The organism is Clostridium sp. TJA038, assembly GCF_058310255.1.
In genome coordinates, this window is sequence record NZ_JBZEFA010000003.1 from 173015 (window position 1) to 230627 (window position 57613).

Here is a 57613-nt window from a genome sequence, read left to right on the forward strand (position 1 = left end):
GGAAACATAATTAAACCAAGGTGATTTCTTAGAAGTTATTTTTGTTTTGATTATAGATGACATATGCCTATTTATATTATTGTAAGTTAAAGTAGCCATATCTTCTTCCATATCAATTATTTTTCCATAAGGAAGAAGTCCTAGCTTAACAAGGGCTTGAAAGCCATTACAAATTCCAAGTATTAAGCCATCTCTTTCCTCTAAAAATTTCATAACAGCTTCCTTTATCTTAGGGTTTCTAAAAATTGTTGCTATAAATTTAGCTGACCCCTCTGGTTCATCTCCAGCTGAAAACCCTCCAGGTATCATAATTATTTGAGCTTTATCAATTTCTTTTTTTAAAATATCTATAGAATTTATTAAAGCTTCTTTATCTAAATTCCTAATTAAAACCTCACTTACAACTGCACCTTCTCTTTCAAAAGCTCTTCTACAATCATATTCACAATTAGTGCCTGGAAAAACTGGTATAACAACCCTTGGTTTCTCTACTCTTGTTATCTTTGATTTTAAAATATTTTCTTCTTTATCTTTTAAAGTATTAGCCCCACTTTTATTATTTCTTAATTCTAAAACGCAATCTTTATTTTCTTCTACAGATTTAAATACCCCTTCTAATTTATTTTCATAAGAATTTTTTAATTCTTCTATAGAAATTTCAAAACCATAATCCTCACATTTTACAATTTCTTCTTCTAAGGTTTTTCCTATAACCTTATAGTTACTTCCTTTAAACTCCTTTAAAATATCTATTCCTTCTTTAACCTCTAATATTAAACTTCCATAATTAAATCCAAATAACTCTTCTATAGAAATATTATTTAATACTGCTCCAATCTTATTTCCTAGAGACATCTTAGTAATACCTTCTGCAACTCCTGAAAACTTAATAGAATATGCTGAAATAACCTTTTCTTCTCCAATTAAGCTATAAAGTTTTTCTAAGTTATTTTTAAATCCCTTAATCTCTAAAGTTCCATCCTCTAATTTTTCCCCCTTCATAAGCACTAAGGTAGAACCTATATTTTTAAACTCTGGAGAAATAATTCTTGAAGCTTTTTCAATTCCAACAGCAAAAGAAACTAAAGTTGGCGGAACATTTAACTCTCCAAAACTACCTGACATTGAATCTTTTCCTCCTATTGCTGGTAGCCCTAAATCCATTTGTGCCTTATAAGCACCTAATAAAGCTGCAAAAGGTTTTCCCCATTTATATTTATCCTTTAATAGCTTTTCAAAATACTCTTGAAAACTTAGTCTAATCTTTCTATAATCTCCTCCCATAGCAGCTATTTTTGTTACTGATTCAATAACTGAATAAAAAGCCATATGGAATGGACTCCAAACACCTAAATATGGATTAAAACCATAAGCCATTAAGGAAGCATCCTTACTTACGCCTTCTAAAAGTGGAATTTTAGCTACCATTCCCTCTGCTGGAGTTAATTGATATTTTCCTCCTAAAGGCATAAGAACTGTTCCTCCACCTATAGTTGAATCAAACATTTCAACTAACCCCTTTTGACTACAAACATTTAAATCACTTAAGGATTCTAGCCATTTTTTCCTTAAATCACCTTCTTCAACATTGTAGGGATAATTAGATGGTGCTTTCACTATTAAAGAAATTTCTTCCTTTGCTCCATTTGTATCTAAGAAACTTCTTTTTATATCAACTATTGTTTTTCCTTTCCACCTCATTATTAATCTCTCATCCTCTGTAACCTTAGCAACAATTGTAGCTTCTAAATTTTCTTCCTCTGAAAGCCTTATAAATTTCTCTGCTTCTTCCTTAGAAACAACAACTGCCATTCTCTCTTGTGATTCTGATATAGCAAGTTCCGTTCCATCTAATCCTTCATATTTTTTAGGAATTTTATCTAAATCTATATCAATTCCTCTACAAAGTTCTCCAATAGCTACAGACACTCCTCCAGCACCAAAATCATTGCATCTTTTTATCATTCTTGCTACTTCTTTATTTCTAAAAAGCCTTTGAATTTTTCTTTCTGTTATAGGGTTTCCTTTTTGAACCTCTGCTCCACACTTATTAATTGATTCTTCTGTATGTTCCTTTGAAGAACCTGTAGCTCCTCCTATACCATCTCTTCCTGTTCGTCCTCCAAGAAGTATTACTACATCTCCATTTTTAGGCTCTAATCTTACAACATTTTCTTTAGGAGCTGCTGCTATTACTGCCCCAATTTCCATTCTTTTAGCAGCATAATTTTCATGATAAATTTCAGCTACTTGTCCAGTTGCAAGACCTATTTGATTGCCATAAGAACTATATCCACTAGCTGCACCTAAAGTTATTTTTCTTTGTGGCAACTTTCCTTTTAATGTTTCACTAATTGAAGTTGTTGGGTCTGAAGCTCCAGTAACTCTCATAGCTTGATAAACATAACTTCTACCTGATAAAGGGTCCCTAATAGCTCCTCCTAAACAAGTAGCAGCCCCTCCAAAAGGTTCTATTTCCGTTGGATGATTATGCGTTTCATTTTTAAACATTAAAAGGTATTCTTCTTTTCCTTTATCAGTTTCAATTTCTATATTTATAGAACAAGCATTTATTTCTTCTGAAACATCTAAATCCTCAAGCTTTCCTTTTTTTCTTAATTCCTTCATAGCTATTGTTGCTAAATCCATTAATTTAATTTCTTTATTTTTTAACTCTTTACCATAAACAAATTCCCTTGATTTTTTATAATTCTCAAAAGCTATTTTTATTGGCTCTGAATATTTTCCCTCTTCTATTAAAATATCCTTTATTACTGTTTCAAAGGTTGTATGCCTACAATGATCTGACCAATAAGTATCAATAACCTTTATCTCAGTAATTGTAGGATTTCTTTTCTCCTCTTTAAAGTAATCTCTTATTAACTTTAAGTCCTCTAAAGTCATGGCTAAAGCTTTATCTTTATGGAAATTTTTAATTTCCTCCTCACCTAATTCTAAAAATCCTTTTAAAACCTCTACTTCTTTAGGTTCACTTAAATCCTCTTCAAAAACTTTAGAAAAAGGACTAACCTCCCTTGAATCAATAGGATTTATATAATAAGATTTTATTTTATTTATTTCCTCTTTTTTTAAATTCCCTTTTAAAACAATTATCTTTGATGATTTTACAAAAACTTTTTTTCCTTCATTACGAAGCATTATACATTGCATAGCAGAATCAGCTCTTTGGTCATATTGGCCTGGTAAATATTCAACGCCAAAGGCATATTCATTTTCTTCAAGTTCAAATTCTTCTTCATAAACTCTATCTACAGGAGCTTCTGATAAAATACTCTTTAAAACACTTATATATTGTTCTTTATCCATTTCTCCTAATATGTATTTATTTAAAACCCTTACTTTTTCTAAAGAATTAATAGCTAAATTTTCTTTAAAATCCTTAAATAATTTATTACCTTCAACATTAAATTCTTCTTTTTTTTCTACAAATACCATCTTTATACCAGACATTTTAATCCCCCATTCAAAACACGAACATTATTAATGATTAATTATTAATCATTCGTTATTTTAACCATAACACCCAAAACACATATTGTCAATATTTAAAATTATTTAAACATTCGTATTTTTAACTAAAAATATTTATAATAACACTTTTCTTAAAAAAATAATTCGTCTTTAAATAAAAGAGAGATATATTAATTTTTAATATATCTCTCTTTTATTTAATCTTCTCTTAAAATATTTATATCTTTACCCTTTAAAATTTTATTCATATTTCTCATAGAACACATTTTTCCACACATTGTACAACTATCTTCATGCTCAGGAATAGATTCTTTTCTATATCTTAAAGGCTTTTCCTTATCTATAGCTAGAGAAAACATTTCGTTCCAATCTAAATTTTTTCTAGCGTAACTCATTTTATTATCTATATACCTTGAATTTTTTATTCCCTTTGAAATATCAGCAGCATGTGCAGCTATTTTAGTTGCAACTATACCTTCTTTAACATCTTCTAAACTAGGAAGTCTTAAATGTTCTGCTGGTGTTACATAACAAAGAAAATCTGCTCCATGAGAAGCTGCAATAGTACCTCCTATAGCACTTGTTATATGGTCATACCCTGGTGCTATATCGGTTACTATTGGTCCTAAAACATAAAATGGAGCACCATGACATAACTTTTTTTCTAATAATACATTAGCTTCAATCTCATTAATTGCCATATGTCCTGGTCCTTCTATAATTACTTGAACATTTCTATCCCATGCTCTTTTTGTTAATTCACCAAGAGTAATTAATTCCTTTATTTGAATAGCATCTGTTGCATCAAATATTGACCCTGGTCTACAAGCGTCTCCTAAGCTTAAAGTTAAATCATATCTTTCACATATATCTAATAATCTATCAAAATATTCATAAAAAGGATTTTCTTTTTTATTTAATTCCATCCATGCAAAAAGAAGTGAACCCCCTCTTGATACTATATTTGTAATTCTTTTATTTCTTTTAAAGGTTTCAATAGTCTCTCTATTTAACCCTGCATGTATAGTAACAAAATCAACTCCATCTTTTGCATGTTTTTCTACAACCTCAAAAAACTCATCAACAGTTACATCTTTAAGCTCTTTATCGTAAAATCCAATAACATCATAAATTGGTACTGTACCTATCATAGCTTTAGAAACTTCCACAAGCTTTTTTCTAAAGGCATAAGTTTTTCCATAATTACTTAAATCCATTATAGATTCTGCCTTCATCTCTATAGCTTTCTTAACTTTTTCTAATTCTAAATCTATATCAGAACAATCCTTTGAAACGCCTAAATTAACATTTATTTTAGTTCTTAGACCTTGTCCAACTCCCTCTGCACTTAAACTTTTGTGATTTTTATTAGCAGGTATTACAATTCTACCTTTAGACATTAAACTTATTAATTCTTCAAGGCTAATACCTTCTTTTTCTGAAACTATTTTCATTTCTTTTGTAACTATGCCTTTTTTAGCAGCATCCATTTGAGTTGTATAATTCATATTAGTTCTCCTTATATTAATTTTTTAACTGCGCAGTTAAATTAAATTAGGATCCTAAAAAAATAAAAGCTTGCCCTAGGGCAAGCTTAATAAACAAGATAAAACTATATTTATTAAAAAATAAATAAAAATTTCACTTACTGCTTCCCTACGGTAGTACTAACTACATCAGGTTTTAAGGGTTAGAATCTATCCTCTCAGCATAAAAATGCACCCCTAGCAATTAATATTAAGTTTTATTTTTTCTAAATTATACTATTATTTCTATATTTTTTCAATATACTACATAAAAATATATTTTTATATTAAAAATTATTTCTATTTATATTGTAAATACAAATTCCTGAGATTGCTCCCATAATAAAAATAACTGCTAAATCCCAAAGCTTAAAAACATATAGTCCAAAATAACGAACAATTAAAATTAAAGCTAAAGCAACTACTATATGAATTACAACTTCTAATTTTGGTTTCTTTTTAAGTCCACCAACTATTTTATCAGTTATCCCTTTCTTCTTATCTAATAAACCATATAATAAAGCAAAAATTACTGTCGATATAACAAAAACTAATGCTTCTAATATATTTTGTAATAAAAGCACTTTATCCATAAGCCTCTTCCCTTCAAATATTCTTTAATAAAAATATTATAACATTCTAAATAATATGTGGTAAGTTTGTAAAGAAATTAAAATTTATGTATACCTTATAAAATTACCCTTTGTTTTTCATATTAAGATTTTCCTTAAAAGAAATAATAAACATCCCTAAAAACAAACCATTTAAAATCGAAACTACTACTCCACCTATTCCATAAGAAATATTAAATTCTCTAAAAATAAAGTAACTAAAAAATACTACTAAAAACATTATAATAGAAATACTAAAATAATATTTTATCTTTTTTTTAAAAGATATTCTTTTTATAAAGACTATCTTTCTGCTATCTTTAAGGGTATACAAAAAAAATACTATTATAAATATTCCAATTAAAGTACTTCCATGTTGAAAAAACTTATATCTATATATTTCATATTCTCCTAAAAATAAAATCTTCTCCCTAAGGTAAGGAATCTTCTCAACAAAGAATCCACTATTATGGGTAAAAGCATCCCAAAGCACATGAGTTGCCATTCCTAATATAGCAGAATAGATAAAAACTATTACTTCTTTTAGAGAATTTAATGAAAATTTCTTTTCTCTTAAATAAAAGTACCATTTATCAAAGGGGTTAGGTAAATTACTTATAAGTTGTGATTTAATTATATTATGAAAAACATAGGCTAATAAAAAACATAAAGGTAAATTAAGTAGAAAAAATCCTAATAATTTATGTCCTAAATTTCCATAAGGCCTAAAATTTATAAAATATAAAAAGTCTGGAGCCATACTTCCTAAAATTAAGGCAGTAATATTTAATTTTTTATTTTTCAAAAAAACTACAGCTGCTGGATGTGCTAAAGTAAAAGGCATATTCTCCTCCTTAATAAAATTAAATTTTATTAAATAAATAGCAAAAAATAAAATAAATCCTATATTTTTTTACTAAATAAAGCTAAATATTTTAATTTTCATTATATTGTTTTTATTGAAATTTCTCCTGAGTTTAAATAATCTATTTCTCCATTTTCATATTTAACAACTAAGGCACCATTTTCAGTAATATCAGTTGCTACTGCTTTATTTAACTTATTATTTTTATAAAAGGTAACTTCCTTTCCTAATACTAATGATAATACCTTATACTCTTTCATTATGTCCTTATCTTCTAAATTATTGCATAAAGCAAAAAGTTCATTTAAAATTTCTGCAATCATTCTATTTCTAGTAACTGTAGGCTTTTCTCCTTGAAATAATGAACAGGCTGAATGTTTTATTTCATCAGGGAAACTATCTTCCTCAGTTTTAAAGTTTATACCTATGCCAATTACAACATTCTCAACTCTTCCACTTTCAAAATTACCTGTTGCTTCAGTTAATATACCACAAAGCTTTTTACCATCTAAAAATATATCATTTACCCACTTTATCTTAGGCCTTTTCTTAGTTAAATTTTCTATTGCCCTACAAACTGAAATTGCAGTAGCTGTAGTTATATGTATAGCCTTTGAAAGTTCTATATTAGGTCTTAAAATTACACTCATATAAATTCCTTTTTGTGAAGGAGAAAAAAATTTTCTTTGAAACCTTCCTCTTCCAGCAGTCTGCTCCTCTGCAATTAAAACAGTTCCCTCTGGTATATCCTTATCCATTAAAAGCTTTTTTGCCTCTTGATTAGTAGAATCTATAACCTTATAAACCTTTATATAATTTTCTCTATACTCTTTATTTAAAAATATTTTTATTCCTTCTGCTGATATTAAATCATTTTCCTTTGTAAGTTTATACCCTTTATTTGTAACTGCTAAAATATTATATCCTTCTTCTCTAAGAGACTTTATATTTTTCCATATAGCTGCCCTAGATACAGATAGTCTTTTAGCTAATTCTTCCCCTGATAAGCTTTCATCTCTATTTTCCTCTAATATTTTAAGTATAGAATCCTTAAGTGCCACTTAATCTCCTCCAATCAATACTCTCTATAAAAACTTATTCTTTTAAGTAATACTCTCCTTGATTATATTTTTTATGCATAATATTGACAACCTCTTCTTATCACAAAAGACATATTTAACAAAAATATTTTTAAATAAAAATATTTTTTAAGTTATAATTAAATGTAAATTTAGGAGGTACTTTTATGAACTATATTTATGCTATAAAAAATTATATTCCCTTTGATGAAGTTGAAATAAAAGATAAAGAAGTTTTTTTAGATGCTTTAAACTCTTTTAAATATATTTTAACAAGAAAAAATAAAATACTTCATTTAACTGTTTCAGCTTTTGCAATAAATAAAGAAAAAAATAAATTTCTAATGATTTACCACAATATATATAAATCTTGGGCATGGACTGGCGGTCATTCAGATGGAGAAGAAATCCCACTTAAAACGGCTTTAAAAGAACTAAAAGAAGAAACAGGAATTAAAAATCCTAAAGTGCTTCTTAAAACTCCCTTTTCTTTAGAAGTTTTAAATGTAAATGGTCATGTAAAAAACGGAGAATATATATCTTCTCATCTTCATCTTAATTTAACTTATCTAATAGAATGTAATGAAGATGAAATCTTAACTCCTAAACTAGATGAAAATAAAGGAGTTATGTGGATTCCCTTTGATGAAATAACAAAATACTGTAATGAAAAACATATGATAAAGATTTATGAAAAGCTAATATCAAAACTTAAGCTTAAATTTAATTGACTTGTTTAAAACTTTTGATATATAATATATAAAAACTGAATTATTAAAAGCTTTGAATAGGAGTAGTAATATTAAATTCATAGACTAAAGAGAGTTGTGGTTTGCTGTGACACAATGTTATGATAATATGAACTTGCCTAGGAGCATATGTGTGAAAAAAAGCACATACGGTAAAACCGTTATAAAAAAATCGAGTGAGGAAAGAAAACTTTCCTAATAAGAGTGGTACCGCGAATATCCTTTCGTCTCTTAAATTTTAAGAGATGAAAGGTTTTTTTATTTTTTATAAAAAATTTTATTATATATACTTTATAGGAGGATTAATTAATGGGTAAATATAGTACTGCCATAGATAAAAAATGGCAAGATAAATGGGCCGAATCTGGCATTTATAAATTCGATCCAAATAAAGAAGGGGAAAAACTTTATGTATTAGAAATGTTCTCATACCCTTCAGGTAGCCAATTACATGCAGGACATTGGTTTAACTATGGACCAGTTGATTCATGGGCTAGATTCAAAAGAATGCAAGGATATAATGTATTCCAACCAATGGGCTTTGATGCTTTTGGTTTACCAGCTGAAAACTTTGCTATAAAAACAGGAATACACCCACAAGATTCAACAATAAAAAATATAGCTAAAATGGAAGAACAATTAAAAGCTATGGGAGCTATGTTTAACTGGGATAATGAAGTTGTAACTTGCTCACCTGAATATTATAAATGGACTCAATGGCTATTTTTAAAATTATATGAAAAGGGATTAGCTTATAGAAAAAAAGCTCCTGTTAACTGGTGCCCATCCTGTCAAACAGTTTTAGCTAATGAACAAGTAGTTGATGGTGCTTGTGAAAGATGTTCAACAGAAGTTACTAAAAAGGACCTTACTCAATGGTTCTTCAAAATAACAGATTACGCTGATGAATTATTAGATAAATTAGATGGTTTAGATTGGCCTGAAAAAACAGTTGCTATGCAAAAACATTGGATAGGAAGGTCTACAGGTTCTCAAGTTAACTTTAAAGTTAAAGATAGTGATTTAAGCTTTGATGTATTTACAACAAGAGTTGATACTTTATGTGGTGTTAGCTATGTTGTTTTAGCCCCTGAAAATCCACTTGTAGATAAAATAGTTTCAAAGGAACAAAAAGAAGCTGTTGAGGAATACAAAGAAGAAGCTAAAAAACAATCAGATATAGAAAGACAATCTATTTCAAGAGAAAAAACTGGTGTATTTACTGGTGCATATGCTATAAATCCATTAACAGGTAAGGAAGTTCCTATATGGGTTGGCGATTATGTATTAGCAACTTATGGAACTGGTGCTGTTATGGCTGTTCCAGCTCATGATGAAAGAGATTTTGCTTTTGCAGAAAAATTCAACCTTCCAATAAATAGAGTTATAGAAGATAAAGAAGGAAATAATACTACTCTTCCATTCTGTGAAGCTGGTATTTTAATAAACTCTGGCGAATTTAACGGTCTAACTACAGAGGAAGCTAAAGAAAAAATAGTTGAAAAACTTTCTTCTATGGGACTTGGTGAAAAGAAAGTAAACTTCAGATTAAGAGACTGGTTAGTTTCAAGACAAAGATATTGGGGTGCTCCTATTCCTGTTGTTTATTGTGATGACTGTGGTATAGTACCTGTTCCTGAAAGTCAATTACCAGTTGAGTTACCATATGATGTTGAATTTGCTCCTGATGGAAAATCTCCATTAGCTAAAAGTGAAGCCTTTGTAAATACAACATGCCCTCACTGTGGAAAACCAGCAAAAAGAGAAACTGATACTTTAGATACTTTTGTATGTTCATCATGGTACTATTTAAGATATCCAGATAATAAAAATACAGAAGCTCCATTTAATCCTGAAATAATAAATAAAATATTACCAGTTGATAAATATGTTGGTGGTCCTGAACATGCATGTATGCATCTTCTTTATGCAAGATTTGTAACTAAAGCCCTAAGAGATATGGGATACTTAAACTTTGATGAACCATTTACTTCTTTAACTCATCAAGGATTAATACTAGGACCAGATGGATTAAAAATGAGTAAATCAAAAGGAAACACAATATCTCCTGATGATTACATAAAAGAATATGGTGCAGATGTATTTAGAATGTATCTAATGTTTGGCTTTGCTTATACTGAAGGTGGTGCTTGGAGTGATGATGGTATTAAATCTGTAAATAGATTTGTAGAAAGAATCGAAAGAATTATAGATACTGCAAGAGAAGCTATAGCTAAAGGAGAAAATAACAAAACAACAATGGATAAAGCTGAAAAAGAGCTTAACTATTGGAGACATAACACTATAAAATCTGTTACTGAGGATACAGATAAACTTCAATTTAATACTGCTATAGCTAGAATGATGGAATTTATAAATGCTTTATCTAAATATACTCAAGAAAAAGAAATGAATCTTACTTTCTTAAAAGATGTAGTTTCTGATTACTTAAGATTATTAGCACCTTTTGCACCTCACTTTAGTGAAGAACAATGGAGTCTACTTGGAAATACTTCTTCAATCTTTAATGAAACATGGCCAAAATTTGACCCTAAGGCTTTAGTTAAAGATGAAATAGAAATAGCTATTCAAGTTAACGGAAAAATCAAAAATAAAATAATGGTTTCTTCTGATTTAGATGAAGAAGGAATAAAAGAAGCAGCCTTAGCTGATGAAAAAATAATTGCTTCAACAGAAGGAAAAAATATTATAAAGGTAATAGTTATAAAAGGTAGACTTGTAAATATAGTTGTTAAGTAATATAATATTAACGTTGCAAATTTTTTAATTTAAAATTAATACTAATCTTAAAAATTAACACTTTTAAAGAAATACCATAATTAAAAAGGTATCTAAAGAACTAAAACTTTAGATACCTTTTTTTCTTTATTACATTATTATATGATAATTATTTTTATCTATATTTTTATCTTTATTTAAAACCTTATAATAATACTCTTCTTCTCCTCTTAAATCAATATTATCAATTAATTTTATACTCTTTACTATTTTATTATTTAAGGCTTCTAAAAACTCGTACTTATTTTTAACTAATTCTTCTTCTTTAGCAACATCATAATAAGTGTAGCCAAAAACTTTTTTTTCATTTATAAGTTGCTCATTATCAGAATTTAAAACTGCGCCATCTCTTAATTGTCCTCTAACTTCAATAGGAGAATTTATTTTTATAGTTCCTTCTAAATTAACCTTTGAAGCTTTTCCTAAAACATCTATTCCAATGCCTGATTTGTTTTCTAAATAAAAATCCTTTAAAGTAACTTCACCATTATCAACTCTTATTCCATAACTAGAATTTTTCTTATTGTTTACTTTACAATTTTTAATATTAGCATTTTTTCCATCTAAAACCTCAATAGCCTTGTTAAAATTAGATTCAATAGAAACATTTTCCAATTTAACATCATCACCTAATATAGAAATAAGGGCATTATTATTTTCCTCATTCTCTCCCTTACATACTATATTTAAATTTTTAAGCACAATCCCATCTCCCTGTAGTTTAAAAAAATCCCCTTTAATATCTTCTGCTACCCTACTAACATATATGTTATTACCATTACCATCTATTACAATATTAGACCCAGTTATATCTAATCCCTTACTTATTTTACTAAGGTCTATATCTCTAGACAGCTTAATTTCTTCTAAACCTCCTTGATTTATAATTCTCAAAAATTCTTCTGTACTGCCTACTGTTTTTTCTATTCTAAAAATATTACTATATATTTTGCTCTGATTTAAACTTTCATTTATAATCGAGTTATCCTTTTTATTATCTATTACGTTTAATTCTTTGCCTAAAACTACGCTACTGGAGAGGTTATTTACTACTATAGCAGTTGCTAATATCTTTGCCACTTTTTTATGGGCCATATTAAAAATCACCTCTTCTTTATATATTTTATTATGAAATCATTATATCATTTTTTGTATAGGTTTTCAAAAATAAATTATAGATTTTTTTGACATATACTAGATTTTTTTAACCCTACTAAAAGATATAAATATATAATTGTATATATTATCTTTATTTTTTTACCTATTACTTATAAATTCTTTAATTTTAGATTAAATATAAAATTCTCCCATTATATAACAGGAGAATTTGTATACTATATTTTTTAATTATATACTAAAATTTTTAAAGCACTTTAGAAAACTCTTTAAGTAGATTTAAAACTTCCTCTTCTTTTAAAGGAGTAAAGTATTTTATAAATTCGCTATGATTAAACCTTATAAATAAATCTTTAGCCATTTCCATCCATTCTTCTAAAATGTAAACCCAAACTATCTCACTAGTTGGACAACTTAAAATAAAAGCCTCTACTCCAAAAAAGCTATATTCTAAAATATTATGAATTTCTTTAAGCTTTTTATAATGCTCTACTATTTCTTCACTTATTTTATATTCATATATATCACAATAAAAAAAGTCAAAACTCTCTCTTCTAGCCTTAAATCCATCACCTTTTATTATTTTAATCTTAGAATTTTCTCCAAAATTTTCTAAATATAAATTAACAACCTCATCACTAATCTCATAAACTATTATTTCATCAACCTTTTCTTCCTTAGAAAGTTCTTGAACAAAATATCCTAAGCCAAGACCTAATACTCCCACTCTTCCTTTAGCTCTTTTTATACTTTCATAGGAACCTTGTATTTCCTTTGGAGAAATTCTCATCCAAAGCTTATCTCCTTCATATAACTCTATAGGACTTTCTTTTAAAAAAGTTTTATGATTATATAAATATCCATCAAAGTCTTTTTCATCACTATATTTAATAGTAAAGTTTCCTAACGTTTTTTCCTTTATATTTTTTTTGTACTCTCTTATCTTCTTCTCACAATAATCTATATTATACGGTATCATACTTCTTCCTTTCTAGAATATTAAAAACAGATTTTTTACTTATTATACATTTTAACATAATATCTTACTATATATATAAACATAATTTTTCTTTTAAAAAAGACTATACTTAAGAATTATTTATTAAAACTTATCTTAATATATTAAAATTCTCGTATTTTTTCCTAAACAATCTATTACACTTTAAATTCCTACTAAAATAGTCTTGATTTATTTTCCTTAAAAAGATATAATTTAATCAATTAATACTAATTATTAATTAATTGAAATTTAAGTAGGTGATTTAATGAAAAAGGTAGCAATGAGCGATGATGCTTATGTTGAATTTAAAGAATTTCTAAAATCAAATGATATAGATAGTAATGTTATTAGAATAAACTTTGGTGGTAATGGCCCTATGGGACCTATGTTTTACGTAACTGCTGGAGAAGAAAATGAGGGAGATGAAATCGAAGTTATAAAAGATTTAACTTTCCTTATAGACCCTACCTTAATCGAAATATTTTTAGGTTTTTCTATTCTTTCAGATGAAGAAAACCTTGGAGAAGGATTAACTCTAACACCTTTAATGAATGATTATGAAGGTGGCGGATGTAGTGGAAACTGTGGTAGCTGTGGTAGCTGTCACTAAAATGAGTATATTTTTAAAAATAATATTTAAAATATATTAGTAATTACATAAATATTTATAAAATTTTAGGAGGAAAAGAACATGTCAGCTGTAAAAATGAGTAAAGAAGCTTATAATGAGTTTAAAGATTTTCTTAAAGAAAATGGAGTTGAAAAATTCGATATAAGAATTAACCTAGCAGGAGTTGGTTGTGGTGGTCCTGTATTTAACATTTCTGTAGATGAAGCAAAGGAAGATGATGAAGTTGTTACAATTGAAGATATAACATTCTTCGTTAACAAAGATTTAGTTAATGACTTTGAAGGATTCACTTTAGTTTCTTCTGATGAAAATGGAGGAAGAGGATTATCTCTTCAACCAGTAAAAAAAGTTGAAGGTGGATGTTCATCTTGTTCAGGATGTCATTAATAAAAAGAGAGGATTAATCCTCTCTTTTTTTATTTTAAAAATTAAATTTTACTTCTTAATTTTAACAGTATTTATTTTGAATTTTTTACTTTTTTTAGTTGTTTATATTTTACTTTAGTATTATAATTTAATAAATACTTTTATTTTAAGGAGGAGAGATAATGAACTTAACTCTAGTAAACCTAATTCCAACTAAAGAACAAAGAAAGTACCAAGAAGATGAACTAATAGCTTTTTTAGATATGTCAATGAATACATTTACAAACAATTCTGAAATTAATTGCGAAGCTCCTTCTTTTTTAAGAGAACCTTCCTTTAGTACAGATTTTTGGGTAGAAAGTTTATTTAAATTTGGATTTAAAAAAGTTATTTTAAATTGTAAACTTAATAATGGTTTATTCTTATGGAATAGTGATTTTTCAAGAGTTTATATAAATTCAAAATTTGATGATTTTGATTTAGTTAATCTAGTAAGTAAGTCCTGCAAAAAATTTGGACTTAAATTTGGAATTTACCTTACATTAAAAGATTACCCTCTTCTTAACTTAACTCCTAAAGAATATGATAATTACTATATAATGCAATTAAAAGAACTTATGAGTAATTATAATAATATAAGTGAAATTATTTTAGATAAATGTATTTTAGATAAGGATTTTTCTTCTCTTGATTTTGAAAGTTATTTTAAAGTAATAAAAGAGATAAATCCTAAGTGTATTATATCTAGCCCTATTGGACCTGATGTACGTTATACCTACTATTCAGATATAAATTATACAAACAAAATATTCTTCTCCTCTGTTAATTTAAAAAAATTAAAAGAAACATATAATGATAATTCTCTTTATAAAGGAGATATTTATGGTGATTCTTGGATAGTTGGAGAAAGTATTTATTCTTTAAATACTTGTTTTAATAATAAAAATACTCCTATTAATAATCTAAAAAATATATATAATAATTCCTTAGGAAAAAATTCTAATTTAGTTTTATCTATAACACCTAATAAAGAAGGAATTTTAAGAGAAGAAGATATAAAATTGCTTACTAAGTTTTCATCATATATAAGAAAAACATTTAGCGATAATTTAATTAAAGGGGCATCAATTTTAGCTACTAACTCTTCCTATAGTGATAGTTATAATTTAATTGATGATTACAAAAAATCCTATTGGATAGCTAATGAAAATGCTATTAACCCTTATATAGAGATAAATTTCAATAAAATTACAGAATTTAATATTTTAGAACTTAGAGAGTGGATAGCAGAAGGGCAAAATGTAGAAGAATTTAAGATTTATGGATACAAAAATGGCTGGTTTGAACTTTATAAGGGAAATTCAATAGGATATAAGCATATTGCTAGTTTTATTAGTCCTATTAAAACTGATAAAATAAAAATTTCCTTTACTAAGTATAAAAATCCTCCTCTTATAAATCATATTGGAGCCTATTTAGGAGAAACTAATTAAAAATAAAAAGCCTTTATTTTTTAAGGCATAGAAATTTTAATTTTTAAAGTTTCTGTGCCTTATTTTAATATAAATTTTTCTTATTATTTAAGATATTTTTTATAAATCTTCCTAGGTAAAGTTGTATTAAGAATAAAATTCCATTAAAATTATTCTTATACTATAAATTGTAACATTTATTGGAGGAGTAAAAATGAATATAGCTTATGATTTTATAATAGCTTTAATACTAGTATTTATACTACTTATGATGAAGCAATATATTTTAGCTTTAATAGTTGTAGTAATATATGCCTTATATAAATACAATAGTAAAAAGCCCTATATACTAGCTTATAAAGGTAATGTTGCCTTTAAAAATGGAGAAAGAGAAAAAGCTTTAGAGTTTTATAAAAAAGCTTGTACATATAAAAATACTAGTGATAGTATTAGATTACAATATGCTTATCTTACTTTATACTTAGGAAATTTAGAGGAAGCTACTAAACTTTTAAAGGCAATTGACTATAATAAATTACCTGAAAGATTAAGAGCTTCATACAAAATGACAGATGCTCTAATAACTTGGAAAAATGGGAATTTGCCAAAGGCTATTGATGAATTACAAAATCTTCATACTGAATATGAACATTCAACAGTTTATGAAACTTTAGGATATTTTTTAATTTTAGACAAGCGTTACGATGAGGCTTTAAAATATAACCTTATAGCTTATGAATATGATAAAGATAATAAAGTTATAAAAGATAACTTAGCTCAATCTTATTACTTTACTGGTGATAAAGAAAAAGCTAAAGAATTATATACTGAACTTTTAAAAGAAGACCCTGGTATTCCAGAGCCTTATTATTACTATGGTTTAATTTTAAAAGAAGAAGGAAATAATGAAGCTGCTTTAGAATCCTTTGATAAGGCCTTAACTAAAAGAGAATCTTATCTGTCAGCTTTAACTAAGGATAAAATTAGAGAAGCTATAAATGAATTAAATATAAAATAAAAAAAATACTATTTGAAATAAAATTAAATATTTCAAATAGTATTTTTATATTAATTAAAAGAATTTTTAATTAATATATTCGCAACTTCCACCATAAGTTAAATATTTTAAAGGTCCTTTTTCATAACTAAGAATATTTACCTTTAAAGTAGATTCTTTTAAAATTTTTAAAATTTCTTCCTTTGAATAATTATTTTTCTTTAAGAAAATCTTATAAGGAAATGCTTCCTCTTTCTTAGGATATATTCCCTTATTATTACTTAAAGATGTTACTCCTACATCAATTAAATCTTCTTTGTTAAATTCTTTAGGTAATATAATATGAGGTTTTACACTTTCAGCACATAAATTTTGAGAAGTATTCTTAGCCTTAATATCAAAGACTATATCAAAATAATCCTCTGGATTTTCTTTATTCTCTACAGAACTATTTAAAAAATCACTTTCATTTGCACTACTTATAGAGATTTCTTCAATACTTAGATTTAAAAAATCTCTACTTTTAAACCTATAAAAAAGTACTCCTCCTATTATGAAACAGAATAAAAATGTTATTAAAAAAAACTTTTTCAAATCCTTCCTCCTAATATTAAATAATTTTCATATTAAATTTATTTAATATTTAGTTATAAGCTTTTTTATTTTAAAATAGCAGGATTTAAAATTTATAAAATACTACGTAATTATAATATTTTCACAACCATTATCTTTAGCTATTTTTTCTAAACTTTTCATATAACTTTCATCTGTTACTAAATCCCCAAAGACCTTTATTCCTTCTTCCCTAACACCAAAGGGTCTATATTTTATAAGTTTATATCTACATTTATCACCAATTACTTTAGATACATCTTTTACTGTTTTTTCATTATTTAACCCTTTAGCTATAACAGTTCTAACTTCATACATCTTATTTAGACTTAATAGTTTATTTAAATTTTCTAATACTAACTTATTTGATGATTTAGTTAGCCAAATATTTTCTTCTTCACAGGTTGATTTAACATCAAGCATAAACTTATCTGTAAGGTCTATAAGTTCATCACTTAAATTAGTGTTGCCATTAGTATCAACAAAGCAAGTTAAACCAAGCTTTTTAACTTCTCTAAAAAGCTTTATTAAAAATTCTGAGTTTAATGTACATTCTCCTCCACTAACTGTTATTCCTCTTATAAAAAAACTATCCTTTTCTATTTTCTTTAAAAGTTCTTCTAAAGAATAATCCTTAGTTTTTGGTGAAGACATATAATCACAAATCTTTATACATTTATCACATGAAATACATTCCTCTTCGTCCCAAATAACTTTTCCATTGCTTATAGATAAGGCTCCTACTTCACAATTTTCAACGCATTTTCCACAAGCTATGCATTTATTTATAGTTTCAGGATTGTGACAGTATAAGCATTTAAAGTTACACTCTTGAAAAAATATAACCATTCTATTCCCAGGTCCATCTACGCAGGAAAATGGAATTATCTTATTTACTAAAGCCATAAAATCACTTACTTTCTAATTTTTCTTTCAAAGGCATGACAATTATTTTTTGCACCCATTGCAAATACATCTGTATTATTAAGAACAGCCTCACCCTTCTCAAGTTTACAAACTTCTGAACGCTTAGCTAAATATCCTGTTACTCTAATAACCTCTGCTCCACTTCCGTAAACAGACATATATCTTATGCCAGAATTAAAAGCCCCTTTTATAATATCTACTAAAGCTTCAGGATGCTCTTTATATGTATCCTCAAAAACAAAAATATCTCCTATGCCATTATAAAAATATTCATGAAAAGGTGCTGATTGAATTATATGCTCAAATAATTCTGGTTCTTCCCCAACTGGTATTCTGCATCCTGGTGATACATTTTTATCTAAATCAATACCTACTTGTGCATGAAGAACATAATGTCCACCAAAGCAATTTACATGTTTTGCTTCATGTTTAGAAACTATTTTATTTAATCTTTCTATTATTCTTAGCCCAAGCTTATTAGCATTTTCTGAATGCCCAAATCTCTCTTCTTTATTATTAGCATTCAATAAAGTATTTACAGCCTCTGCTAATCCTACTACCCCAAACATACCTGTAAATAATTTTTTCTGAATAAACCCTTCTTTTACTAAGAAATTAGAAGTAAAAAATTGAGTTTCTTCCACTAAAAATCTTATTCTTTCATCAATATAATTAATCATCTTAGTACTTACATAAGGAAGCACATTATCTAAAAAATCCTCTACAGAAGTAGCTTTTTTAGCAACCTCATTTAATTTTAATCTGACAAGAGTATATCCGCCCCCACCAATATAAAATCCATTATAACAACTTGCTATAGCATATCTATCTGTTTTAAAACTTTTAACATCCATCTTATGATTTGCAAAACTAGGTTTAGCAGTTTTTAGGGCAACTTTTGCACATAATTTAATAAAACTTTCACTAGTATTTTCTATATCATATTTCATTGTTAAGTTTGGAACTGCACAGTTTAACTCCTCCATAGCTTCTAAAATTAATCTTCCTGCAACAGTTTCTCTAGGACCTATATTAGCGTGAACAAAAGAGTCTGTAAGTGTTCTATCTATATGCTTTAAAAATAATTTAATAGCCTTTTTAGCTTCATTTTCATCTTCTACAAAAGGCTCTAAAAGCTCATCTAAATTTCCAATATAAACAGGAAATGTAGTTATTGAAGGCACATGCTTATAAAAAATCAATAAATTATTTGTAGCCTCCCATATATCTTCTGGTACTGAAAGATTTAAAAACTCACAACCTTTTTCCATAAGTAAAGAATAATCTGGAATTATGTATCTTGGTCTAAAGGGAGCATTTCCTTCAAAAAGAGTACATATACACCCTTCGTCTATTAATTTTTTTGTTTCATCATCAATATTTAAGACATCAATTGTATTTTCTGCATATGCAGCTAAATTTTTAAGTTGTTGATTATATGTTAAAGATTCATCCTTTAATATATCTAATACTCTACCCACAGCGTTTCCCCCTTCTAAAAAATTACTTTTAAATTTATAAAAAAACAAAAAAACTTATATTAAATATAATTTAATACAAATTTATTATATATCTTTCTGTAACCGTGTACAAATTTATAGGAATAATTTTCAATTAAAAAAACTAAAAAATCTGCTAGGTAAACATTTAATACTCTAGCAGACTTTTAATTTCATAAAAATTTATGTATTTACTTAACCTGATTATTTAATTCATTTACAGTTATTGTTTTACATCCTCTTTCCTTTAATGCAGAAAGAATTTTTGTAATAGGTGAATCCTCTGTAAAGTTATAAACTTCCTCATTACTTGAAGATTTATTTGTATTTTCTATACTTCCTAAGAAAATATAAGGGTGTATAAAAAAGGAGGTTAACATTTCATTACTACAATCCTCTATTCTTTTTGATACAGTTTCACCCTTATCTTTTACATATCCTAAAGGTGCAGGAACATATAAAGTTGACTTATTACTTAAACTTACTATAGGATTTAAATTCCAATAACCTGCATAAGGTTCAAACATTACAGGAAAATAATTTTCTATTATTTTTTGTTGATTTCTATCAGCCTTATAATGAGGACTCTCAAAAAATCCTACAGGTATATTTAAAGTTTTAGCTGTTTTAAGTGCTGATTCAACAACATTTAAAACATCTTCTCTTGTACTATTAACATTCCATTTAAGTTCAACCCCTAGGGCTGTTACTTGCTCTTTATGTTGATGAGTATATCCATGTAATCCTATTACTGCACCTCTGTTTATTAAGTGGTCTAACATATTTATAAAATGAACATTTTCAAAGCTATTATTTTTAAGTAAATCATTATCAATTCCTTCTTCTGGATTTACATATCTAGGAATCCAAGCTATGTGGTAAACTATATTATTATTTTTAAAATAATCTCCTAAATACTTCATTTTTTCCATGTTATTATCTTGAGAAAAAACTCCTCCTGAAGTAACATCTTCAATTCTTATTAGGGCAGCTTTACCTTCATTTACTTCATAATTAGTATTTAAATTTTTATCCTTTCCTAAATAAAAATATATTGAATTTTTATCAGAATACCAATCATCTCTAGCCCCTATAAGTTCTTTAAAATCATTTAAAGATATGTATTTTTTATTTCCTATGTCTAAAACTTCTCCTCTTAAAGCCATATTACCTACATTAGTTAAAATTTCTTTTGAGTTTAAATCTATGTAATTATCTTTATTTAAACTACTTAAAATTTTATTAGTCTCTAAAATAACCTGTCCATTTTTTTGTAAATCTTCTATAGAAATATAATATCTTAAATTTTTTTCATAAATATTATTTTCTAAAACAAGAGGCTTGTCTTCTATAAATATTTTTACTCCCTTAACCTCACTTATTTTTCTATCTTTTTCACCTTCAACTTCTAAATATTTAATTTTTTCTCTTGTAGCTTTAGTATCAAAAGTTATTTTGTTATCATAAGCTTCTATATTAGTTATAGCTTCTTTTCTAAAGGCTATTATTTTAAAAGCAACAACAAATAAAATAACAAGAAGAATTATTAACAATACTAGAGCTAAATCCTTCACAATTTTCTTCACTAAACTCCTCCTCTACAGTAAAAGTCATAAAAAATAAAATACATAAAAACAATATAGCATATATTGATTTCTAATTAAATCAATATATGCTATTATTTTCATTTATTTTGCCCATTCTTGTAGATTTTCTTTCATTTCTTGTAATCCATCAGTAATGGTATATTTATTTTCTTCTTCCTTTTCTAAATGCTTAATCATACCAAAAGGATGATTTAAACTTAAATCTTCTTTACCTGTTAAAACCCAAAGAGTTCTATAATTTATTGGTTTAACCTCTAGTTCCTTTTCTCCAACCCCATCTGTAAAATAAACTAGAATATGATTTCTCATATTATTTTCTTTTATATATCTAAAGACAGGTGAAAATTTTGTTGAACCATTTTTCTTACTTCTTGGTTTTATATCATTTATACCTTTTAAATCATATACTCTTCTTATTTCATCATCACATTCTATTACCGTTATCTCAGCTCTTTTATTTTGAACAATTCCTAATACTTCAGTTATTATATTTTTAAACTCTTTATCAGAAATAGAAGCTGAAATATCTATAGCTATTAAAATTTTTGGAATTGAGCTTGGTAACTTTCCTCTAAGGTCTAATCTTTCAGGAAGACGTCTATCTTTTCTTGTTATAGTTTTTCTATAACTTCCCCTTGTTGTAGGAATTATTTTCTTTAAAACTTCACTCCATTTTATTTCAGGCTTTTCTTTCATTTGTAATATTATTTTTTCTAAGTCTTTAGGAGCTTTTCCTTTATAAGCATTTATAGCAGTTTTTTTAGTTATTCCTTCTAAACTATCTATGCTTATGGTAGATTCTTCCCACAATTCATGAGACTTTTCTTGACTTACCAATTCTCCAGAATTATTATCATCATCTGTAATTCCATATTTCTTTCTTCTTTCAATTGCTTTTTGTATTTCTTCTGCATACTTTTCCATTGGCATATCTGGTTTTAAATCTATATTATATTCTAAGTTTACATAGTCTAATCTTTTACTATAAGGTGGTAAACTTTTTATATATTGATTTATAGCAATATCCATAGCTATACTAATTGCAAGAGTTGAATACTTTCTACTTAAAGCCTTAGCCCTTTCATAATGAGACATCATTATATGATATACCTCATGTTTTAAAAGTGCTTGTACTTCTTCTAAATTACACTCTAAAATTATTCTAGGATTAAAAGCCATAGTAAAATGTCCCATTTCTGGTTTAGTTGCTATAGGCCATTTAATATCTGTTCTTATTTCTCTTTTAACATGAATTAAAAATTGACCAAAAAAAGAATTTTCCTTGTCATAAAGAGAAATTATTACACCTTCTATTAAATCCCAAAATTCTCTTTTAAAATCATCTGTTAATTTTTTATTTTCTTCCTCTGCTTCCATTGCTATATTAAGAAGTTTTCTCCTAGTTCTTTCATAATCCATAAGGCCTCACCACCTAGCTATATATATCAAAAAAGGCTTCTAAGAACTTATCTTCATTTAATAAACTTCTATATAATTTTTCTGAGTGATCACTCTTTATTTCCTTCATTATTCCAAGTCTTAAATCTTTAGGATAACAAGCTAATAAATCAGAGAATACTTCTAACTTTTTACCATAATCCTCTAAACCTTCAAGATAGAATAAAGCACTCTTTGCTATAATATACATTCTTGAATGATTTTCACTCATTATTCTTTCTCTTATATTAAATCCTAAAACATCACTTGCAAAAATTTCTTCATTAGAAATAAGTGGTTTATTAAGGTTTCCTATATAAGCTATAAATTCTTGTGCTATAGTAGCCCCTACGTTTCCCTTTATAGCATTATATAATATTTCTTTAGAAAAGTTTTTTCTATTTTCTAAGTAAATTTTGTAAGCTTTAGATACTCTCTCCCAACTTCTTGGAGTTGCTTTTATTGTATCTAAAGAATTTGGTGTATGGAAATATTCTGGGAAAGTTGATAAAAACTCAATTATATTTTCATGAATCTTTCCTTCTCCCATAGCCCAGCTCATCCATTCTTTTAAATTTGAACTAATATCTATCCAAACAAATCTATCTTCTTGTGCAGGGTCCATCTCAATTACTTGATAATCACTTTCCTCATAATTATCATATTTATTTGATGGGTTCATAGCAGCTAATATGTACACATCTTCACTTAACTTATATCCATTAATTTCTCTATTTAATATAAGGTTCATAAGTTCTTGTTGAACTGCATGCTCACATCTATTTAACTCATCTATAAATAAAAGAACCTTTTCTCCTCTTTCAATATGTTCATCAATTTCCATAAGTTTTACATGAGTTGCATATCTTGTTATGCTTTTATTTATTAAATTTCCATCAAAGGTAACTTCCTTTTTTTCTACCATAGGAAGTCCACCTATTTCCCCTTCCTTAAGAAGATTTCCATCTATAGTAACTAAATGATAGTTATTTATTTTACTAAGTTCCTTTGCTAAAGAAGTTTTTCCTATACCACTTTCCCCTATTAAAAGAGGCACTTCTCCTGTCATAAGAACTAAATTAACTGTACTTAACGCTTCTTTAAAATCCACTTTAGTTTACCTTCTTTCTATAAATTTCTTTTGAAACTTATTTAATAATCCCTCTTTAAAATGTAAAATACGCTCTTTAATTTAAACTCTTTTCCTTACATTATTTTTTATATTGATAACATACTATCTACTAAGATTATCTTAGCTTTCTTACTCCCATACTCTTTTATAAACTCAACTTTATTCATTTCTAAAACTTCTAAATCAATAAAATCTAAAAGATAAGATTCATCAACATCTTCTTCTGCTACCTTCTTCATAAGTATATCCACAACCATTTCTACATCTATACTTTCATAAAGATATTTAACAACGTTAATATTATCTCCTATAAAAGTTTCTAAATCTTCATATGTATAGTTTGGTAAAAAGTTTATAGCCTCTGCATCTTCTTTAACAGCTAATCTCATAGCTTCTAAAGTTGGATTTTTTATAAATTTAATAGCTGACCAATGATTTTTAACGGCCATAATTTGAACTTCCTCTGAAGGATTTTCTATGTATTTTATTGAATCATAATCCTTAGATACAGCTATTTGCTTTAGCTTCTCTGAAGGATTTTTTATAAACTGTATAGCCCATCCTTTTGTCTTAACAGCCTCTTCCATAACTTTTTCTGAAGGGTTTTTTATAAGCTTTAAAGCATTCCATAATGATTTAACAGCTAATATACTTAATTCTTCAGAAGGGTCTTTTATATACTCTATAGTGGTAGGATTTCTTCTTACAGCTTCTTCCTTACATTTTTCACATTGATTTTCAATGTATTGAATTGTAAAAGGATTTTTCTTAACAGCCTCTAATTGCATTTCTTCTGTAGGATTCTCCACTTCTCTTATATATAAAGGATTTTCCTTAATTTTTTTTAATTCTAAACTATCAACGGCATTCATAAATCACACATCCTCAATTCTAAATTTCTCTCGATAAATGCTCAATAACTTTAACCCTTAAATAATGTGTTGCTCCGATAAAAGTTGAGTGTTTTCATCAACTTTCTAATTTACATTTATTATTATATAACAATAGATATCAAATATAAAGATATAAAACAAAAATTTAAAATAAACACTTAAAAAAATTTACTTAGTTAATTTAAATTAAATATTTATAGATGATTTAAAAAAAATAAATACCACCTTAAATTAAGGTGGTATAAAATCTTTTATTTAAATATTATACTTATCTATATCTCTTTGCACAGCATGCAATAAATTATTTAATTCCCAAACTTCGCCCTCTTCAATAAGCTTATTAAGACTTATTTGATATCTAGAAGCCTCAGCAACTTTTCCTATAGAAATAAGAGTTAATATACTATTCATTATGCTACTTATAATATCTGATTTAACTTCAAATAAGGTTTGAGCATCTTTTATTTCATCTTTTATCTCAAGCATCTCTTCATCTAAGGTAAAGGCAGCATCTGCTGCACGCTTTAATTTAAACTGTATATCCCTTGGCAAATTCTTTTTATATTTATAATTTAAAGAATGTTCTATTGTTGCCCAAAAGTTCATAGCTAAAGTTCTTATTTGAAACTCTGCAAGTATATCTCTTTGACCCTCTGCCATATTTATAGGATATCTTATAACTACATGATAGCTTCTATAACCACTTGGTTTGACATTACTAACATAGTCCTTTTCATAAAGAACCTGCATATCTTTTCTATTTCTAATAATGTTAACTACCGTATCTATATCATCAACAAATTGGCACATTATCCTAATTCCTGCTATATCCTCCATTTCATATTGGATTCTATCTATAGGAATGCTATATTTATTTGCCTTTTCTAATATGCTAGATACTTCCTTCACCCTTCCTGTTACAAACTCTATTGGTGAATATTCATTTTTTCTTCTAAATTCTTTTCTAATACTTCTTAACTTTACCTTTAATTCACTTACCGCTTGGTCATAAGGAGTTAAAAAGTCTTTCCAATTTTGTATAGCCATAGAACCACCTATTTCCTAACTCTCTTAAAGAGTTTTTTAAACTCTCCTCGCTCATTATACCAAAAAAAGTATTAAAACTAAATATTTCAAAATCTTAATTTTACATGAAATAATTTCTTTAATCTAGTATCTTCAAAGGGTCAAAGTCAATAAAATCACAACTTGTAAGCTTATAATCTATTCCATCTCTCTCCTCATTTAGAAGTCTACCTTTAAGTGCTGCTCCATGAAGATGACCATATATAACTTTATTAACACCAAATTCTTTAAATATATCAATAAAAGCTGAATCCTCAAATTTTTCATTAGTAGGAGGATAATGAATCATACATATTATCTTTTCATATCCAGCCTTTTTAGCTTCTTCTAAAGAAAGTCTTAATCTTATCTTCTCTCTTTCAAAGATTTTTTTATCTTTTTGAGTAAATTTTTCAGCTCCTTCGCAAATCCATCCTCTACTTCCACATATAGCCCAGTCTTTATAAGTGAAAAAATTGTTTTGTATAAACTTTGTATTTTCATACATACTATTAAGTTTAGAGATACTGCCCCACCAATAATCGTGGTTTCCTTTTACTATTATTTTTTTACCAGGAAGACTATTTATCCAATCTAAATCTTCTTTACTTTCTTCAGATTTCATAGACCAAGAAATATCTCCAGATATTAAAACAGTATCTTCATCCTTAACTTTATCATGCCAATTTTTCTTTATTTTTTCATGATGATTAAGCCATTTCTCACCAAAAATGTCCATAGGTTTATCTGTATTAAGTGCTAAATGCAAATCAGAAATAGCATATAACGCCATATTTCATCACCTTTCATATATGTATTTATTTTTAAATATAAGTTATATTTCCCCTTAAAATTTTTCTAAATTTATTCAGTAATTTATTATACACTTTTATTAATTATATATACAAGTTTGTCCTTAAAACCATAGAAATAAAAAAGAGTATTTAGAACATATTTATTTTAAAAAGAAATAAATATATTCTAATACTCTAGTATTTTTAGATTATAGTAAAACTATTTTATTATAATTTTTCTTACCTCTTTTTATTAAAGCTTCTCCCTTTTCAAAATCTGCTTCTTCTAAAGTTTTCTTAAAATCAGCAACTTTTTCTCCGTTTAAAGATAAACCACCTTGCTTAACAAGTCTTTTTCCTTCAGCTTTTGATGGAACAATTGAAGCTTCAACTAAAATATCTAAAAGCTCACACCCTAACTTATCTTTTCCCATTTCATAAGTTGGAACGTTACTCATATCTCCACCTTTTCCAAATAAAGCTTCCGCTGCTTGTTGTGCCTTAGTAGCTTCTTCTTCTCCGTGAACAAGCTTAGTTACTTCAAAGGCTAAAACTTTCTTAGCCTCATTTATTTTTGAACCTTCTAAGTTTGCAAGTTTATTTATCTCCTCCATTGGAACAAAAGTTAATAACTTTAAGCATTTTTCAACATCTGCATCATTAACATTTCTCCAGTATTGATAAAAATCATATGGTGAAGTTTTTTCTGGGTCTAACCATAAAGCACCGTTAACTGTTTTACCCATTTTTTGTCCTTCTGAGTTTGTTAATAATGTACAAGTCATTGCAAAGGCACTTTCTTGAGATTTCTTTCTTACAAGCTCAACTCCAGCTATCATATTTGACCATTGGTCATCTCCACCTAATTCCATCTTACAATTATATTTTTTATTTAAAACATAGAAGTCATATCCTTGCATTAACATATAGTTAAATTCTAAGAATGAAAGGCCTCTTTCAAGTCTTTGTTTAAAGCACTCTGCAGAAAGCATTCTATTTACAGAAAAATGAACTCCTACTTCTCTTAAAAATTCAATGTAATTTTGGTTTAATAACCAGTCAGCATTATTTACTAAAATAGCTTTATCATCTGAAAAATCAATGAATTTTTCCATTTGCTTTTTAATACAAGAAACATTATGAGCTATAGTTTCGTCAGTCATCATCTTTCTCATATCAGTCTTTCCACTTGGGTCTCCAATTGTTGCTGTACCTCCCCCAATTAAAGCTATTGGTCTATGTCCAGCTCTTTGCATATGTGCCATAAACATCATTGCAATGAAGTGCCCTACATGTAAGCTATCTGCTGTTGGATCGAATCCTATATAAAAAGTAACTTTTTCCTTCTCTAAAAGTTCTCTTGTTTCAGCTTCATGAGTAAATTGTTTTATGTACCCACGTTCCATTAAGGTATCTAACACATTAGCCATTTGTTTATCCCTCCAAAAAATTCTAGTCTACTTCTTTACTGCTACTTATAGTTAGCTTAGTATATAATATATAGTATATCCTTTATTATATTAATTCTCAATTGATTTTTAAAAAGCTTTTTTAATTTAACTATTAAATAATCACAGAAAAATTCAAATAAAAAATAAGAACTATAAATTTAATTATAGTTCTTATTATACCAATATAAAAATAAAATAACCTATTTTAAAATATATATTAAATCAAATTATTTTCTAATTTAAATTTTTCTATGCAACATATTTTTTAAGATTTTCTGGTATAACCTTTTCATCTCCATGAACATTTACAAAAAACTTAACATTTAATTCCTTACTAAGCTCATCTATCTTTGCTAAATACATAGCTAGTTCTTCTAAAGCAATTTCTTCTAATATATCAGCTATACTATCTACATATATACTTTCAACATCATAATCTCTAGAAGCAATTCCTTGTAAAAATCCATAAAACTGCTCATAGCTTTTTATGGAATAATTATTCATAGTTATAAGTCTAATTTTTTTATTTAACTGTAACATCATTTTATTATCATTATCTATAAATATAATACTTCCCTTAGATTTTTCTATTTCTTCATTAGCTAGTTTAACTAGGTTTTTACTTTTTCCAGCCCCTCTTTGGTTAAAGAATAGTTGAATCATCTTTACCACACCCCTTAATAGTATTTTTTAAGGTAAAAACTTGCTTTATATATAATATTCTAAAAGAAATGAAAATATTAATCTAAAGTCTTGTATTAATAAATATATTTTTTTATAAAATAAGTCTTATAGAATTTTTAAAATACATAATTCTATAAGACTAAAAATAAAATTATTTTTATAAAGTGTTTCCTGTAATTGTTGTACCATCAATTTCAATATCAATGTTAAGTTTTAAATTAGTTATTTCTATAGGCTCCTTTTCTATAACTTCATTAGGATATTTCCTATAAAAAAGGTTACCTACATTTACAATATCTATGTTGCTCTTTTTAAAATTTTCAAAAAAGAGTTCTAAATATTGCTTTAATATAGCCTCTTCTTCTAATTCTAAAAGACTTAATAATTTTTCATCTACTATAAGACGAGATTGAGATTCTCCTATTAAACATTTAAGTTTTATATCTTTATAAAGATTTATATTTTCTCCATCATAACTTATGGAAGTTTTTGTTTTTGCACTCTTTATATCTAAAGTTATAAAGGTATTTGGGTCTTGAGGATTCATAACTTCTAAGGTTCCACTTTTTAAATCTCCCTTTAAAAGATTATAACTCATTCCTTCTTCAGCCTTTATTCTTCTAACTAAAACCTCATTTTTAAGTAAGGCTCCTCCACTTAGTTCTAACCTTTTTTCTCCTACATCTTCTCTTATACTAAGAGCTCCTAAAACTAAAAGATTTCCATAATTCGTTCTATTTTCTAGATATTCATTAGCATTAATAGCTACAACTCTAGGACTTTTATTCATTCTTTGAACTAAATCATCAATAAAAACACCTAAATATTCCTCGTCTACAGTAACTTCATTTAAAAGTTCATCTGGAGAACCAAATAGAACAAACATATAAGGTCTTATCATAAACTCTTGATTTTTATTTATAATGTCTATGTATTTCCTTATTCCTCCCATAGCTGCTTTCTCTGTAAATATATACCCCTTACATTGAGTAAAATCTAATTTACTACTTGAATACATATTTATATCCTTTATAGCTTCTAAAACAGTTTTTCCTTCTCCCTTATATAAAACTCTTCTCCCCTTATCAGAACTTTCATTTGAACTTCTATAAGGTTTTACACAATCTAAGTAAATATCTATATTCCCAACATCATTTTCATCAAATATGATACTAGTTACAAAAGTAACCCTATTTATATCCTTATAATCATAACAACCTATAAAAGTAATTAATAAAATTACCAAACTTAAAAAACTAACTATAACTTTTTTTAGGTTCATTTTTATCATCCTTACCGACTATATCTTTTGATATCTCATCTAGTCTTCCTCTCATTATAATGTCTTTAAATTTATATCTATTTAAGGTTCCTAAAGGGAATAAATATTGATAATCACAACTTCTTAAATGTGCTAAATGAGATAATAAAACAACACTTATTAAAATAACCCCAGGAATTCCAAAAAATGCAGATACAATAACTATCAATATACTCCAAATTGATATAGCACCATAAAGCTTAGGAATTAAGAAATAACATACTGCACTTAAAGCTACAACAACAATTGTTATTCTAGATGCAATGCCAGCTCCTACAGCAGCTTCTCCTAAAATAAGACCAGATACTAAACTCATAGACGTTCCTATTGGCTGTGGAAGTCTTAAACCTGCCTCTTTTATTATTTGAAATAATAACATCATTATTATAACTTCTGCTACTATTGGAAAGGGAACTCCAGCTCTAGCAACAGCAAGTCTAAAAACAAACAAACTAGGTAAAACAGAAAAATGATGAGTAACTAATGCAACATAAATTCCTGGTAAAAACATAGCAATAAAAAATGCTATCCACCTTAAAATCCTTGTAAAACTAGTAAAATATCTATTTAAATAATAATCATCTGGTGTTTGAAAATTTTCTATAAAGAAATAAGGCACAGTTAGAACAAAAGGAGTTCCATCAACTATTATGCCAACTCTTCCTTCTAAAAGTTTTGCAGCTACTTCATCAGCTTTTTCAGTATATCCTACGGTATCAAAAAGAGTTTTATCCTCCCTTAACTTAGCTTCAATATAATTAGTATCTAATATAAATTTATAGTTTAAATTTTTAATCTTTTCTCTTACTTCATCTATTAATTCTTTAGGTGCCTTATCTTTTATATAAGATATGCAAACTACTGTTTGAGTTTCATCTCCTACATAAAGAGGTTCAAATTTCAAATTATGATTTTTTATTCTTCTTCTAAGCAAAGTAACATTATCAACAAAAGCTTCATTAAAACCTTCTCTAGGCCCCTTTATTACGGCCTCTGTAATAGGTATACCTATACCTCTTCTTGAATAACCCTTAGTTTCACAATAAATAACCTTTTCATACTTATCAAATATTATTACTACATCTCCTGATAAAACATGTAACAAGGTATCATTTTTATCCTTTGACCAATCTGTTATGTTTATATCTATTACCTTAGTTATAATATCCTCTTCATTTTTTATTCCCTCTTTAACTAAAGTTAATGGTTTTATAACATACTCACTTATAAATTGAGTTGAACATAAAACATCCATAAAAACTATTGTAGCCTTTCCTAAAGCTGTTTCCACCTCCCTATATTTAACATCAAAACTGTCCTTTAATTTTTCCTTTAAAAAATCTAATTGTTTTTGCATTAATTTATCACCCAAAAATATTATCCTCTAGTATTATGTTTAATATTCATTTTTTTGAGAATACTAAAATTTGAAATTACAAAAGAAATGAGGTGATTTATTTTTGGGAAAGCTAACTTCTAGACACTTTGTATTTTTTATAATAGCAGCTATAAGTACTTCTTTAGTAAACTACACCTCCCTTTTTATAAAGCTTGGGGGAAGAGATACTTGGATTTTCACTATAATATCTGGAATTATATTTTTTTTAATAGCTTCCTTTATTTTTAGTGCTATATCAAAAATAAATTATTATGATTTTAAAGAAACTTGCTATATAGCTCTTGGAAGACCTTTAGGAAATATATATTTAATAGTTTTTTCAATAACCTTAGTTTTAATATGCGTAGAATCTGCCTCTATAAGTTCTTCCTCTATAAACGTAAACATATTTGGTAATACTCCAATATGGTATTGTCTTCTGTTTTTTATAGGTACAGTATTTTTAATAGGGAAAAATAGATTTAATAGCATACTAATTATATGTATAGTTTGTGTAAGCATTTTGCTTATAATTAACCTTCTTTTAGCACTTTTAAATATAAGGTATATAGATTACACCTTTCTTTTACCTATGTTTAAAGATAGAAGGCTTTCAGAATATGCTCTATGCACCTTATCACAACTATCTTCTTTATCTAGTTTAGCCATAGTTTTACCTATCCTTCCAAGAATAGATGATAAGAAAAACTTAAAAAAAGTTTCCATAATAACAATATTATTAACTTCAGCCTTTTGTGCTTTATATGTAGTTATATTAATTTCAACCTTAGGTTCTTTGCGTTCTTCTAATATTTTTTATCCTCAATATGTTCAAACTCAAAGAATTTACTTTGGTGGCTTTGTTGAAAATGGAAATGTATTTATTATGATTTCCTCAACTCTTTCATGGATTGTAAAATATTTGATTACAATTTTTTCATTATACACAATATGGAAAGATAGGATTAAAGAAAAACGTAATTTTATAGCCTTAATTTCATTAATTGTTTATGTTTTTTCCTACATAATATCTAAGAACTCATACACTCTATTTATACTACTTAGATATTATCAATATATACTCCTAATAGTGCTATTTATCTGCCCTCTAATCATATATTTAATAGCCTATTTTACCCCTCAGAAATTTAAATATTTGAGGTAAAAAGTATTGTATTCTATTTTCTATATGATATAATCAATATATAAAATAAAATTTAGTAGATATGTATTTTATTTCTGTCCTGTAAAATTTATTTTTTTTAGTTTTATAGTATAGATTTCAAACGTACCTAGTAAATTTTACAGGAGGTAAAAGAAATGGAAGATAAAACTTTAGTTTGTAAAGACTGTGGAAAAGAATTCGTATTCACTGTAGGAGAGCAAGAATTCTTCAAAGAAAAAGGATTTGAAAACGATCCAGTTAGATGCCCAGCTTGCAGAAAAGCAAGAAAAGCTCAAAAAATGAATAGATAATTGATAATTAACGCAAGTTTATTCATAAATAAAAAGTTCTGCATTTTGCAGAACTTTTTTCATTTTCATTTATAAAAATGATTTTATTTGGAAATATTATATAGAGCCTTTTAAACTTACTATTATAAGATTAAAATTTAATTTATAAAAACTATAAGCTCATTTTTAATATATTATGGATAGATTTTTCTTTTTATGGTATATTTATGAGTATATAAAAATGAGAGAAAAGGGATGATAAAAAAATGTCAAACGTTGAGCACTCATCGAATTTTATAAGAAATATAATAATAGATGATTTAAATAGCAAAAAACATGATACAATAATAACTCGTTTTCCACCAGAACCTAATGGATACTTACATATAGGGCATGCAAAGTCTATAGTTTTAAACTTTGAATTAGGAAAAGAATTTAATGGTAGAACTAACTTAAGATTCGACGATACAAATCCAATAAAAGAAGATACTGAATATGTTGAGTCTATAAAAGAAGACGTTAATTGGTTAGGTTATAACTGGAGCGAATTACATTTTGCCTCAAACTATTTTGATGAAATGTATAAAAGAGCTTTACTTTTAATAAAAAAAGGGAAAGCTTATGTTTGTGATTTAACTCCAGATGAAATAAAAGAATATAGAGGTACTCTTACAGAACCAGGTAAAGAAAGTCCTTACAGAAATAGATCTATAGAAGAAAACTTAGATTTATTTGAAAGAATGAGAAAAGGTGAATTTGCAGATGGTTCAAAGGTTTTAAGAGCTAAAATAGATATGAGCTCTCCTAACATAAACTTTAGAGACCCTATAATATATAGAATTGCTCATACTAGTCATCATAATACTGGTGATACTTGGTGCATTTATCCTATGTACGATTTTGCCCATCCACTAGAAGATGCTATTGAAGGAATAACTCACTCTATTTGTACTTTAGAATTTGCAGATCACAGACCACTATATGATTGGTTCGTTAAAGAATGTGAGATGGAAAGTGTTCCAAGACAAATAGAATTTGCAAGACTTAATATTACAAATACAGTTATGAGTAAAAGAAAATTAAAACAATTAGTTGATGAAGGAATAGTTGATGGTTGGGATGACCCAAGAATGCCAACTGTAGCAGGACTTAGAAGAAGAGGATATACTCCTAAGTCAATAAGAAACTTCTGTAAAGCTATAGGTGTTGCTAAAGCAGATTCTACTGTAGATTCTCAAATGCTTGAGCATTTTATAAGAGAAGACCTTCAAGAAACTGCTCCAAGAGCTATGGCAGTTATAAATCCACTTAAATTAGTTATAACAAACTATCCAGAAGGAGAATCTGAAATTCTTGAAATAGAAAACAACCCTAAGGATGAATCAGCTGGTAAAAGAGCCGTTACATTCTCTAGAGAAATCTATATTGAAAGAGAAGATTTCATGGAAAATCCTCCTAAAAAATATTTTAGATTATTCCCTGGAAATGAAGTTAGATTAAAGGGAGCTTACTTTGTAAAATGTAACGAAGTTATAAAAAATGAAGAAGGTGAAGTTGTAGAAATTCACTGTACTTATGACCCTGAAACTAAAAGTGGTACTGGATTTACTGGAAGAAAAGTTAAAGGAACAATTCATTGGGTTGATGCTAAAAACTGTATTCCTGCTGAATTTAGATTATATGAACCATTAATCTTAGATGATAATGAAGAAAATGAAGGAAAGCACTTCCTTGAGCAAATTAACCCTAATTCATTAACAATATGCAAAGGGTTCATTGAGCCAAGTGCTAAAGATGCTAAAATACAAGATAAATATCAATTGTTTAGACATGGTTACTTTAATGTTGACCCTAAATTTACAAGTGATGATTACTTAGTATTTAACAGAATAGTATCTTTAAAAAGTTCCTTTAAATTAAAATAGTTAAAATAAGACCTATTAAAGTTTTTAAAAACTTTAATAGGTCTATTTTTATTTTTATTGAAAATTATTATCATTTACTATTGACACATAACTACTCTTATTGTATTATAAGACCATAAGTTAATTGAAATTGATTTTCATTTATAATAAATATTTTGAAATTACGAGGTGATAATATATGAAAAAATTAAATATTATTTTTTGGTCTGGTTCTGGTAACACAGAAACTATGGCTAACTTAATAGCTGAAGGAGCTAAAGAAAAAGATTTTGAAGTAAAAGTGTTAAATGTTTCAGATGCTTCTACACTAGATGTAGAAAACTGTGATATTTTAGCTTTAGGCTCTCCTGCTATGGGCTGTGAATCTATTGAAGAAAGTGAAATGGACCCCTTCGTAGAAGAAATTTCTGGTCTTTTATTTGGAAAAGAAGTTCTATTATTTGGTTCTTATGACTGGGGAACTGGTGAATGGATGGATAATTGGAAAGAAAGAATGGAAGGCTACGGAGCAAAGGTTATAGAAACTTTAAAGGTTAATAATACTCCTGAAGGAGAAGATATAGAAAATTGTAAGACCTTTAGCAAAAATATTTAATAAATAAGGAAAGGTGGGAGAAGAAAATATGAATACAGATTTTCTCAATCTATTAAATACTCTTAACAACGAAAAATATATGAGATCTTTTATATCCTATTTAATATCTCCAGTAATTACTGGAATTAAACCTTCTTCCACCATTACTCTTTCAAAAAAAGGACATAATTTATATAAGCTTTGGAATATGTACGGAAATTCTTTTTTAAAAGACCTTAACTTAAAGTCAATATTACTTAGAGAAACTTTAAATTCTAAAGTTATATTAATTTATAACGAAATTAATTTAATGAATACTATATATAAAAAATCTTCCATAAAATTTTTAGAAAAACTAGACTATAACTTAAATATGAATATTGATGAAATGTTAAGTCATTTATGTAAAAGATATGAAATTTTTCATTGTCCTCATGAACTTGGAATTTTCTTAGGAATTCCTGTTAAAGATGTAGAATCTTTTATGGAATGTAAAAAAAGTAAATGTCTTTTTTGTGGATATTGGAAAGTATATGAGGAAAAGAATAAAGCTAAAGAAATTTTTGAACTATATGATAGTTCAAAAGAATTAATAAAAAATCATTTACTCTCAGGTAAAGATTTAAAAGAAGTTTATAACTTAACAAATAATGTATACAAATTGAAAATTTAAATCTCATTGCTATAAAACCACTTAGATTGCTGCCATTATCCAAGTGGTTTTATTTTTATTTTAAAGGTTTTAATTATCTCTTATTTATTGATTGTTACTAGTAAACTTATAGCCTACGCCTCTTATAGTTTGTATATACTGTGGATTTTTATCATCACTTTCTATCTTTTTACGCAAATGTCTAATATGAACATCTACAGTTCTTGTTTCACCTATATATTCATATCCCCATATCTTATCAAGTAAAAGCTCTCTAGTTAAGATATTACCCTTATTTTTTATAAGTAACTTTAATAACTCAAACTCTTTTAAAGTCAATTCTACGTTATTATCACCCTTTGTTACTTCTCTTGTATTAAAGTTAACTAAAACATCACCAAATTTAATTATATTCTCTTCTTTTTTTACATTACTTCTTCTAAGTAATGCCTTAACCCTAGCTATAAGTTCTCTTATTGAAAAAGGTTTTGTTATGTAATCATCGGCTCCAAGTTCTAAACCTAAAACTTTATCAAATTCTTCTCCCTTTGCTGTAATCATCATAACTGGAATGTCTGCAGTATTTTCATTTCTTCTAATTTCTTTACATACCTCTAATCCATCTATTTCAGGAAGCATTAAATCTAGAAGTATTAAATCAAATTTTATTTCTTTTATGATTTTTATTGCTTCACTTCCGTTAACAGCTACTTCTATATCATATCCTTCCTTTTTTAAGTTGAATTTTATAAGTTCTCTAATATGTTCTTCATCATCTACTATCAATATCTTTTTATTTGACATCCGTATCCCTCCTTTTACCCCAAAACAATCACCTTATTTTATAGCTTATCACAATATTGAAAACAAAAAAAGATATACCACTTATAGATATATCTTTAATTTAAAGTACTAATTAAGTAAAACCTATTAAGTTAATATTATCTTTTTTTATATTATAATTTTTATCCTAGTTCAGTCATATCACCTTTTATAGCATAAACTATATTTTCACATACATTTGTTATATGGTCCCCTATTCTCTCTAAATATCTAGCAACAAAAATCAATTTAACTCCTTGATTTATGTTTTCAGGGTCTTTATGCATTGCAGATAATAAATTAACATAAACATCGTTATACAAGTCATCAACTATATTGTCTTCTAAAGCCGCATCATAAGCTAATTTTGTTTCATTACTATCTAAAGAATTTTTAGCTTCACTTAGCATATTTAAACAAACAGACTTCATTTTAGGAATGCCAACCATTCCTGTTATGTGTTCTTCCTTGTCTATTTTTATTGTTTCCATAGCTATATTAACAGAATAATCTCCAACTCTCTCAAGTTCAGTAGCTATAGTAGATAAAGCATATATATTTCTTAAATCCTTTGCCATTGGTTGTTTTAAAGCTATAAGTTCTATAGATTTTTCAATGATTTTATTTCTTAAATTATCTATATCATCGTCCATCTTCATAACTTCTCTAGCTAATGCAACATCCTTATTTATTATAGAATTTACAGACTTTTCTATAACAACCTCACAAAGTTCCATCATTTCTTTTGCTGAAGCTTTTAACTCCTTTATACTAACTCTTAAATCATCTATGCTCATTTATATTCACCTCTTTTAATTTTAGCCAAATCTTCCTGTTATATAATCCTCTGTTCTTTTATCCCTTGGGTTTGTAAATATAGTATTTGTATCACCAAATTCTACTAATTCTCCATTTAAGAAAAAGGCTGTTTTATCTGATATACGAGCAGCTTGTTGCATGTTATGAGTTACTATTACTATAGTATATTTGTCTTCTAATTTTCTTATAAGCTCCTCTACCTTTAATGTTGATATAGGGTCTAAGGCTGAAGTTGGCTCATCCATAAGTATTATTTCTGGATTCATAGCTATAGCTCTAGCTATACAAATTCTTTGTTGCTGTCCTCCTGAAAGTCCTAAAGCTGAAGATTTTAATCTGTTTTTAACTTCATCCCAAATAGCTGCATCTCTTAAACTTTCCTCAACTATCTTATCTAAAACCTTTCTATCTTTTATTCCATGTATTCTTGGACCATAAGCAACATTGTCATATATGCTCATTGGGAAAAGATTAGGTTTTTGAAAGACCATTCCAACCTTAGTACGAAGAGCTATAACATCATTATCTTTATATATATCATTTCCATCAACCTTAACTTCTCCTTCAATTCTTACTATAGGAATTAAGTCATTCATTCTATTTAATGTACGAAGAAAGGTTGACTTACCACAGCCTGAAGGTCCTATTAAAGCTGTAACTTCGTTTTCTTTTATATCTATGTTAATTTTTTTTAATGCATGATTACTTCCGTAAAATAAATCTAAATCTCTTACTTGAATTTTTATATTTTTATCGCTCATCTTAATACCACCTTAAATTAATAGTTTGCCTTATTAAATTTTTTAGCTATTAACTTAGCTGAAATATTTAGTACTAATATTATAACTATAAGAACTATTCCAACTGCCGCTGCAGTTTCTATATCACCTTTTTCCTTTGTTACAAGGTATGCTTGAACTGTAAGTGTTCTTGCACTTGAGAAAATTCCCTTTGGCATTTGAGCAACAGTTCCAGCAGTAAGTAATATAGCAGCTGATTCACCTATTATACGTCCTATAGATAATATTACTCCTGAAAGTATTCCTGGCATAGCACTTGGTAATATTACCTTATATAAAGTTTGAAATTTAGTAGCTCCAAGTCCTAATGAAGCCTCTCTATATGAAGCTGGTACTGTTTTTAAAGCTTCTTCTGTAGTTCTTATTATTACTGGTAAAATTATAATTGCTACTGTTAAAGAACCTGCTAAAATTGAATATCCCATCTTTAAAGCAACTACAAAGAATATACCTCCAAATAATCCGTAAACAATTGAAGGAATACCAGCTAAGCTTTCAGTAGCAAATCTTATGAACTTAACCATTTTTCCTTGTTTAGCATATTCTTGTAAATAAACAGCTCCTAAAACACCAATTGGTGTTGCTACTACTAAAGAAAGTAAAACTGTCCATAAAGTTGTTACTATCATAGGAAGTATTCCGCCACCGCCTTTAGCAGAATAATTACTTGTTAAAAATGTTAAATTTATTTTTCCTATACCTTTTATAAAGATAAATCCTAAAATAACTACTAGAATTCCTATTGTAAATATGGCTGATAACCAAACTAAACCATTTAATATATTATCTTTAACTTTTCTCATATTTATTTACCACCCTTGTTAGAAATTCTGCTAAGCACTAAGTTAAGTATCAATATGAAAGTAAATAATACTACTCCTGTTGCAAATAGCATTTCTTGATGAGTTCCAAAAGCGTATCCCATCTCTAAAGCTATATTAGTTGTAAGTGGTCTTACACTATCCATTATTGAAGTTGGTATAACTGGAGTATTTCCAGCTACTAATATAACTGCCATAGTTTCTCCAATTGCTCTACCTATTCCTAAAACAACCCCTGTCATTATTCCTGATTTAGCAGCTGGAACAACAACTTTAAATATTGTTTCTGTCTTTGATGCTCCTAAAGCTAAAGAACCTTCTTTATAAGCATTAGGCACAGCTCTTATTGCAGTTTCTGAAACTGCTATTACTGTTGGTAACATCATTATTGCTAATACTATAATTACAGCTAATAAACTTTGTCCCTTAGGTAATTTAAAAATATCTTGTATTGCAGGAACTATTATAGCTAGTCCAAAAACTCCATATAATACTGATGGAATTCCAGCTAATAATTCAACTGCACCAGACATTATTTTTGAAAATCTCTTAGGAGCTATCTCTGCTATAAATATAGAAGTTAAAATTCCTATAGGAACCCCAATTATTAAAGCACCTACTGTAGCACCTAAAGAGGCAACTATCATAGGTAAAATCCCGTATTTATTTGCACTTGGTATCCATTGTGTACCAAAGATAAAGTCAGTAAAAGAATATCCTTCTAATATAAAAGGTCTAAGCCCTTTATAAAAAACAAATCCTATTATTAAAAGTAAGCTTACAACAGCTACACAGGCACTAATTAAAAAGATTTTTTCACTTAATTTTTCTATAAAATATTTTTTCTTATTGTTTTGGCTTTTAGCTTCCATTTTTACCTCCACCTTAAAATTACTATCTTTTTAAAAGAGGTAACCTAGTTTACACTTATTAATCCCTCTTCTTCGACTATGTCTTGTCCTTCTTTACTCATTATAAAATCTATAAATTTCTTTGAATTATCATTTAAATTTTCTTCTTTGTAAACAAGTAAGAAAGCTCTTGATAACTTGTATGCTTTATCTTTTACATTTTTTGAATTTGGCTCTACTCCATCTATTTCTACAGCTTTAACAGAATCATCTACATAACTAAAAGATATATATCCAATAGCATTTTTATTTCCTGAAACCATAGTCTTTATACTTCCAGAACCATCAGAGATTTGAGCTTTTGGGCTTAACTCCTCTGAATCAAATCCAACAATTTCTTGAAAAGCATCCCTTGTTCCTGAACCATCTTCTCTAGAAACTAAAACTATCTCACTATCTTCTCCTCCAACATCTTTCCAATTTGTTATTTTCCCTGTATATATATCCTTAACTTGCTCCATAGTAAGGTTTTTAACTGGATTTTCCTTATTTATAATTACAGCCATCCCATCATAAGCAATAGCTTTTTCAGAAATACCTGTTTCTAGTTCTTTCTCCTTTAAGTCTCTTGAAGAAATTCCTATTTCTACAGTACCATTTATAGCATCTTTAATTCCTGCTGATGAACCTAATTGATTTACTTCAACAGTAACTTCTGGCATCTCCACTTCTTCAAAGACTTCTGCTTCTGATTCTATTAAAGGACCTACAGAACTTGAGCCTGAAATTTTTATTATATTAGCTCTAGACCCTCCACATCCTGTTAATAGAACTCCAATAGTTAAAATCCCACTTAAAGCAACTATTATCCTTCTCTTATTCATTTTTTCCTCCGCTTATACAATTTAATATACATTTTTTATTTTTATTTTTTATTTCGCTTACAAGACTAATGTTATTTTCCTTAAGTTAAGTTAATATTAGTTTTATGTTAAATCTATGTAAAACAAAAGGAAAAAAATCCTAGGAATACTTTAAATTCTTCCTAGGATTAAATGTATATTAAATATATAAGCGAACTATTTTACTTTTATTAAGTGTTCATTAGAAACTATATCTTGTCCCTCTTCACTTAATATGAAATCTATAAACTCTTTTCCTGGTTTTGTTATATTGTCTTCTTTATATACTAATAAGAACGGTCTTGAAACTTTATAAGATTTATTTAAAACATTATCAGGAGTAGCTTCAACACCATCAACCTTTAATGAGCTTACACTATCATCAACATAACTAAAAGATATATATCCTATAGCATTATCATTTCCTTCTACTAAGGATTTTATATTCCCTGAACCATCTGATATTTGAGAATCAACAGTTAATTCTTCTGCTGTAAACCCAACAATCTCTTGAAAAGCATCTCTTGTTCCTGAACCATCTTCTCTAGAAACAACAACTATAGGAGCATCATTTCCTCCAACCTCTTTCCAATTTGTTATTTTCCCTGTATATATATCCTTTATTTGTTGCATAGTTAAATCCTTTACTGGATTATTTTTATTAGTTATTAGAGCTATACCATCATAGGCAATTTCAACTTCATTAAGACCTGCTTGCTTTTCTTCATCCTTAAGGTCACGAGAAGCCATTCCTATTTCTGAAACTCCATCAATAGCATTTTTAATTCCTGCTGAGGAACCAACTTGATTTACTTCTATATTAACCTCTGGAACTTTAGTCTTAAATGCTTCCGCTTCTGCTTCTATAACAGGCCCTACTGAAGTTGAACCAGAAATACTAACTGCCTCACTTCCTCCTTGTGCTTCAGCACCTGAAGAACCACATCCAACCATTGCGAAAGAACCTATAAATAAAGTACCTATAATTGCTATTAATCTCTTTTTAAACATTTTTAAAATTCCTCCAAAAATTTATAACTTATTATTTTGAGTACATTTTTATAGTATATTCTCAATGTTAAAAAGAAATTATGATAAGGTTAAGTCCATGTTAATAAACCATGCCGTATTATTTAAGACTTCTTGCAATAAAAAGAAGTCTAGGAAAGGCATACTCAAAAAATTCTTTATAACTTTCACAATAATAGTTTAGTGCTAAAGGAGAATTTTCTTTTATATCTCTATCTCTTCTACAGCCTCCACTACAAAGAGAAAACCACTTGCATTTCTTACACTCCTCTTCAACCTTAAAAGATTTTTTTATAAACTCCATATTCTTAGTACTTTCAAATATTTCTTTCATAGAAATATCTTTTATATTTCCAAGTTTCCAATTATCTAAAACATAAAAATCACAAGGATAAACACTTCCATCACTTTCTATGACAAATTGACAAGTACATGTTCCATTCATTCCACAAGAAGATGATTTTCCAAATAAAATCTTCTCTAAAAGAGAATCAAAATATCTAATGCTTATTTTATCTCCCTTTAAAAAGTCTTCATACCAAATATCAAATAAGTTTTTTAAAAAATCACTATACTCCTCAGGTTCTAAAGAGTACTTATTTTTTCCTCGCTCCTCATATATAGGGTCTAAACAATTTATAAACTGAATAAATTTGAAATCTTTTCTTTTAAAATAGTTATAAATTTTTTTAACTTCCTTTGATGTACTAGAAGTTACAACAGATAATATATTAAATTCAACCTTTTCTTTTTTTAAAAGTTCTGCTGTTTTTTCTACCTTGCTAAAAGTATCTAAAAGATTATAATCCTTTCTATTTAAATTATGTATATCCTTAGGTCCATCTAAGGATAAGCCAACTAAAAAATTATTTTCTTTTAAAAATTTAGCCCAATTTTTATCTATTAAAATACCATTTGTTTGTAAACTATTATATATATTTAAATTTTTATAATTATATTTTTTTTGAAAAAAAATCAACTTTTTAAAAAACTCTAATCCTGCTAAAGTAGGTTCTCCTCCTTGAAAAGCAAAATTACAATGTGAAGTAGCTTCATCTAAAACTCTTTTTACAATACTCTCTAAAATTTCTTCCTTCATTACTCCATAATTATAAGTTTCTCTTTTACTGCTTAAAGAATTGTAAAAGCAATATTTACACTTTAAATTACAACTACTTGAAGCTGGTTTTATTAATAAACTTATTGGTGGCATAAAGAAATCCCCCTCCTTTTTAATACCATAAAAATTTTTATAAAATATACTGCTTAATGAAAAATAAATATAATAAAAATTTTATTTACTTAAACAACTCTTATCTTTCCTTTTATTATTTTTACAATCTTATTCATCTCGTATTTATCTCTTCCCTTTAATTTATATTCCCTTCCATCATTTAAAAATAAACTCATTAAATAAACATAATTATTAGAAGTATTGTTTATATCTATATTCTTAATTTCTTTAAAATTTATTTTTTCTTCTTTATTAAGAAAAATACAAATATAATCCTCTCCTAAAATAATAGTATCCTTTAAACTTTCCTTTGTTGTATATATAAAAACTATAATGTAAAAAATAACCATCAATTCTCCCCAAACTATAGAGGAATAACTTTCAAAACTCATAGTTAAAGATTCAAATATAATGCTAATAGAAAAAATTATTAGTATTACTTTAGATATTTTATTATAAGATGATAAATAGAATATCTTAGAATCATTTTTCTTTTTTTCTAAGTTAAGTTCTTTTAATTTATTTCTTCTATAAATAATTAATATTATTAATATTAAAATAAATACAATAAATCTAACAACCATATTTTCTCTTTTTATACCACCAACTTAAATTAACACTTTATTAATTTTTCTTTATTATATCATTACTTGAAATTAAAGGAAATAAAACTGCAAAAAAATTCTCTCTATAATAAATTTTTATATTATAGAGAGAATTTTCACTTTATCTTGGTATTAATCCAATTTTCTTTTGCATTTTTCTTAAAGTTTTTCTTGCTAAATAGTTTGCTTTTTCTGCTCCTGATTTATATATCTCCTCTAAAGCTTTTTTATCTTCTAATAAAGCCTTAGCTCTTTTTTGTATAGGTTCTAATTCATCAATTATAGCCTTAGCAACATCTTCCTTAAATTCAGCATATCCTTTTCCTTCATAAAATTTCACAACTTCATCAGGTGTATATCCCTTTATTGCACAAAGAATGTTTATTAAATTTTTAACTCCTGGTTGTTCGTCAGTATAATTTACAACTCCAATACTATCTGTAACTGCTCTTGCAATTTTCTTTCTTATAACATTTGGTTCATCCATCATTAAAATAAAACTATTTTGATTTGAATCTGATTTTGACATTTTCTTAAGAGGGTCTTGTAAGTTCATTATCTTTGCCCCCTCTTTTGGAATGTATCCTTCTGGTATAGTAAAGGTTTCACTATATGTGTTATTAAATCTAGTTGCAATATCTCTAGCAAGCTCTAAATGTTGCATTTGGTCTTTTCCAACTGGAACTAAATCTGTGTTATATAAAAGTATATCAGCAGCCATTAGCACAGGATATACAAATAATCCAGCACCAATTGAATCTCCCATTTTTTTAGATTTATCTTTATATTGAGTCATTCTACTTAACTCACCCATATAAGAATTACAAGTTAAAAGCCAAGCAGCTTCTGAGTGTGCTGGAACATGAGATTGTATAAATAAAGTATTCTTCTCTGTATCAATTCCAGCTGCTATATATATAGCTAAAACTTCTAAAGTTCTTCTTCTTAAATCCTTTGGTAATTGTTTTACTGTTATAGCATGTAAATCAACAACGCAAAAATAGCAATCATACTCCTCTTGTAATTTAGTCCAATTCTTTATAGCCCCTAAATAATTTCCTAAAGTTAAATCTCCTGAAGGTTGTATTCCACTAAAAATAATTTTTTTCTTTTCTTCCATATCTTATTTGATGTTAAAAAACATCAAATCTTCACCTCCTATAATTAATTTATCTATTATACTTAAATAATTTTTAAAATAAAAAAGTCCTATAAGTAAAAACTTATAGGACGAATATATCGCGGTACCACCTATTATTACAGAAAACTTTTCTGTATCTCTTTCTTGTAACGTAAGAATACGGTTTAGAATACTAAATTTCCTCTAAACATCTCAAAGATCCATTCAATTTAAACATAACTACCATACTCACAGCAAAATGTATGACTCTCTTAAAGCCTGTTTTAAATTTACTACTTCTTTTCACAGAAATTTTATATTAAACTTTAATGCTATTTTAACATTTTTTATTTTTTAGTCAAGATTATTTTACCTTCATATATATTATATACAAAGTTTTTGAATTTTTATACTTATCATTAATTAACAATAATTTAATATTTACACCATTTTTTTATTAAATTATCAATTTTATATTTCTATGGCTTTATATATAAAATATTTTTATTGATTTTTCTTAACATTATGATAATATAGTATTATAACTTTTAAATGGAATATTAAAAACATTATATAAAAAACTAAAATCAAATTATATAGTTTTTTGAATAATTCAGAAATTATTTAAATTTAATTATAATTTGATTAGAAAAGAAAGATGGGGTGTATATTATGAATCACAAAAGATCAGATTTTTTAGTAATCGGCTTTGCGCTATTCTCGATGTTTCTAGGAGCAGGTAACCTAATCTTCCCTCCTTTATTAGGAAGAAATTTAGGAGCTGATTATTATTTAGGAATTATAGGTTTTATTGTAACTGGAGTTGGAGTTCCTTTACTAGGAATTTTATCTTCAATAAGAGTTAACGGTAAATTTGAATTATTTGGAGATAAAGTTGGGAAAAAGTTCTCATTAATATATTCAATAGCATTATTTATACTTATAGGACCATTATTAGCTATTCCTAGAACAGCAGCTACTACTTTTGAGTTAGCTTTTGCTCCTAACTTTGAAAATATAAACTACTTTGTAATAATAGTTGTTTATTTCTTAGTAAACTTAATATTTGTTTTAAAACCTTCAAAGGTGATAGATGTATTAGGTAAATTTTTAACACCAGTTTTATTAGCTATATTATTCTTCTTAATTGCTAAAGGTGTTATTAGCCCAATATCTTCTTTAACAAATTCTTATACTCCTGATGCTTTTTCAACTTCTTTACTTGAAGGATATCAAACTATGGATGCTATTGCAGCTGTAATATTCTCTTCAATAATATTAGGTTCTATAAAAGCTAAAGGATATAAGGGTAAAGATAGCTTTAAGTTACTTATTAAAGCTGCAATTATTGCAATAGGTGGATTAGCTATAATATATGGTGGATTAATATTCCTAGGTGCACATACAGGTGATTTAGCCTTAGATTTATCAAATTCCCAATTATTACTTTTCATAGCTGAAAGTATCTTAGGACATGCCGGGGCTATTTTAATAGGCGTTTCTATGGCTTTAGCTTGTTTAACAACTTCTATAGGCTTACTTTCTGCTGGTGGAAGTTTCTTTGAAAGAGTTTCAAATGGAAAATTAAAATATAAATTCAATGTTTTATTAATGACTGTAATAAGTATATTAGTTGCTAGTATAGGATTAGATAAAATAATATCCTTATCAGCAACTTTACTTGGAATAATATATCCTGTAACAATAGTTCTTATACTATTAAACTTATTCCATAAAAAAATCAAAAACCCTCTAGTACATAAGTTAACTGTATATGTTACATTAGTTGTTAGCATATTAATAACTTTAGGTAACTACATACCTGGCCTAGAGAGTATAGTATCAATTTTACCACTTTACTCTAAAGGTTTTGGTTGGGTTTTACCAGCATTAATAGCCTTTATAATACCAAGCTTTATTCCATCAAAGGAAACTGCTACAAACTAATATAAATAATAAAAGGATATTTATCAAAGTTTTTTGATAAATATCCTTTTTAAAGTTATTCTATAATAAACTTATTTTATAAAACAAATTTTTCAAATACAAAAGCTACTCCATCTTCTTCATTGCTTTTTGTAATAAAATCAGCCTTTTCTTTTACCTCTTCAAAGGCATTTCCCATAGCAACTCCAAGGCCTGCATACTCTATCATATGTAAGTCGTTTCCAGCATCTCCTATTGCTATAACTTCTTCTCTTTTAATACCTAAATTTTCAACTAAAGACTTAACTCCCTCTCCTTTATTACAAGTTTTACTTAAAAACTCTAAAAAGTATGGTGCACTTCTTACTACTGTATATTTCTCATATAAATCTTTAGGCAATTTTTTTATAGCTTCCTCTAAAATTTCTGGCTCATCTATCATCATTATTTTTATAATTTCTTCATCGTCCTTAATTTCATCATAATTAACTTCATGAATATCAATTTCATTTATACTGCCTTCTAATTCTGTATATTTATTTATCTTTGGAGTTATACAACCAAAATTAGAAAAAGCATGAATATTAACTCCAACTTCTTTACTAATTTCATATAAATGTTTTAAATCAGCACCAGTTAAGGTATCTCTACATATTATTTTATTAGGTCCTATTTCCTTTACTATAGCACCATTAAATGTTAATACATACTCATCTTCATGACATAAATCTAATTCTTTTAAATATTTCTTAACTCCATCTACAGGTCTACCTGTTGCTAAAACTACTTTTACATCTTTTTCTCTAGCTTTTTTTATTGCTTCTTTAGTTTTTTCAGATATGTTCTTATCTTTATTTAATAAAGTACCATCCATATCTATAGCTACTAACTTATACATTGATTCACCTCTTAATTATTTTTTTCATATTCTCGTAAGTTGTTTACAATTTTTTGACATATAATCATGTTTTATTTATTATTAATACACTATTTTTGCATATACACATTTAAGATTATATCATATGATTATTTTTTTTAAAATTATTTAAAAAAACAAAGATTTTTTATTTATTTTACAAAAAATATATTAATTTTTTGTAAATAACCAAAAGTTTTTAAATCATTGAAATGCTTTCCCTATGTTGATATAATGAATTTTGTCACTTAATTATTATTTAATAAGAACTAATTAAATAAACTAACTTAAATTATTAAAATATATAAGTTTAATGGGGGTTTAACATGCCAGTTAGAATTGCAATACTTGGTGGACCACGCTGTGGAAAAACCACTTTAATACAACAACTTTACGTTGAATTTAAAATAAGAGGATTAAATGTTGGTGCTGCAACTGAATATAGTACAGAATATCTTAAAGAAAAAGGTATGATAGAAACTATTTCTGAGCAATATGGTATATACTTAGGTCAACTTCGTTTAGAGGAATCTTTAAATCAATTTGATTATGCTTTAACAGATTATGCAACCTTTGTTCCGTACATATATGGAAGATTCATGTTAGGTGATAAAAAAAGAACTACTAAAGAGATTGAAATCTTAAAAGACCTTTATCACTTAGCCTTAAAAGATCTTCAAAAATACGACTATATCTTCTTTGTTCCTAGAGAATTTGGATACACTCAAGATGGAGTTAGATGGCAAGATGAATCAACAGCAACTGCCGTTGATAATGCACTAAAACAATTTTTAGATAGTGAAAATGTTAAATACAAAACTATTGAAGGTTCTACAAAGGATAGAGCTAAAGAAATTCTTTCTATAATTGGATTATCTAACAAAGAATCCATACCAGCTATAAAGGAATTAAAGAAGAAAAATGCTAATTAAATAAAAGTAGGTCATATTAAAAATATGACCTACTTTTCATTTTAAAGTATTTATTAATTTGATAAGTATTTTATGATATAATAATCTAGGCTATTTAAGAGATAAAAGAATTATTTTCTTAATCTTTCATATTTTATATACATTAATGAAGGAAAATAGTTAATATTTTAATATACATAAAAAATTAAGGAGGAAATTATATTGAGCGATTTAATTAAGGAAATAGAGAGAAGAAGAACCTTTGCAATAATTTCTCACCCAGATGCTGGTAAAACTACTCTTACAGAAAAATTCTTACTTTATGGAGGAGCTATTAGAATGGCTGGTTCTGTAAAGGCTAGAAAAGCTGCAACTCATGCAGTATCTGACTGGATGGAAATAGAAAAGCAAAGAGGTATCTCAGTTACTTCATCTGTTATGCAATTTAATTACGGTGGATATTGTATAAACATACTAGATACTCCAGGACACCAAGATTTCTCTGAAGATACTTATAGAACATTAATGGCTGCCGATTCAGCTGTTATGGTTATTGATGGTGCTAAAGGGGTTGAGGACCAAACAAGAAAGCTATTCCAAGTTGCTTCTCTTAGAGAAATACCTATATTTACTTTTGTAAATAAAATGGATAGAGAAACTAAAGATCCATTCCAACTTTTAGAAGATATTGAAAATGAACTTGGAATTAAATCTTATCCTATGAATTGGCCAATAGGTTGTGGAAATAACTTTAAAGGAGTTTATGATAGAGCTACAAATACAATACATTTATTTGACGGTGGAAATCATGGACAAAGTGAAGTTACAACTATAACTGGTGAATTAGAAGACCCTAAGTTTAAGGAGCTTCTTGGAGAAGATTTACATAATAAATTAATGGAAGATGTGGAATTATTAGATATTGCTGGAGATGAATTTGACTTAGAAAAAGTTAGAAAAGGTGAATTAACTCCTGTATTCTTTGGTTCAGCTCTTACAAACTTTGGTGTTGAACCATTTTTAAATGATTTCTTAAAATTAACTACCTCTCCACTTCCAAGAAATTCTTCAATAGGGGAAATAGACCCAATTAAAGAACCATTCTCAGCTTTTGTATTTAAAATACAAGCTAACATGAATAAAGCTCATAGAGATAGACTTGCTTTTATGAGAATATGTTCAGGTAAATTTGAAAAAGGAAAAGATGTTTTCCATGTTCAAGGTGGTAAAAAGGTTAAACTTTCTCAGCCTCAACAGTTCTTAGCACAGGATAGAGAAGTTGTAGAAGAAGCTTATGCTGGAGATATAATAGGTGTCTTTGACCCTGGTATATTCTCAATAGGAGATACTTTATGCCTAAGCCCTAAAAAATTCAAATTTGAAGGTATCCCTACCTTTGCACCAGAACACTTTGCTAGAGTTAAACCTGTAGATACTATGAAAAGAAAGCAATTTATAAAGGGAGTTACTCAAATAGCTCAAGAAGGGGCTATTCAGGTATTTAAAGAATTGCATATAGGTATGGAAGAAATCATAGTAGGTGTTGTTGGTGTTCTTCAATTTGAAGTTTTAGAATATAGATTAAAAAATGAATATAATGTTGATATAAAAATGGAAAGACTTCCATTTAGATATGTTAGATGGATTGAAAATGAAAATATAGATGTAGATTCTTTAAATTTAACTTCTGATACTAAAAAGGTAAAAGACCTTAAAGATAGAAATCTACTTATATTCCAAAATGATTGGGGTATTTCTTGGGCTATAGACCATAACCCTGGAATAGTTCTTTCAGGTATTGGTAAATCTGACGACTAATAGCTTATTTTAAAGGAAACACATGATTTTAAGAAAATTCTTAATAAATCATGTGTTTTTTTCTATTTTGCAAATCATAATTTAGTTTATATTTAAACTAAATTTATGCTATGATAAAATTATAGTCAATTAATTATTAAAACTTAAATACCCTTTTTAAAAACTAAACTTTCATTAAATACTTCATACTTAAAGTTAGAACTAAGAAAGAGGGAAATTTATGAAAAGTAATATATTAAAAAATATTAAGATTAATAAACCGCTTAGCTTTTTTATTTTAATCATTTGGTGTATTCTCATAGGATTTTTACTTCTTACCTCTCCTTCTCTTTCTAAATTAGTTAGTGAAAAAGGAGGAATTCAACTTCCTAATGATTATTCATCAAAAATATCTGAAATTTTAGAATCGGATAATAAGTTTAATAATAAAGATAGTTATATTGCGGTATTCCATTCTGATAATAAGCTTACAGAGGAGAATTTAAAAGATATAAAAGATACAATTTCTAGATTAAAATCTAATGAAAAAATAGACTATGTCGAAAGTATAAATGATAGTTTTGATACTCCTCAATTAAAAAATCAACTTAACTCAGAAAATGGGAAAACCATAATGGCATTAATGACTGTAAACCCTAAAAATGCTTCTGTAAGCCATATAGAAAAAGTTTTGAATGAAGAGTTAAAAACTCCTGGAGTTGAAACCTATGTTACAGGTCAAAGTCTTATTGAAAATGATGTAAATGTAGCTGCTCAAAAAGGATTAAATAAAACTCAAACAATAACTGTAATATTTATATTTATAGTTCTTATTTTACTATTTAAATCTTTAGTAACTCCCTTCATTCCCCTACTTACAGTTGGCATAAGCTATTTAGGAGCACAATCTGTAGTTGCTATTTTAGCATCTAAATTTAACTTTCCACTTTCAAACTACACTCAGATATTTATGATATGTATAATGTTTGGTATTGGAACTGATTACTCTATACTACTACTAAATAGATTCAAAGAAGAATTAGCTAATGGTAGTAATAGATTAGATGCTGTAAAAACCACATTTAAAACTGCTGGTAAAACTGTTTTATCTAGTGCTACCCCAGTATTTGTTGTTTTTGCCTCCTTAAACTTTATTGGATTTAACTTATACAGAAGTGCTGTTGCTGTTGCAATTGGCATATTATTTTTAATTGCAGCCTTATTTACTATATTCCCTGCTGTTATGATTATTTTAGGGAAAAATATTTTTTGGCCTGTAAAGGGAAGCTTTAAGGCAGAAGAAAATAAACTTTGGGCTAAACTTGCAGGTAAAGCATTTAATAAACCTGTTCCTATTTTAACAGGTATATTTGTAATACTTATACTTCCTATAATGTTTAATAATTTTCATCAATCCTTTAATAACTTAAATGAGATAGGAGATACATACCCTGCTAAAAAAGGATTTAACATAATAGCTAATGACTATGGTATAGGACAAGCTTCTCCTGTATCAATATACATAGAAAATGATGATGATATGAAAAAACCAGAGTATGTAGCACTTATAGAAAAATTATCTAATGATTTACAAAATTCTAGTGATGATATAAAATCTGTTTTAAGTGTTACAAGACCTACAGGAGTTCGTATTGATGAAATTTATGTAAATGATCAAGCTAGTGAGGTTTCAAAAGGTATAAACAAAGCAAATAATGGATTAAACAAAATTACTGAAGGATTAAATGAAGCTGACAAAAAAATAAATTCTTCTAAGGGTAAGTTAAAAGAAGCTGAAGAAGGTACTTCTAAACTTCAAGAAGGAACTGAAAAAACAGAAAATGGTGTAAATGAACTACAAAACGCCCTTAATGAGCTTGTAGAAAGTATTCGTGAAGAACATAATGGAGCTACCGAACTTAAAAATGCAATAGATGGTGCTTTAGATAAAGTTAGTGCTTTAAAATTAAGCAAAACACAACTTGAAGAAGATTATAACACCATAGTTGATGCTGCTAATGATGTTCTTAATAATCTAAATAAGATAAATTCCTTATCAGGAGACCCAAGTTCTGTTAATGTAGATACTAGTAAAATTAAGGAATCTATTTCCTCATTGAATAATCATTTAAATAATTATTCAAAAACTCATCCAGAAATTTTACAGGATGAAAACTTCAAAAAATTCTCTAAAGAACTTAAAGACTTAGATGATAACTCTAATAACTTACAAGGAACCTTTAATAATGGAGATGAAATTAAAGCAATTAATGAAAGTATAGGCGCTTTAAAAATCTTAATAAATACTTTAAACAGTAAAAAAGATACTGTCATAAATGACTTAGAAAAATTCAATTCTGGAATATCAGAAATTGAAAATGGATTAAATTCTTTAGATAATGGTCTTTCAAAATCTTTACAAGGTGGAGAAGAAATTTTATCTAAAGTTCCTGAAATATCAAATGCTTTAAATCAAATTTCTAATGGTCAATCAAAAATTCAAGATGGATTTAAAGAGTTTTCAGGACAAATAAACGAGCTATCTGATGGGCTTGAAGCAGGTTCTAAAGGATTAAGTGAAATTGAAAATGGATTAAAGTATGCAAATGGCTTTATAAATGATTGGGCAAACTTATCTTATAATGTATCTGGTGTTTGTGTACCTATTGAAGTTTTCAGTAATGATGAATTTAAAAAATCCTTAAACCAATATATGAGTTCTGATGGAAAATTATCAGTTATAAACGTAATTACTAAAAATAATCCTTACTCTAATGAAGCAGTTTCTGAGATTCCTGAATTTCAAAACCTTATTAAGGATAGTTTAAAAGGAACAAAATTAGAAAATGCTAATATAGGTATTGGAGGAATGGCTAGTACAACTTATGAAACTAAAAAAATGGCAGATTCAGATTATAACAAGGCTTTAATCTTTGTAATAATTGGAGTATTCATTACTCTAATTATAATATTAAGGTCCTTAACTATGCCAATATATTTAATGGTATCCTTACTTTTAACTTACTTTACTTCAATAAGTATAATACAGTTTGTAGTTACTAAAATAATGGGATATCCAGGAATATCATGGATAACATCATTTTTTGGTTTTGTTGTCTTAATGGCCTTAGGAATAGATTACTCAATATTTATAATGACTAGATTTAACCAAGACCTTAAGGGTTCTATAAAAGAACGTATAATAAGAACAATGAAAAGCATGGGTGGTGTAATTATATCTGCTGTAATTATATTAAGTGGTACCTTTGCAGCCTTACTTCCATCTGGTGTTTTATCATTAATAGAAATTTCCTTAGTTGTTTTAACAGGAATACTTCTATATGTTGTATTTGTTCTTCCATTATTTATACCAGCTATGGTTAAAATCTTTGGAAAAGCAAATTGGTGGCCATTTAAACCAGCTATATCAAAGGATGCAACTCCTTCAGATGATTCTACAGTTACTACTGTAGTTACAACAGTAGTAACCACAACTACAACAACTACAACAACTAAAAATGGCACTTCAACAGTAACAAAGGAAGAATCTAAAACTACAACTAAGAAAGAATAAAATAAAAATAGGCTAATAAAGTTTTATTAGCCTATTTTTATTTATAAATTATAATATGAACCTTTCTATTACCTTTGCTACTCCATCATTTTCATTAGTATCTGTTATATAATCTGCAACTTCTTTTATAGATTCTTCTGCATTTCCCATAGCAACTCCAAGCCCTGCAACTTCTATCATACTAAGGTCATTTTCACTATCACCAATGCAAATAACCTCTTCTCTTTTTATATTTAATTTATTTGCTAGAAACTCTACAGCTCTCCCTTTAGAAGTTCCCTTATTCATAACTTCAAAATTACTTCTTGATGAACTTACAACATATAAATCATCAAAAGTTTTTAATTCTTCCTTAGCTTTAAAAAGATTTTCAACTTTGCTTTTATCATTTTCTATGCATATAGCTTTAAGTATATGATTTTTATAAATTTTAAAAGCTTCTTTAAAATCTATATTTTCTATAAACTTTACCTTTTCCTCTGAACTACTAACTCTTTCATTCATAATTTTATATCCATGCTCCTTTGGAACATCCTTCTCACATATAACTGTATCTGCTGTATTAAAATACACCATGCTAATATCATATTTTTTAATAATATCATATATATTATTTAATTGTTTTAAAGATAAAACAGATTCATAAATTATTTTATCCTCATCTTTTTCCTTTATAAAAGCTCCATTACAAGAAATTATTGGAGTTTTTACTCCTATAAGCTTTGCATAATACTTAGCTGAAGCAAATAATCTTCCTGTAGTTATAGCTACTTTAACGCCTCTTTCAGTAGCTTTTTTTATAGCCTTCTTATTTCTTTCACTAATCTCATGATTATTATTTAGTAATGTTCCATCCATATCTATACATATTAATTTATATAACACAGCTAACTCCCTTCAACTTTTTAATATATAATTTTATTCTTTCCCTATTATCCTAAAATATAGCACTTATTTTTTCAACATTATAAAAACCTATAAATAAAAAAACATATTTACCAATATTTTTTTTAATTTATTCTAATAAGTAAAATTATTTTGGAGAAAATAATTTTAAGCTAAAATATTTATAAAATAAATTCTTTAGCTAAAACCTTACTTATTAAATTTACCCTCTATTTTTAAGTAATATCATAAAAGTTTAATTTTGAAAGGAGAATTTAAAATGAGTAAAAAATACCCTCCAAAAGATAGAGACTTTTATAGTCCTGAAGGACATGATTTAGTTTCTTATTCTAAAACTGGTAAAACTCATACTAAACTACCAAACCCAGTAGAAGATGATATTGTTTGTAATAATATATCTTATAGTGAATTTGACTATATTGAAGGAGATATGTTAGAAGACGATACTATTTAAAAAAAGGAGATGGAAAACCATCTCCTTTTAAAATACAATATTATATTTTCTTATATGTTAAAAAATTCTATGAAAGATTTTATACAATCTAAATGGTCTTTAGTTGCACCTAATTCTCTTATAGAGTGCATTGCAAGAATTGGAGTTCCCATATCAACAGACCTTATTGGTAAATGAGTTGAAGATATAGGTCCTATAGTTGAACCACCCCTCATATCTGATCTATTAACAAACTTTTGCACATTTACACCTGCATTTTTGCATATCATTTCATAAACTGCTGCTGAATCACTATCACTTGTATAACTTTGAGAAGCCGCAATTTTTATTACAGGACCCTTTCCTAAAACTGGTCTAACTATAGGGTCATGTTTTTCTCCTAAGTTAGGATGAATAGCATGAGCTAAATCTGCTGAAATCATAAAAGACTCAGATAAAGCTCTAAAGAAATCTTCTCTTCCATTTCCTAAAGCTAAAACTATTCTTTCTAAAACAGTTTTTAAGAAATCAGAATCTCCTCCCTGCTTAGTAGAACTTCCAACTTCTTCATTATCAAAACAAACCATAACATTAGTAGCTTTTGATACCTTTGATTCCATTAATGCTTTAATACCAGCATGAACCATAGATAAATCATCTAATCTTCCTGAAGAAATAAATTCCTCATTTAATCCAATTAAAGAACCCTTTTCATATTCATATGGATATAATTCAAAATCAAGAATTTCTTCCTTTTTACAACAAAGCTCTTTACATAAAAGTTCAATTAAATAATTTCCCTTTTCTAATTTTTCATTAACAAGTGATAATAATGGCAGAGTATCCTTTTGTTTATTTATTTTGTATCCCTCATTAACTTCTCTATTCATATGAATAGCTAAATTTGGAATTATCAAAATTGGTTTATTTATATTCACTAATCTATTATCTGGCTTTAAAGGATTTTCACTTCTTAATGTTACTCTTCCTGCTAAAGCTAGTGGTCTATCAAACCAAGTACTTAATATTGGTCCTCCATAGACCTCTGTATTTAACTTAATATAAGTATTTTCAACAACAATCTCTGGATTAGGTTTTATTTTAAAACCTGGTGAATCAGTATGGGCTCCTATTATTTTAAAACCACTCTCTGCAATATCTCCAACTCCAACTACAAAAGCAATTAAAGCTGAATCATTTTTAGTTACAAAGTATTTTCCTTCAAGCTCTATATTCCATCTATCATTTTCTTTTAACTCTTTAAAGCCTTCAAACTCTAAGGTGTCCTTTACGTTTTTTACTGCTTGAAAAGCAGTAGGACTTTCATACAGAAAATTAATTAATTCATTTGCAATAACCTTTTCCATGTGTATCTCACCTTTCTTTACAAAATAGACACTTTTTAATTATACTTTACCACAAAATTCATAATTAACAAAATCTTAAGGTTATAACAAATCTTTTATTCTTAAGGATTAATTCTATAATACCTTTACATACTGTTTTGCCACGTAACCTACTTTTCCATTAACCTTTACTTCGTACCATACATCTACTTCTTTTATAATTTCAACCTTTTCATTATTTCTTAAAGTTCCTATTATTCCATAGTTGCTTCCTGGTCCTTTTCTAAGGTTTAATGCACTTTTTACTTGTACTATTCCCTTTTTACTTTCTGTTGGTTTTTCTTCTTCTACTGGTTTATTATTATTTTCTTCTTCTAAAACTTTTACATATTGTTTTGCTACATAGCCTACTTTTCCATTAACCTTTACTTCGTACCATCCATCTACTTCTTTTATGATTTCAACCTTTTCATTATTCTTTAAGCTTCCTATTATTTCATAGTTGCTTCCTGGTCCTTTTCTAAGGTTTAATTCACTTTTTACTTGTACTATTCCCTTTTTACTTTCTGTTGGTTTTTCTTCTTCTACTGGTGGTTTATTATTATTTTCTTCTTCTAAAACTTTTACATATTGTTTTGCTACATAGCCTACTTTTCCATTAACCTTTACTTCGTACCATCCATCTACTTCTT

General features: G+C 27.3%; 50 protein-coding genes, 1 riboswitch and 2 other annotated features (1 of these 53 only partly in view). Of the genes, 16 read left to right on the top strand and 34 right to left on the bottom strand.

Annotation, left to right across the window (positions count from 1 at the left end):
- The 5 genes from AC4FQV_RS07850 to AC4FQV_RS07870 all read right to left on the bottom strand — a co-directional run.
- Positions 1-3471, bottom strand: the 5' portion of a protein-coding gene (locus AC4FQV_RS07850) for a phosphoribosylformylglycinamidine synthase (RefSeq protein ID WP_491165271.1). The gene continues 315 nt to the left of window position 1, outside the view; only the first 3471 of its 3786 coding nucleotides appear in the window; it begins with the start codon at positions 3469-3471; its stop codon lies beyond the left edge, outside the window.
- Positions 3472-3689: 218 nt separating this feature from the next.
- Positions 3690-5000: a phosphomethylpyrimidine synthase ThiC gene (gene thiC, locus AC4FQV_RS07855; protein WP_491165272.1), complete on the bottom strand. Its 1311-nt coding sequence runs from the start codon at positions 4998-5000 to the stop codon at positions 3690-3692.
- 128 nt (positions 5001-5128) lie between these two features.
- A riboswitch (TPP riboswitch) is annotated at positions 5129-5228 on the bottom strand.
- 77 nt (positions 5229-5305) lie between these two features.
- Positions 5306-5611, bottom strand: a complete 306-nt coding sequence (locus AC4FQV_RS07860; RefSeq protein ID WP_491137956.1) for a hypothetical protein — start codon at positions 5609-5611, stop codon at positions 5306-5308.
- A gap of 103 nt (positions 5612-5714) precedes the next feature.
- Positions 5715-6473 (bottom strand): DUF4184 family protein, encoded by a 759-nt coding sequence (locus AC4FQV_RS07865; protein ID WP_491165273.1) that lies wholly within the window; start codon positions 6471-6473, stop codon positions 5715-5717.
- 101 nt (positions 6474-6574) lie between these two features.
- Positions 6575-7555: a biotin--[acetyl-CoA-carboxylase] ligase gene (locus tag AC4FQV_RS07870; protein WP_491137953.1), complete on the bottom strand. Its 981-nt coding sequence runs from the start codon at positions 7553-7555 to the stop codon at positions 6575-6577.
- Positions 7556-7740: 185 nt separating this feature from the next.
- Between AC4FQV_RS07870 and AC4FQV_RS07875 the strand changes: the two genes are divergently transcribed.
- Both AC4FQV_RS07875 and leuS read left to right on the top strand, forming a co-directional pair.
- On the top strand, positions 7741-8304 hold the full coding sequence (locus AC4FQV_RS07875) for an NUDIX hydrolase (RefSeq protein WP_491165274.1): 564 nt from the start codon (positions 7741-7743) through the stop codon (positions 8302-8304).
- A gap of 43 nt (positions 8305-8347) precedes the next feature.
- Positions 8348-8557: a binding site (T-box leader), on the top strand.
- Between the two features lie 74 nt (positions 8558-8631).
- On the top strand, positions 8632-11082 hold the full coding sequence (gene leuS, locus AC4FQV_RS07880; protein WP_491165275.1) for a leucine--tRNA ligase: 2451 nt from the start codon (positions 8632-8634) through the stop codon (positions 11080-11082).
- A gap of 129 nt (positions 11083-11211) precedes the next feature.
- Here the strand turns inward: leuS and AC4FQV_RS07885 are convergent, their stop codons facing one another.
- Together AC4FQV_RS07885 and AC4FQV_RS07890 are read right to left on the bottom strand one after the other, a co-directional pair.
- Entirely contained in the window at positions 11212-12216 is a 1005-nt protein-coding gene (locus AC4FQV_RS07885; RefSeq protein ID WP_491137950.1) for a pectate lyase-like adhesive domain-containing protein, read from the bottom strand.
- Positions 12217-12484: 268 nt separating this feature from the next.
- Positions 12485-13216 carry a polyamine aminopropyltransferase gene (locus AC4FQV_RS07890; protein WP_491165276.1) on the bottom strand — a complete coding sequence of 244 codons (732 nt, stop codon included), beginning with the start codon at positions 13214-13216 and terminating at the stop codon, positions 12485-12487.
- 286 nt (positions 13217-13502) lie between these two features.
- Between AC4FQV_RS07890 and AC4FQV_RS07895 the strand changes: the two genes are divergently transcribed.
- The 4 genes from AC4FQV_RS07895 to AC4FQV_RS07910 all read left to right on the top strand — a co-directional run bounded on the left by AC4FQV_RS07895 (position 13503) and on the right by AC4FQV_RS07910 (position 16724).
- Entirely contained in the window at positions 13503-13847 is a 345-nt protein-coding gene (locus AC4FQV_RS07895) for a HesB-like protein (protein ID WP_491137948.1), read from the top strand.
- 81 nt (positions 13848-13928) lie between these two features.
- Positions 13929-14255, top strand: a complete 327-nt coding sequence (locus AC4FQV_RS07900) for a HesB-like protein (RefSeq protein WP_491137947.1) — start codon at positions 13929-13931, stop codon at positions 14253-14255.
- Positions 14256-14416: 161 nt separating this feature from the next.
- Positions 14417-15727: an alpha-L-fucosidase gene (locus AC4FQV_RS07905; RefSeq protein ID WP_491165277.1), complete on the top strand. Its 1311-nt coding sequence runs from the start codon at positions 14417-14419 to the stop codon at positions 15725-15727.
- A 193-nt stretch (positions 15728-15920) separates the two neighbouring features.
- Positions 15921-16724 carry a tetratricopeptide repeat protein gene (locus tag AC4FQV_RS07910; RefSeq protein WP_491137945.1) on the top strand — a complete coding sequence of 268 codons (804 nt, stop codon included), beginning with the start codon at positions 15921-15923 and terminating at the stop codon, positions 16722-16724.
- Between the two features lie 66 nt (positions 16725-16790).
- On the opposite strand, the gene AC4FQV_RS07915 is transcribed toward AC4FQV_RS07910, so the two are convergent.
- From AC4FQV_RS07915 to AC4FQV_RS07975, 13 genes are all read right to left on the bottom strand, one after another.
- The gene (locus AC4FQV_RS07915) at positions 16791-17297 is read right to left on the bottom strand and encodes a hypothetical protein (RefSeq protein ID WP_491165278.1); all 507 of its coding nucleotides are present in this window, start codon (positions 17295-17297) and stop codon (positions 16791-16793) included.
- Positions 17298-17399: 102 nt separating this feature from the next.
- Complete coding sequence (locus AC4FQV_RS07920) at positions 17400-18221, bottom strand: YjjW family glycine radical enzyme activase (RefSeq protein ID WP_491165279.1); 822 nt, start codon at positions 18219-18221, stop codon at positions 17400-17402.
- 8 nt (positions 18222-18229) lie between these two features.
- Positions 18230-19723, bottom strand: a complete 1494-nt coding sequence (locus AC4FQV_RS07925; protein WP_491165280.1) for a YjjI family glycine radical enzyme — start codon at positions 19721-19723, stop codon at positions 18230-18232.
- A 209-nt stretch (positions 19724-19932) separates the two neighbouring features.
- A complete protein-coding gene (locus AC4FQV_RS07930; RefSeq protein WP_491165281.1) occupies positions 19933-21327 on the bottom strand; it encodes a polysaccharide deacetylase family protein in 1395 nt (464 codons plus the stop codon).
- 102 nt (positions 21328-21429) lie between these two features.
- Complete coding sequence (locus tag AC4FQV_RS07935; RefSeq protein WP_491165282.1) at positions 21430-22767, bottom strand: vWA domain-containing protein; 1338 nt, start codon at positions 22765-22767, stop codon at positions 21430-21432.
- Between the two features lie 13 nt (positions 22768-22780).
- Positions 22781-23896 carry an AAA family ATPase gene (locus tag AC4FQV_RS07940; protein WP_491137937.1) on the bottom strand — a complete coding sequence of 372 codons (1116 nt, stop codon included), beginning with the start codon at positions 23894-23896 and terminating at the stop codon, positions 22781-22783.
- A 107-nt stretch (positions 23897-24003) separates the two neighbouring features.
- Positions 24004-24789 (bottom strand): hypothetical protein, encoded by a 786-nt coding sequence (locus tag AC4FQV_RS07945; RefSeq protein ID WP_491137936.1) that lies wholly within the window; start codon positions 24787-24789, stop codon positions 24004-24006.
- Positions 24790-25065: 276 nt separating this feature from the next.
- Positions 25066-25857: a GTP diphosphokinase gene (gene yjbM / locus AC4FQV_RS07950; RefSeq protein WP_491137935.1), complete on the bottom strand. Its 792-nt coding sequence runs from the start codon at positions 25855-25857 to the stop codon at positions 25066-25068.
- 118 nt (positions 25858-25975) lie between these two features.
- Positions 25976-26668: a metallophosphoesterase gene (locus tag AC4FQV_RS07955; protein ID WP_491137934.1), complete on the bottom strand. Its 693-nt coding sequence runs from the start codon at positions 26666-26668 to the stop codon at positions 25976-25978.
- 210 nt (positions 26669-26878) lie between these two features.
- Positions 26879-28099 (bottom strand): tyrosine--tRNA ligase, encoded by a 1221-nt coding sequence (gene tyrS, locus AC4FQV_RS07960; RefSeq protein WP_491137932.1) that lies wholly within the window; start codon positions 28097-28099, stop codon positions 26879-26881.
- A gap of 270 nt (positions 28100-28369) precedes the next feature.
- A complete protein-coding gene (locus AC4FQV_RS07965; RefSeq protein ID WP_491137931.1) occupies positions 28370-28783 on the bottom strand; it encodes a hypothetical protein in 414 nt (137 codons plus the stop codon).
- A 178-nt stretch (positions 28784-28961) separates the two neighbouring features.
- Entirely contained in the window at positions 28962-30086 is a 1125-nt protein-coding gene (locus AC4FQV_RS07970) for a Ger(x)C family spore germination protein (RefSeq protein ID WP_491165283.1), read from the bottom strand.
- Positions 30061-31482: a spore germination protein gene (locus AC4FQV_RS07975; protein WP_491137928.1), complete on the bottom strand. Its 1422-nt coding sequence runs from the start codon at positions 31480-31482 to the stop codon at positions 30061-30063. Before AC4FQV_RS07975 ends, AC4FQV_RS07970 begins: the two co-directional genes overlap by 26 nt.
- 103 nt (positions 31483-31585) lie before the next feature.
- Here AC4FQV_RS07975 and AC4FQV_RS07980 point away from each other — a divergent pair, with 103 nt between their 5' ends.
- From AC4FQV_RS07980 to AC4FQV_RS08000, 5 genes are all read left to right on the top strand, one after another.
- The gene (locus AC4FQV_RS07980) at positions 31586-32668 is read left to right on the top strand and encodes a GerAB/ArcD/ProY family transporter (RefSeq protein ID WP_491165284.1); all 1083 of its coding nucleotides are present in this window, start codon (positions 31586-31588) and stop codon (positions 32666-32668) included.
- Between the two features lie 155 nt (positions 32669-32823).
- Positions 32824-32979 carry a zinc-ribbon domain-containing protein gene (locus AC4FQV_RS07985; protein ID WP_491137925.1) on the top strand — a complete coding sequence of 52 codons (156 nt, stop codon included), beginning with the start codon at positions 32824-32826 and terminating at the stop codon, positions 32977-32979.
- A gap of 245 nt (positions 32980-33224) precedes the next feature.
- Positions 33225-34883, top strand: coding sequence for a glutamine--tRNA ligase/YqeY domain fusion protein (locus tag AC4FQV_RS07990; protein WP_491137924.1), 1659 nt, complete (start codon positions 33225-33227; stop codon positions 34881-34883).
- A gap of 178 nt (positions 34884-35061) precedes the next feature.
- Positions 35062-35478 carry a flavodoxin gene (locus AC4FQV_RS07995; protein ID WP_491137923.1) on the top strand — a complete coding sequence of 139 codons (417 nt, stop codon included), beginning with the start codon at positions 35062-35064 and terminating at the stop codon, positions 35476-35478.
- Between the two features lie 28 nt (positions 35479-35506).
- Positions 35507-36130: a DUF3793 family protein gene (locus AC4FQV_RS08000; protein ID WP_491165285.1), complete on the top strand. Its 624-nt coding sequence runs from the start codon at positions 35507-35509 to the stop codon at positions 36128-36130.
- A gap of 84 nt (positions 36131-36214) precedes the next feature.
- On the opposite strand, the gene AC4FQV_RS08005 is transcribed toward AC4FQV_RS08000, so the two are convergent.
- The 10 genes from AC4FQV_RS08005 to trpS all read right to left on the bottom strand — a co-directional run bounded on the left by AC4FQV_RS08005 (position 36215) and on the right by trpS (position 45112).
- Positions 36215-36913 (bottom strand): response regulator transcription factor, encoded by a 699-nt coding sequence (locus tag AC4FQV_RS08005; RefSeq protein ID WP_491137921.1) that lies wholly within the window; start codon positions 36911-36913, stop codon positions 36215-36217.
- A 161-nt stretch (positions 36914-37074) separates the two neighbouring features.
- Positions 37075-37728, bottom strand: coding sequence for a phosphate signaling complex protein PhoU (phoU, locus tag AC4FQV_RS08010; RefSeq protein WP_491137920.1), 654 nt, complete (start codon positions 37726-37728; stop codon positions 37075-37077).
- 21 nt (positions 37729-37749) lie between these two features.
- The gene (pstB, locus tag AC4FQV_RS08015; RefSeq protein ID WP_491137919.1) at positions 37750-38511 is read right to left on the bottom strand and encodes a phosphate ABC transporter ATP-binding protein PstB; all 762 of its coding nucleotides are present in this window, start codon (positions 38509-38511) and stop codon (positions 37750-37752) included.
- A gap of 17 nt (positions 38512-38528) precedes the next feature.
- On the bottom strand, positions 38529-39353 hold the full coding sequence (pstA, locus tag AC4FQV_RS08020; protein ID WP_491137918.1) for a phosphate ABC transporter permease PstA: 825 nt from the start codon (positions 39351-39353) through the stop codon (positions 38529-38531).
- A gap of 2 nt (positions 39354-39355) precedes the next feature.
- Entirely contained in the window at positions 39356-40243 is an 888-nt protein-coding gene (pstC, locus tag AC4FQV_RS08025; RefSeq protein WP_491137917.1) for a phosphate ABC transporter permease subunit PstC, read from the bottom strand.
- Between the two features lie 44 nt (positions 40244-40287).
- Positions 40288-41106: a phosphate ABC transporter substrate-binding protein gene (locus AC4FQV_RS08030; RefSeq protein ID WP_491137916.1), complete on the bottom strand. Its 819-nt coding sequence runs from the start codon at positions 41104-41106 to the stop codon at positions 40288-40290.
- Positions 41107-41301: 195 nt separating this feature from the next.
- Positions 41302-42135 (bottom strand): phosphate ABC transporter substrate-binding protein, encoded by an 834-nt coding sequence (locus AC4FQV_RS08035; RefSeq protein WP_491137914.1) that lies wholly within the window; start codon positions 42133-42135, stop codon positions 41302-41304.
- Positions 42136-42253: 118 nt separating this feature from the next.
- The gene (locus AC4FQV_RS08040) at positions 42254-43366 is read right to left on the bottom strand and encodes an anaerobic sulfatase maturase (protein ID WP_491165286.1); all 1113 of its coding nucleotides are present in this window, start codon (positions 43364-43366) and stop codon (positions 42254-42256) included.
- An 89-nt stretch (positions 43367-43455) separates the two neighbouring features.
- Positions 43456-43971 (bottom strand): hypothetical protein, encoded by a 516-nt coding sequence (locus AC4FQV_RS08045; protein WP_491165287.1) that lies wholly within the window; start codon positions 43969-43971, stop codon positions 43456-43458.
- A 142-nt stretch (positions 43972-44113) separates the two neighbouring features.
- Positions 44114-45112, bottom strand: a complete 999-nt coding sequence (gene trpS, locus AC4FQV_RS08050; protein ID WP_491137909.1) for a tryptophan--tRNA ligase — start codon at positions 45110-45112, stop codon at positions 44114-44116.
- Positions 45113-45215: 103 nt separating this feature from the next.
- Positions 45216-45428, bottom strand: a binding site (T-box leader).
- Between the two features lie 356 nt (positions 45429-45784).
- On the opposite strand from trpS, the gene brnQ reads away from it, so the two are divergent.
- Positions 45785-47059: a branched-chain amino acid transport system II carrier protein gene (brnQ, locus tag AC4FQV_RS08055; protein WP_491137908.1), complete on the top strand. Its 1275-nt coding sequence runs from the start codon at positions 45785-45787 to the stop codon at positions 47057-47059.
- A 76-nt stretch (positions 47060-47135) separates the two neighbouring features.
- Here the strand turns inward: brnQ and yidA are convergent, their stop codons facing one another.
- Positions 47136-47936, bottom strand: coding sequence for a sugar-phosphatase (gene yidA / locus AC4FQV_RS08060; protein ID WP_491165288.1), 801 nt, complete (start codon positions 47934-47936; stop codon positions 47136-47138).
- Positions 47937-48280: 344 nt separating this feature from the next.
- On the opposite strand from yidA, the gene AC4FQV_RS08065 reads away from it, so the two are divergent.
- From AC4FQV_RS08065 to AC4FQV_RS08075, 3 genes are all read left to right on the top strand, one after another.
- A complete protein-coding gene (locus AC4FQV_RS08065) occupies positions 48281-48886 on the top strand; it encodes an AAA family ATPase (RefSeq protein WP_491137906.1) in 606 nt (201 codons plus the stop codon).
- Between the two features lie 201 nt (positions 48887-49087).
- A complete protein-coding gene (locus AC4FQV_RS08070) occupies positions 49088-50683 on the top strand; it encodes a peptide chain release factor 3 (RefSeq protein ID WP_491137905.1) in 1596 nt (531 codons plus the stop codon).
- A 220-nt stretch (positions 50684-50903) separates the two neighbouring features.
- The gene (locus AC4FQV_RS08075; protein WP_491137904.1) at positions 50904-54236 is read left to right on the top strand and encodes an efflux RND transporter permease subunit; all 3333 of its coding nucleotides are present in this window, start codon (positions 50904-50906) and stop codon (positions 54234-54236) included.
- A 48-nt stretch (positions 54237-54284) separates the two neighbouring features.
- On the opposite strand, the gene AC4FQV_RS08080 is transcribed toward AC4FQV_RS08075, so the two are convergent.
- Positions 54285-55121: a Cof-type HAD-IIB family hydrolase gene (locus AC4FQV_RS08080; RefSeq protein WP_491137903.1), complete on the bottom strand. Its 837-nt coding sequence runs from the start codon at positions 55119-55121 to the stop codon at positions 54285-54287.
- Positions 55122-55401: 280 nt separating this feature from the next.
- Here AC4FQV_RS08080 and AC4FQV_RS08085 point away from each other — a divergent pair, with 280 nt between their 5' ends.
- Complete coding sequence (locus tag AC4FQV_RS08085; RefSeq protein WP_491137902.1) at positions 55402-55596, top strand: hypothetical protein; 195 nt, start codon at positions 55402-55404, stop codon at positions 55594-55596.
- 50 nt (positions 55597-55646) lie between these two features.
- On the opposite strand, the gene AC4FQV_RS08090 is transcribed toward AC4FQV_RS08085, so the two are convergent.
- Complete coding sequence (locus AC4FQV_RS08090; RefSeq protein WP_491165301.1) at positions 55647-56948, bottom strand: M18 family aminopeptidase; 1302 nt, start codon at positions 56946-56948, stop codon at positions 55647-55649.
- A 108-nt stretch (positions 56949-57056) separates the two neighbouring features.
- The coding region (locus AC4FQV_RS08095) for an SH3 domain-containing protein (RefSeq protein ID WP_491165289.1) at positions 57057-57613 on the bottom strand (557 nt) is incomplete at its 5' end.

What these genes read in the sequence shown, in the direction of transcription:
- thiC (WP_491165272.1), bottom strand. Translation starts at nt 5,000, where the DNA reads ATGAATTATACAACTCAAATGGATGCTGCTAAAAAAGGCATAGTTACA.
- AC4FQV_RS07860 (WP_491137956.1), bottom strand. Translation starts at nt 5,611, where the DNA reads ATGGATAAAGTGCTTTTATTACAAAATATATTAGAAGCATTAGTTTTT.
- AC4FQV_RS07865 (WP_491165273.1), bottom strand. Translation starts at nt 6,473, where the DNA reads ATGCCTTTTACTTTAGCACATCCAGCAGCTGTAGTTTTTTTGAAAAAT.
- AC4FQV_RS07875 (WP_491165274.1), top strand. Translation starts at nt 7,741, where the DNA reads ATGAACTATATTTATGCTATAAAAAATTATATTCCCTTTGATGAAGTT.
- leuS (WP_491165275.1), top strand. Translation starts at nt 8,632, where the DNA reads ATGGGTAAATATAGTACTGCCATAGATAAAAAATGGCAAGATAAATGG.
- AC4FQV_RS07885 (WP_491137950.1), bottom strand. Translation starts at nt 12,216, where the DNA reads ATGGCCCATAAAAAAGTGGCAAAGATATTAGCAACTGCTATAGTAGTA.
- AC4FQV_RS07890 (WP_491165276.1), bottom strand. Translation starts at nt 13,216, where the DNA reads ATGATACCGTATAATATAGATTATTGTGAGAAGAAGATAAGAGAGTAC.
- AC4FQV_RS07895 (WP_491137948.1), top strand. Translation starts at nt 13,503, where the DNA reads ATGAAAAAGGTAGCAATGAGCGATGATGCTTATGTTGAATTTAAAGAA.
- AC4FQV_RS07900 (WP_491137947.1), top strand. Translation starts at nt 13,929, where the DNA reads ATGTCAGCTGTAAAAATGAGTAAAGAAGCTTATAATGAGTTTAAAGAT.
- AC4FQV_RS07905 (WP_491165277.1), top strand. Translation starts at nt 14,417, where the DNA reads ATGAACTTAACTCTAGTAAACCTAATTCCAACTAAAGAACAAAGAAAG.
- AC4FQV_RS07910 (WP_491137945.1), top strand. Translation starts at nt 15,921, where the DNA reads ATGAATATAGCTTATGATTTTATAATAGCTTTAATACTAGTATTTATA.
- AC4FQV_RS07920 (WP_491165279.1), bottom strand. Translation starts at nt 18,221, where the DNA reads ATGGCTTTAGTAAATAAGATAATTCCATTTTCCTGCGTAGATGGACCT.
- AC4FQV_RS07935 (WP_491165282.1), bottom strand. Translation starts at nt 22,767, where the DNA reads ATGGATTATGAAAGAACTAGGAGAAAACTTCTTAATATAGCAATGGAA.
- AC4FQV_RS07945 (WP_491137936.1), bottom strand. Translation starts at nt 24,789, where the DNA reads ATGAATGCCGTTGATAGTTTAGAATTAAAAAAAATTAAGGAAAATCCT.
- yjbM (WP_491137935.1), bottom strand. Translation starts at nt 25,857, where the DNA reads ATGGCTATACAAAATTGGAAAGACTTTTTAACTCCTTATGACCAAGCG.
- AC4FQV_RS07955 (WP_491137934.1), bottom strand. Translation starts at nt 26,668, where the DNA reads ATGGCGTTATATGCTATTTCTGATTTGCATTTAGCACTTAATACAGAT.
- tyrS (WP_491137932.1), bottom strand. Translation starts at nt 28,099, where the DNA reads ATGGCTAATGTGTTAGATACCTTAATGGAACGTGGGTACATAAAACAA.
- AC4FQV_RS07965 (WP_491137931.1), bottom strand. Translation starts at nt 28,783, where the DNA reads ATGATTCAACTATTCTTTAACCAAAGAGGGGCTGGAAAAAGTAAAAAC.
- AC4FQV_RS07970 (WP_491165283.1), bottom strand. Translation starts at nt 30,086, where the DNA reads ATGAACCTAAAAAAAGTTATAGTTAGTTTTTTAAGTTTGGTAATTTTA.
- AC4FQV_RS07975 (WP_491137928.1), bottom strand. Translation starts at nt 31,482, where the DNA reads ATGCAAAAACAATTAGATTTTTTAAAGGAAAAATTAAAGGACAGTTTT.
- AC4FQV_RS07985 (WP_491137925.1), top strand. Translation starts at nt 32,824, where the DNA reads ATGGAAGATAAAACTTTAGTTTGTAAAGACTGTGGAAAAGAATTCGTA.
- AC4FQV_RS07990 (WP_491137924.1), top strand. Translation starts at nt 33,225, where the DNA reads ATGTCAAACGTTGAGCACTCATCGAATTTTATAAGAAATATAATAATA.
- AC4FQV_RS07995 (WP_491137923.1), top strand. Translation starts at nt 35,062, where the DNA reads ATGAAAAAATTAAATATTATTTTTTGGTCTGGTTCTGGTAACACAGAA.
- AC4FQV_RS08000 (WP_491165285.1), top strand. Translation starts at nt 35,507, where the DNA reads ATGAATACAGATTTTCTCAATCTATTAAATACTCTTAACAACGAAAAA.
- AC4FQV_RS08005 (WP_491137921.1), bottom strand. Translation starts at nt 36,913, where the DNA reads ATGTCAAATAAAAAGATATTGATAGTAGATGATGAAGAACATATTAGA.
- phoU (WP_491137920.1), bottom strand. Translation starts at nt 37,728, where the DNA reads ATGAGCATAGATGATTTAAGAGTTAGTATAAAGGAGTTAAAAGCTTCA.
- pstB (WP_491137919.1), bottom strand. Translation starts at nt 38,511, where the DNA reads ATGAGCGATAAAAATATAAAAATTCAAGTAAGAGATTTAGATTTATTT.
- pstA (WP_491137918.1), bottom strand. Translation starts at nt 39,353, where the DNA reads ATGAGAAAAGTTAAAGATAATATATTAAATGGTTTAGTTTGGTTATCA.
- pstC (WP_491137917.1), bottom strand. Translation starts at nt 40,243, where the DNA reads ATGGAAGCTAAAAGCCAAAACAATAAGAAAAAATATTTTATAGAAAAA.
- AC4FQV_RS08030 (WP_491137916.1), bottom strand. Translation starts at nt 41,106, where the DNA reads ATGAATAAGAGAAGGATAATAGTTGCTTTAAGTGGGATTTTAACTATT.
- AC4FQV_RS08035 (WP_491137914.1), bottom strand. Translation starts at nt 42,135, where the DNA reads ATGTTTAAAAAGAGATTAATAGCAATTATAGGTACTTTATTTATAGGT.
- AC4FQV_RS08040 (WP_491165286.1), bottom strand. Translation starts at nt 43,366, where the DNA reads ATGCCACCAATAAGTTTATTAATAAAACCAGCTTCAAGTAGTTGTAAT.
- AC4FQV_RS08045 (WP_491165287.1), bottom strand. Translation starts at nt 43,971, where the DNA reads ATGGTTGTTAGATTTATTGTATTTATTTTAATATTAATAATATTAATT.
- trpS (WP_491137909.1), bottom strand. Translation starts at nt 45,112, where the DNA reads ATGGAAGAAAAGAAAAAAATTATTTTTAGTGGAATACAACCTTCAGGA.
- brnQ (WP_491137908.1), top strand. Translation starts at nt 45,785, where the DNA reads ATGAATCACAAAAGATCAGATTTTTTAGTAATCGGCTTTGCGCTATTC.
- yidA (WP_491165288.1), bottom strand. Translation starts at nt 47,936, where the DNA reads ATGTATAAGTTAGTAGCTATAGATATGGATGGTACTTTATTAAATAAA.
- AC4FQV_RS08065 (WP_491137906.1), top strand. Translation starts at nt 48,281, where the DNA reads ATGCCAGTTAGAATTGCAATACTTGGTGGACCACGCTGTGGAAAAACC.
- AC4FQV_RS08075 (WP_491137904.1), top strand. Translation starts at nt 50,904, where the DNA reads ATGAAAAGTAATATATTAAAAAATATTAAGATTAATAAACCGCTTAGC.
- AC4FQV_RS08085 (WP_491137902.1), top strand. Translation starts at nt 55,402, where the DNA reads ATGAGTAAAAAATACCCTCCAAAAGATAGAGACTTTTATAGTCCTGAA.